Origin of the sequence: Colwellia maritima, assembly GCF_022669015.1 — a bacterium.
GTDB lineage: Bacteria > Pseudomonadota > Gammaproteobacteria > Enterobacterales > Alteromonadaceae > Colwellia > Colwellia maritima.
Genome location: NZ_JAKKSL010000001.1, coordinates 692,060 through 749,730, shown reverse-complemented (window position 1 = coordinate 749,730; position 57,671 = coordinate 692,060). Strand labels below are relative to the sequence as shown.

The 57,671-nt window shown below is 37.2% G+C and carries 59 protein-coding genes and 8 pseudogenes (2 of these 67 running past the window's edge); 22 read left to right on the top strand and 45 right to left on the bottom strand.

Features of this window, described 5'->3' with window-relative positions; translation table 11 throughout:
* Both L3081_RS03765 and L3081_RS03760 read left to right on the top strand, forming a co-directional pair.
* Nucleotides 1-684 carry the 3' portion of an AraC family transcriptional regulator gene (locus tag L3081_RS03765; protein WP_242283608.1) on the top strand. 135 nt of this gene lie to the left of the window's left edge, so only the last 684 of its 819 coding nucleotides appear in the window; the start codon falls outside the window, past its left edge; it ends in the stop codon at nucleotides 682-684.
* Nucleotides 685-760: 76 nt separating this feature from the next.
* Entirely contained in the window at nucleotides 761-1,336 is a 576-nt protein-coding gene (locus L3081_RS03760; RefSeq protein ID WP_242283607.1) for an NAD(P)H-dependent oxidoreductase, read from the top strand.
* A gap of 27 nt (nucleotides 1,337-1,363) precedes the next feature.
* Here L3081_RS03760 and L3081_RS27905 read toward each other — a convergent pair whose 3' ends face one another.
* Both L3081_RS27905 and L3081_RS03755 read right to left on the bottom strand, forming a co-directional pair.
* On the bottom strand, nucleotides 1,364-1,756 hold the full coding sequence (locus tag L3081_RS27905; protein ID WP_338027096.1) for an MATE family efflux transporter: 393 nt from the start codon (nucleotides 1,754-1,756) through the stop codon (nucleotides 1,364-1,366).
* The gene (locus L3081_RS03755) at nucleotides 1,713-2,735 is read right to left on the bottom strand and encodes an MATE family efflux transporter (RefSeq protein ID WP_338027095.1); all 1,023 of its coding nucleotides are present in this window, start codon (nucleotides 2,733-2,735) and stop codon (nucleotides 1,713-1,715) included. Before L3081_RS03755 ends, L3081_RS27905 begins: the two co-directional genes overlap by 44 nt.
* Nucleotides 2,736-2,809: 74 nt before the next feature.
* Between L3081_RS03755 and L3081_RS03750 the strand changes: the two genes are divergently transcribed.
* On the top strand, nucleotides 2,810-3,169 hold the full coding sequence (locus L3081_RS03750; protein WP_242283606.1) for a polysaccharide deacetylase family protein: 360 nt from the start codon (nucleotides 2,810-2,812) through the stop codon (nucleotides 3,167-3,169).
* Nucleotides 3,129-3,986 (top strand): polysaccharide deacetylase family protein, encoded by an 858-nt coding sequence (locus tag L3081_RS03745; protein ID WP_242283605.1) that lies wholly within the window; start codon nucleotides 3,129-3,131, stop codon nucleotides 3,984-3,986. Before L3081_RS03750 ends, L3081_RS03745 begins: the two co-directional genes overlap by 41 nt.
* On the opposite strand, the gene L3081_RS03740 is transcribed toward L3081_RS03745, so the two are convergent.
* From L3081_RS03740 to L3081_RS03720, 5 genes are all read right to left on the bottom strand, one after another.
* Entirely contained in the window at nucleotides 3,928-4,548 is a 621-nt protein-coding gene (locus L3081_RS03740; protein ID WP_242283604.1) for an SCO family protein, read from the bottom strand. The two genes, L3081_RS03745 and L3081_RS03740, sit on opposite strands and share 59 nt — an antisense overlap.
* A gap of 11 nt (nucleotides 4,549-4,559) precedes the next feature.
* Nucleotides 4,560-5,477, bottom strand: a complete 918-nt coding sequence (gene cyoE / locus L3081_RS03735; RefSeq protein ID WP_420839693.1) for a heme o synthase — start codon at nucleotides 5,475-5,477, stop codon at nucleotides 4,560-4,562.
* 22 nt (nucleotides 5,478-5,499) lie between these two features.
* Entirely contained in the window at nucleotides 5,500-6,522 is a 1,023-nt protein-coding gene (locus tag L3081_RS03730) for a COX15/CtaA family protein (protein ID WP_242283602.1), read from the bottom strand.
* A 1-nt stretch (nucleotide 6,523) separates the two neighbouring features.
* Complete coding sequence (locus tag L3081_RS03725) at nucleotides 6,524-7,039, bottom strand: hypothetical protein (protein ID WP_242283599.1); 516 nt, start codon at nucleotides 7,037-7,039, stop codon at nucleotides 6,524-6,526.
* 78 nt (nucleotides 7,040-7,117) lie between these two features.
* Nucleotides 7,118-7,888: an SURF1 family protein gene (locus L3081_RS03720; RefSeq protein WP_242283597.1), complete on the bottom strand. Its 771-nt coding sequence runs from the start codon at nucleotides 7,886-7,888 to the stop codon at nucleotides 7,118-7,120.
* A gap of 67 nt (nucleotides 7,889-7,955) precedes the next feature.
* On the opposite strand from L3081_RS03720, the gene L3081_RS03715 reads away from it, so the two are divergent.
* Nucleotides 7,956-8,168, top strand: a complete 213-nt coding sequence (locus tag L3081_RS03715; protein ID WP_274620314.1) for a DUF2909 domain-containing protein — start codon at nucleotides 7,956-7,958, stop codon at nucleotides 8,166-8,168.
* 139 nt (nucleotides 8,169-8,307) lie between these two features.
* Here the strand turns inward: L3081_RS03715 and L3081_RS03710 are convergent.
* The 5 genes and pseudogenes from L3081_RS03710 to lexA form a co-directional block, all read right to left on the bottom strand.
* Nucleotides 8,308-9,191 (bottom strand): annotated as a pseudogene (locus tag L3081_RS03710) (cytochrome c oxidase subunit 3).
* 68 nt (nucleotides 9,192-9,259) lie between these two features.
* Nucleotides 9,260-9,817 (bottom strand): cytochrome c oxidase assembly protein, encoded by a 558-nt coding sequence (locus L3081_RS03700; protein ID WP_242283593.1) that lies wholly within the window; start codon nucleotides 9,815-9,817, stop codon nucleotides 9,260-9,262.
* Nucleotides 9,818-9,819: 2 nt separating this feature from the next.
* A complete protein-coding gene (ctaD, locus tag L3081_RS03695) occupies nucleotides 9,820-11,433 on the bottom strand; it encodes a cytochrome c oxidase subunit I (RefSeq protein WP_242283592.1) in 1,614 nt (537 codons plus the stop codon).
* An 18-nt stretch (nucleotides 11,434-11,451) separates the two neighbouring features.
* Nucleotides 11,452-12,552: pseudogene (coxB, locus tag L3081_RS03690) on the bottom strand (cytochrome c oxidase subunit II); the annotation flags it as partial.
* A gap of 667 nt (nucleotides 12,553-13,219) precedes the next feature.
* Nucleotides 13,220-13,852, bottom strand: a complete 633-nt coding sequence (gene lexA, locus L3081_RS03685) for a transcriptional repressor LexA (protein WP_242283591.1) — start codon at nucleotides 13,850-13,852, stop codon at nucleotides 13,220-13,222.
* 209 nt (nucleotides 13,853-14,061) lie between these two features.
* On the opposite strand from lexA, the gene L3081_RS03680 reads away from it, so the two are divergent.
* Nucleotides 14,062-14,424 (top strand): hypothetical protein, encoded by a 363-nt coding sequence (locus L3081_RS03680; protein WP_242283590.1) that lies wholly within the window; start codon nucleotides 14,062-14,064, stop codon nucleotides 14,422-14,424.
* A gap of 422 nt (nucleotides 14,425-14,846) precedes the next feature.
* Here the strand turns inward: L3081_RS03680 and L3081_RS03675 are convergent, their stop codons facing one another.
* Nucleotides 14,847-14,999 carry a hypothetical protein gene (locus tag L3081_RS03675; RefSeq protein ID WP_242283588.1) on the bottom strand — a complete coding sequence of 51 codons (153 nt, stop codon included), beginning with the start codon at nucleotides 14,997-14,999 and terminating at the stop codon, nucleotides 14,847-14,849.
* Nucleotides 15,000-15,011: 12 nt separating this feature from the next.
* Here L3081_RS03675 and L3081_RS03670 point away from each other — a divergent pair, with 12 nt between their 5' ends.
* The 6 genes and pseudogenes from L3081_RS03670 (at nucleotide 15,012) to L3081_RS03650 (ending at nucleotide 21,458) form a co-directional block, all read left to right on the top strand.
* The gene (locus tag L3081_RS03670; protein ID WP_242283587.1) at nucleotides 15,012-15,683 is read left to right on the top strand and encodes a response regulator transcription factor; all 672 of its coding nucleotides are present in this window, start codon (nucleotides 15,012-15,014) and stop codon (nucleotides 15,681-15,683) included.
* A 77-nt stretch (nucleotides 15,684-15,760) separates the two neighbouring features.
* The gene (locus tag L3081_RS03665) at nucleotides 15,761-17,011 is read left to right on the top strand and encodes a sensor histidine kinase (RefSeq protein ID WP_242283585.1); all 1,251 of its coding nucleotides are present in this window, start codon (nucleotides 15,761-15,763) and stop codon (nucleotides 17,009-17,011) included.
* Nucleotides 17,011-17,109, top strand: a pseudogene (locus L3081_RS27900) (hypothetical protein); the annotation flags it as partial. The gene L3081_RS03665 and the pseudogene L3081_RS27900, both read left to right, overlap by 1 nt.
* Before the next feature lie 236 nt (nucleotides 17,110-17,345).
* Nucleotides 17,346-19,031, top strand: coding sequence for a phosphoethanolamine transferase (locus L3081_RS03660; RefSeq protein WP_242283584.1), 1,686 nt, complete (start codon nucleotides 17,346-17,348; stop codon nucleotides 19,029-19,031).
* Nucleotides 19,031-19,396, top strand: a complete 366-nt coding sequence (locus tag L3081_RS03655; protein ID WP_242283582.1) for a diacylglycerol kinase — start codon at nucleotides 19,031-19,033, stop codon at nucleotides 19,394-19,396. The genes L3081_RS03660 and L3081_RS03655 overlap by 1 nt, the downstream gene beginning before the upstream one ends.
* A 95-nt stretch (nucleotides 19,397-19,491) precedes the next feature.
* Nucleotides 19,492-21,458: pseudogene (locus tag L3081_RS03650) on the top strand (LTA synthase family protein).
* A gap of 78 nt (nucleotides 21,459-21,536) precedes the next feature.
* Here L3081_RS03650 and gspN (L3081_RS03645) read toward each other — a convergent pair.
* From gspN (L3081_RS03645) to gspC, 16 genes and pseudogenes are all read right to left on the bottom strand, one after another.
* Nucleotides 21,537-21,953: a type II secretion system protein N gene (gene gspN, locus L3081_RS03645; RefSeq protein ID WP_274620313.1), complete on the bottom strand. Its 417-nt coding sequence runs from the start codon at nucleotides 21,951-21,953 to the stop codon at nucleotides 21,537-21,539.
* 1 nt (nucleotide 21,954) lies between these two features.
* Nucleotides 21,955-22,302, bottom strand: a complete 348-nt coding sequence (gene gspN, locus L3081_RS26335) for a type II secretion system protein N (RefSeq protein ID WP_274620312.1) — start codon at nucleotides 22,300-22,302, stop codon at nucleotides 21,955-21,957.
* Nucleotides 22,303-22,336: 34 nt separating this feature from the next.
* Nucleotides 22,337-22,752 (bottom strand): annotated as a pseudogene (gene gspM, locus L3081_RS03640) (type II secretion system protein GspM).
* 68 nt (nucleotides 22,753-22,820) lie between these two features.
* Nucleotides 22,821-23,048 (bottom strand): GspL/Epsl periplasmic domain-containing protein, encoded by a 228-nt coding sequence (locus tag L3081_RS26325; protein ID WP_274620310.1) that lies wholly within the window; start codon nucleotides 23,046-23,048, stop codon nucleotides 22,821-22,823.
* The gene (gene gspL, locus L3081_RS03635) at nucleotides 23,020-24,135 is read right to left on the bottom strand and encodes a type II secretion system protein GspL (protein WP_274620309.1); all 1,116 of its coding nucleotides are present in this window, start codon (nucleotides 24,133-24,135) and stop codon (nucleotides 23,020-23,022) included. The genes L3081_RS26325 and gspL overlap by 29 nt, the downstream gene beginning before the upstream one ends.
* Nucleotides 24,135-24,743: a type II secretion system minor pseudopilin GspK gene (gspK, locus tag L3081_RS26320; protein WP_274620308.1), complete on the bottom strand. Its 609-nt coding sequence runs from the start codon at nucleotides 24,741-24,743 to the stop codon at nucleotides 24,135-24,137. Before gspK (L3081_RS26320) ends, gspL begins: the two co-directional genes overlap by 1 nt.
* Entirely contained in the window at nucleotides 24,733-25,185 is a 453-nt protein-coding gene (gspK, locus tag L3081_RS26315; protein WP_338027093.1) for a type II secretion system minor pseudopilin GspK, read from the bottom strand. Before gspK (L3081_RS26315) ends, gspK (L3081_RS26320) begins: the two co-directional genes overlap by 11 nt.
* Complete coding sequence (gene gspJ, locus L3081_RS03625) at nucleotides 25,185-25,859, bottom strand: type II secretion system minor pseudopilin GspJ (protein WP_242283579.1); 675 nt, start codon at nucleotides 25,857-25,859, stop codon at nucleotides 25,185-25,187. Before gspJ ends, gspK (L3081_RS26315) begins: the two co-directional genes overlap by 1 nt.
* Nucleotides 25,859-26,245: a type II secretion system minor pseudopilin GspI gene (gene gspI / locus L3081_RS03620; protein ID WP_242283577.1), complete on the bottom strand. Its 387-nt coding sequence runs from the start codon at nucleotides 26,243-26,245 to the stop codon at nucleotides 25,859-25,861. The genes gspJ and gspI overlap by 1 nt, the downstream gene beginning before the upstream one ends.
* Entirely contained in the window at nucleotides 26,238-26,675 is a 438-nt protein-coding gene (locus tag L3081_RS03615) for a hypothetical protein (protein WP_242283569.1), read from the bottom strand. Before L3081_RS03615 ends, gspI begins: the two co-directional genes overlap by 8 nt.
* 40 nt (nucleotides 26,676-26,715) lie before the next feature.
* Entirely contained in the window at nucleotides 26,716-26,877 is a 162-nt protein-coding gene (locus L3081_RS03610) for a type II secretion system protein (protein ID WP_242283568.1), read from the bottom strand.
* Nucleotides 26,878-27,056: 179 nt separating this feature from the next.
* Nucleotides 27,057-27,497, bottom strand: a complete 441-nt coding sequence (gene gspG / locus L3081_RS03605) for a type II secretion system major pseudopilin GspG (RefSeq protein WP_242283566.1) — start codon at nucleotides 27,495-27,497, stop codon at nucleotides 27,057-27,059.
* 85 nt (nucleotides 27,498-27,582) lie between these two features.
* Complete coding sequence (gspF, locus tag L3081_RS03600; RefSeq protein ID WP_242283564.1) at nucleotides 27,583-28,818, bottom strand: type II secretion system inner membrane protein GspF; 1,236 nt, start codon at nucleotides 28,816-28,818, stop codon at nucleotides 27,583-27,585.
* Nucleotides 28,818-30,410: a type II secretion system ATPase GspE gene (gene gspE / locus L3081_RS03595; RefSeq protein ID WP_274620307.1), complete on the bottom strand. Its 1,593-nt coding sequence runs from the start codon at nucleotides 30,408-30,410 to the stop codon at nucleotides 28,818-28,820. The genes gspF and gspE overlap by 1 nt, the downstream gene beginning before the upstream one ends.
* A pseudogene (gene gspD / locus L3081_RS03590) lies at nucleotides 30,410-32,576 on the bottom strand (type II secretion system secretin GspD). Before gspD ends, gspE begins: the two are co-directional and overlap by 1 nt.
* A gap of 90 nt (nucleotides 32,577-32,666) precedes the next feature.
* Nucleotides 32,667-33,635 (bottom strand): type II secretion system protein GspC, encoded by a 969-nt coding sequence (gene gspC, locus L3081_RS03585; protein ID WP_242283562.1) that lies wholly within the window; start codon nucleotides 33,633-33,635, stop codon nucleotides 32,667-32,669.
* Nucleotides 33,636-33,898: 263 nt separating this feature from the next.
* Between gspC and hslR the strand changes: the two genes are divergently transcribed.
* The 3 genes from hslR to pckA all read left to right on the top strand — a co-directional run bounded on the left by hslR (nucleotide 33,899) and on the right by pckA (nucleotide 37,146).
* The gene (gene hslR, locus L3081_RS03580; RefSeq protein ID WP_242283560.1) at nucleotides 33,899-34,312 is read left to right on the top strand and encodes a ribosome-associated heat shock protein Hsp15; all 414 of its coding nucleotides are present in this window, start codon (nucleotides 33,899-33,901) and stop codon (nucleotides 34,310-34,312) included.
* Between the two features lie 5 nt (nucleotides 34,313-34,317).
* On the top strand, nucleotides 34,318-35,214 hold the full coding sequence (gene hslO / locus L3081_RS03575; protein ID WP_242283559.1) for an Hsp33 family molecular chaperone HslO: 897 nt from the start codon (nucleotides 34,318-34,320) through the stop codon (nucleotides 35,212-35,214).
* A gap of 321 nt (nucleotides 35,215-35,535) precedes the next feature.
* Nucleotides 35,536-37,146 carry a phosphoenolpyruvate carboxykinase (ATP) gene (gene pckA / locus L3081_RS03570; protein WP_242283557.1) on the top strand — a complete coding sequence of 537 codons (1,611 nt, stop codon included), beginning with the start codon at nucleotides 35,536-35,538 and terminating at the stop codon, nucleotides 37,144-37,146.
* Between the two features lie 110 nt (nucleotides 37,147-37,256).
* On the opposite strand, the gene envZ is transcribed toward pckA, so the two are convergent.
* The 3 genes from envZ to L3081_RS03555 all read right to left on the bottom strand — a co-directional run bounded on the left by envZ (nucleotide 37,257) and on the right by L3081_RS03555 (nucleotide 40,010).
* A complete protein-coding gene (gene envZ, locus L3081_RS03565) occupies nucleotides 37,257-38,540 on the bottom strand; it encodes a two-component system sensor histidine kinase EnvZ (RefSeq protein WP_242283556.1) in 1,284 nt (427 codons plus the stop codon).
* Between the two features lie 84 nt (nucleotides 38,541-38,624).
* Entirely contained in the window at nucleotides 38,625-39,347 is a 723-nt protein-coding gene (gene ompR / locus L3081_RS03560; RefSeq protein WP_242283554.1) for an osmolarity response regulator transcription factor OmpR, read from the bottom strand.
* Nucleotides 39,348-39,524: 177 nt separating this feature from the next.
* On the bottom strand, nucleotides 39,525-40,010 hold the full coding sequence (locus L3081_RS03555) for a hypothetical protein (protein WP_242283545.1): 486 nt from the start codon (nucleotides 40,008-40,010) through the stop codon (nucleotides 39,525-39,527).
* Between the two features lie 326 nt (nucleotides 40,011-40,336).
* Between L3081_RS03555 and L3081_RS03550 the strand changes: the two genes are divergently transcribed.
* The gene (locus tag L3081_RS03550) at nucleotides 40,337-41,152 is read left to right on the top strand and encodes a mechanosensitive ion channel family protein (RefSeq protein WP_242283543.1); all 816 of its coding nucleotides are present in this window, start codon (nucleotides 40,337-40,339) and stop codon (nucleotides 41,150-41,152) included.
* 105 nt (nucleotides 41,153-41,257) lie between these two features.
* Here L3081_RS03550 and L3081_RS03545 read toward each other — a convergent pair whose 3' ends face one another.
* From L3081_RS03545 to L3081_RS03515, 7 genes are read right to left on the bottom strand one after another with little or no spacing between them, the layout of a single operon-like run.
* Nucleotides 41,258-42,358: a class I SAM-dependent methyltransferase gene (locus L3081_RS03545; RefSeq protein WP_242283542.1), complete on the bottom strand. Its 1,101-nt coding sequence runs from the start codon at nucleotides 42,356-42,358 to the stop codon at nucleotides 41,258-41,260.
* Nucleotides 42,359-42,399: 41 nt separating this feature from the next.
* Nucleotides 42,400-43,272 carry a MipA/OmpV family protein gene (locus L3081_RS03540; RefSeq protein ID WP_242283532.1) on the bottom strand — a complete coding sequence of 291 codons (873 nt, stop codon included), beginning with the start codon at nucleotides 43,270-43,272 and terminating at the stop codon, nucleotides 42,400-42,402.
* Between the two features lie 3 nt (nucleotides 43,273-43,275).
* The gene (locus L3081_RS03535) at nucleotides 43,276-44,001 is read right to left on the bottom strand and encodes a 3-ketoacyl-ACP reductase FabG2 (protein WP_242283531.1); all 726 of its coding nucleotides are present in this window, start codon (nucleotides 43,999-44,001) and stop codon (nucleotides 43,276-43,278) included.
* A 3-nt stretch (nucleotides 44,002-44,004) separates the two neighbouring features.
* Entirely contained in the window at nucleotides 44,005-45,009 is a 1,005-nt protein-coding gene (darH, locus tag L3081_RS03530) for a BtrH-related acyltransferase DarH (protein WP_242283529.1), read from the bottom strand.
* Nucleotides 45,006-45,410 (bottom strand): DarG family dialkylresorcinol biosynthesis protein, encoded by a 405-nt coding sequence (locus L3081_RS03525; RefSeq protein WP_242283527.1) that lies wholly within the window; start codon nucleotides 45,408-45,410, stop codon nucleotides 45,006-45,008. The genes darH and L3081_RS03525 overlap by 4 nt, the downstream gene beginning before the upstream one ends.
* Nucleotides 45,411-45,438: 28 nt before the next feature.
* Nucleotides 45,439-46,584: a beta-ketoacyl-ACP synthase III gene (locus tag L3081_RS03520; protein ID WP_242283525.1), complete on the bottom strand. Its 1,146-nt coding sequence runs from the start codon at nucleotides 46,582-46,584 to the stop codon at nucleotides 45,439-45,441.
* Nucleotides 46,585-46,590: 6 nt separating this feature from the next.
* On the bottom strand, nucleotides 46,591-47,547 hold the full coding sequence (locus L3081_RS03515; protein WP_242283524.1) for a dialkylrecorsinol condensing enzyme: 957 nt from the start codon (nucleotides 47,545-47,547) through the stop codon (nucleotides 46,591-46,593).
* Nucleotides 47,548-47,622: 75 nt separating this feature from the next.
* On the opposite strand from L3081_RS03515, the gene L3081_RS03510 reads away from it, so the two are divergent.
* Entirely contained in the window at nucleotides 47,623-48,090 is a 468-nt protein-coding gene (locus L3081_RS03510) for a DUF2141 domain-containing protein (RefSeq protein WP_242283522.1), read from the top strand.
* A gap of 39 nt (nucleotides 48,091-48,129) precedes the next feature.
* Here the strand turns inward: L3081_RS03510 and L3081_RS03505 are convergent, their stop codons facing one another.
* The 3 genes from L3081_RS03505 to L3081_RS03495 all read right to left on the bottom strand — a co-directional run bounded on the left by L3081_RS03505 (nucleotide 48,130) and on the right by L3081_RS03495 (nucleotide 49,773).
* Nucleotides 48,130-48,777, bottom strand: a complete 648-nt coding sequence (locus L3081_RS03505) for a hypothetical protein (protein ID WP_242283520.1) — start codon at nucleotides 48,775-48,777, stop codon at nucleotides 48,130-48,132.
* Nucleotides 48,778-49,265: 488 nt separating this feature from the next.
* Complete coding sequence (locus tag L3081_RS03500; protein WP_242283518.1) at nucleotides 49,266-49,526, bottom strand: Txe/YoeB family addiction module toxin; 261 nt, start codon at nucleotides 49,524-49,526, stop codon at nucleotides 49,266-49,268.
* Entirely contained in the window at nucleotides 49,519-49,773 is a 255-nt protein-coding gene (locus L3081_RS03495) for a type II toxin-antitoxin system Phd/YefM family antitoxin (RefSeq protein WP_242283516.1), read from the bottom strand. The genes L3081_RS03500 and L3081_RS03495 overlap by 8 nt, the downstream gene beginning before the upstream one ends.
* 233 nt (nucleotides 49,774-50,006) lie before the next feature.
* Between L3081_RS03495 and L3081_RS03490 the strand changes: the two genes are divergently transcribed.
* The 3 genes and pseudogenes from L3081_RS03490 to L3081_RS03480 all read left to right on the top strand — a co-directional run bounded on the left by L3081_RS03490 (nucleotide 50,007) and on the right by L3081_RS03480 (nucleotide 51,840).
* Entirely contained in the window at nucleotides 50,007-50,246 is a 240-nt protein-coding gene (locus tag L3081_RS03490; protein WP_242283515.1) for a type II toxin-antitoxin system ParD family antitoxin, read from the top strand.
* Nucleotides 50,239-50,532 carry a type II toxin-antitoxin system RelE/ParE family toxin gene (locus L3081_RS03485; protein WP_242283513.1) on the top strand — a complete coding sequence of 98 codons (294 nt, stop codon included), beginning with the start codon at nucleotides 50,239-50,241 and terminating at the stop codon, nucleotides 50,530-50,532. Before L3081_RS03490 ends, L3081_RS03485 begins: the two co-directional genes overlap by 8 nt.
* A gap of 326 nt (nucleotides 50,533-50,858) precedes the next feature.
* Nucleotides 50,859-51,840, top strand: a pseudogene (locus L3081_RS03480) (transposase).
* Nucleotides 51,841-52,675: 835 nt separating this feature from the next.
* Here L3081_RS03480 and L3081_RS03475 read toward each other — a convergent pair.
* The 3 genes from L3081_RS03475 to L3081_RS03470 form a co-directional block, all read right to left on the bottom strand.
* Complete coding sequence (locus L3081_RS03475) at nucleotides 52,676-53,251, bottom strand: hypothetical protein (RefSeq protein ID WP_242283511.1); 576 nt, start codon at nucleotides 53,249-53,251, stop codon at nucleotides 52,676-52,678.
* Nucleotides 53,252-53,663: 412 nt separating this feature from the next.
* Complete coding sequence (locus L3081_RS26310; RefSeq protein ID WP_274620305.1) at nucleotides 53,664-53,792, bottom strand: hypothetical protein; 129 nt, start codon at nucleotides 53,790-53,792, stop codon at nucleotides 53,664-53,666.
* Complete coding sequence (locus tag L3081_RS03470) at nucleotides 53,789-54,157, bottom strand: hypothetical protein (protein WP_242283510.1); 369 nt, start codon at nucleotides 54,155-54,157, stop codon at nucleotides 53,789-53,791. The genes L3081_RS26310 and L3081_RS03470 overlap by 4 nt, the downstream gene beginning before the upstream one ends.
* 216 nt (nucleotides 54,158-54,373) lie before the next feature.
* On the opposite strand from L3081_RS03470, the pseudogene L3081_RS03465 reads away from it, so the two are divergent.
* Together L3081_RS03465 and L3081_RS03460 are read left to right on the top strand one after the other, a co-directional pair.
* Nucleotides 54,374-56,372 (top strand): annotated as a pseudogene (locus L3081_RS03465) (oxidoreductase).
* 114 nt (nucleotides 56,373-56,486) lie between these two features.
* Nucleotides 56,487-57,671, top strand: partial view of an alpha/beta fold hydrolase gene (locus L3081_RS03460; RefSeq protein ID WP_242283509.1) — the 5' portion only. It continues 105 nt past the right edge of the window; only the first 1,185 of its 1,290 coding nucleotides appear in the window; its start codon is at nucleotides 56,487-56,489; its stop codon lies off the right edge, out of view.

Here is a 57,671-nt window from a genome sequence, read left to right as displayed (position 1 = left end):
ACCCTCTTGATCTTTAGTTTTCATACAGGGGTATTACTTCGAACGAAACAAAATCATCAAATAGCATTGGAAAAATGCCTTCTTTTGGGCCCAATAAAACAAGCTTTTGATTATTCTCTGCCTCCCAATTCAGACCTGTTTGTCGTCAATTTTAAAGATGACGCCTTTTATCGTTTTTTTGGCGCTATCAATATAGACAAAAACACACAGTTACCAACTGGAAAGCCTATTTTTAATCAGTGTTTTATTGATATGTGGCATAAGTTAAAACAAATGAATGATGTAAACGCCAGAATAGATTTTATTCTGGATTATTGCCGACCTTTTTTAGACAAGCGTAGCCTTATCGCTGACCAATTACTCAGCGTAAAGGATGAGTTGAAAGAACCGATAAAAACAGTTGCTCACTTGAGAAAGGTTTCTGAGCGTACAGTTCAAGCACAGCATAAAAAACAATTTGCTTACACGGCTAAAGAAAATAATCGTTATCAACGATTTTTAAAAGCCATTAAGATCATTCAAAACATAAGTTTCAACAATTGTGCTATCGACTGGTTTGACGTCATTTCAGATTGTGGATATTACGATCAAAGTCATCTTATTCACGACTTCAAATATTACCTCTGCTTAACCCCTTCGCAATACCTACAATTTCATCAGGATATCTGTAATCCATTAGGGTGATTCGTTTTCTTACAATCTTAATTTTTCAAAATTATTTAATCTTCTGTTTATCAACCACAAATAGAAGGTAATACCAATGAAACATTTAATCATTTTCGCTCACCCAAACAATAAAAGTTTAAATGCCAATATTAAGAAAAATCTATACCAACATTTACTACGCCAAGGGCATGAAGTAGAGATAAGAGATTTATACAAATTAGCATTCAACCCTGTTCTCTCTTTAGCTGATATGGAGGGCCAAAGACAAGGTCAAGTAGCCAATGATGTTGCAATAGAGCAAAAATACATCACTTGGTCTGAGTGTATTACCTTTATTTACCCAATTTGGTGGACTGGTCTGCCTGCAATACTAAAAGGTTATATTGACCGTGTTTTCAGTTATGGTTTTGCTTATTGTTATCAAGAAGGTGTTCAAAAAGGGTTACTATCAGGCAAAGATACCATTATCATCAATACCCATGGAAAATCTCAAGCAGAATATGAATCAATGGGTATGGATAACGCACTGGCACTTACTTCAGATAAGGGAATTTATAGCTACTGTGGTTTAAATATAAAGCAGCACTATTATTTTGACAATTCGGACAAAGCCAATGCAGAAACCATTCAGTTATGGAACAAAATAATTGCTAAAGATTTGCCTTGTTAATAACAAGATTAACCGAGTAAATCTAACTTATACTATATTGTAACTGGATGTTGTAACTGGTTTTATTTTCATATGATAATACCATGCTAAAGTGCCTCCTCGAGCTAACATAAATAACGAGAAAGCCGCCCAAATAGCATGGTTTCCCATGTCTTTGGGCAAATAGTATTGCATTGCCCACCACAGCGGGAAAAAACAACCAAAGGTAGAAATTATCATGCTATTACGCATGGCTTTGGCTTGCATTAACCCAATAAAGACACCATCAAACAAGTAACACCAACATGCAATGATAGGCATTAACATCATCCAGAATAAGTATTCTTGTGCAAATGCGATAACAGGGGGAATGTCAGAAATTAACGTTAATAACTGGTTACCTGAAAAAATGAAAAGTAATGAGTAAGCCGCAAAAAACACCCGTCCAAAATAGGGCGATATTAACTGAGGATTGCAATTTTTTACTATTATTTTCGCCTTGCGCTTTACCTACAAGTGCTTCGGTTGCATTAGCAATACCGTCTAAACCAAAAGAAATAAGTAAGAGAAAATTCATTAAAATGGCATTGGCAGCAACCACGTTATCTCCTAATCTAGCACCTTGAAAAGTGATGAAAATAAAACAAATTTCTAAACATAGAGTACGAATTAAAATATCACGGTTAAGGTTAAAGTAGTTTAATAGGCTTGCACGCTCTATTAATGAGGTAATAAGTAATTGACTGTTCTTAAATAAGGAATTAAACGCACTTTTATAACGAACGAAAATGATACTTAAACCAAAAATCATACCACAATATTCAGCAATAAGTGTTGCCAAAGCAACCCCTTGAACTTGCCAATGAAAACCATAAACAAAGACAAGATCAAGTATGACATTCGTTACATTAGTGATCATTAATAACCACATGACTGATTTAGTTTGGTGGTTTCCAATCAACCAACCAAGAATAACTAAGTTACCAAGCGACGCAGGAAAACCCCAAATACGAATTTCACTGTATTGTCGGGCATAAAATTGTACTTCTTCAGAACCGCCAGATAAGTATAACGCGGCATTAAGATATGGCTGTTGTAATAAGATCAAGATTAAGCCCAAAGCAAAGGCAACAGTTAAGCCTCTAATTAATACTAATAAATTTTTCTCAATACTTTTAGCGCCAAATGCCTGCGCACTAAGCCCTGTGGTAGACATACGCAGAAACCCACAAAGCCAAGTAATTGAAGTAATAAACATTGCGCCAATGGTACTACCTCCTAAATAATATGCATGTGACAAGTGCCCGATTACCGCGGTATCAACTAACCCCAATAAGGGTACTGTGATATTTGAAAGAATCATTGGGAATGCGAGTAACAATAATTGTTTATGTTGATCGACATTGATAAAATTAGACAAAAAATATTCCTTATGACTAGGTATTTAAGTCAATAAACGCTATGTTAGTTTATCGCTATTATATGAGAAAATTCATGAAATTAATGCTTGCCGCCCTACTTACACTTTGCATTCACACTTCAGCATTTGGCGCCGTAATTTTACAATACCATCATGTCAGTAATAACACGCCTAAAAATACAAGTATCACTCCTGCACAATTTGAGTTGCACTTAAAATATCTAGCAGACAATGGTTTTAGTGTTGTTTCTTTAACACACATAATTGAAAAAATTAAACACCAACAACCCATCAAGGATAAAACTGTCGCCATTACATTTGACGACGCTTATATTGATATCCTAAATCATGCTACGCCTATACTGAAGCGATTTAAATACCCCTATACCATTTTTGTTAACCCCGGAATTATCAATCAAAACCTACCAAGCTAATCTCTCTTGGCAACAACTAAAATCACTGGCTGATGACGGAGTGATTATTGCCAATCATGGCTTTGAACATAACTCTATTATTCGTGTTGACAACAATTTATCCCAAGCACAGTGGTTAACTAAAGAAACAAAACTAATATTGAACGCCGAGTCGATTATTGAAGAGAAAATTGGACAAGGTTGGCGATATTATGCATATCCGTATGGTGAATTTAGTCCTGAAATACAAAACTGGCTTAAAGCCAATAAGTTTACTGGCTTCTCACAACAATCTGGCGCAGTGGGTTTATATTCAGATTTAACTAGTGTACCGCGTTTTCCTGCTTCAATGCCTTACGATGAGCTTGATAGCTTACGTGACAAGTTAAACGCTTTACCTTTTCACCTGCAATTAAAAGGTAAAGATGCTGATACTGTTTTTAAATACAAAGATGTAACAAGTATTACCTTCAATATTGAAACAAGTGATTTTTATAAATCCGACTTAAGCTGTTATATTTCTGGCTTAGGTAAGCAAAAAATACAATGGCACAGTGATAGCATGTTTAGCATCGATTTTAGTGGTGATTTGCCGGTAGGACGAGTTCGCTGTAATTGCACAGCACCCAGTCTTAGTAAACCCGGTCGATATTATTGGTATTCCAAACCTTGGTTTATTTTAAATGATACGGGAGGTTTGGTATCCCTTGTAAGAAAATTAATCTCACGGGCAAGTTATAATTATCTTCATCTGTACCGTCTGTTTTTAGGTTTAAAAATTAATATAGGGCGACTATTTTTTGATAGTCACTCAACAATTTATCACTATCAATACTAGGAACTTTTCCGACCGCTTGTTCTGGTTTAAAGATAGCCGCAATATTTCCATCAGGATTAACCAACACGATGGAGGCACTGTGATCAACCAAGTAATCTTCTCCTTCTCCGCTGATTGCATACATCAACCCCATATTACGAGCGAAAGGAAAAAGCACTTCATGGCCTCCTCTTAACGCAATAAATTCAGCATTAAAATAGGCTATGTATTGACTTAATTTTTCTTGAGTATCTCGCTTCGGATCAACACTCACTAACAATACTTGGCTGTTCGCAGAAATCGCTTTGAGTTCATCATAAATAAAACCTAAGTTCTGTAATGTGGTTGGGCATACATCAGGGCAAGAAGTATAACCAAAAAAAACCAAAGACCACTTACCGTTTAGCTGTTTTTTAGAAAATAGCTGCCCATTATGATCGGTTAATTTGAAGGGTTTTATTTCTCTAGGCTCTTGATAGTAGAGAGCATACTCCGGCTGAGAAAGCTTATTAACTTGTTGAAAAGTTAACGCGCCAATAATAACGGCAAGTAGGCCACCCACATAAATAAAATATTTCTTCATAAATAAAGGCTCTACGTTACTGGTAGTAAATAATGATCGAGTAATAAAATGATAAACAGTACCATTAAATGAATAATAGAAAATTTAAATGTATCCATAGCCGTATTTTCATTAGCATTAAATTTTAATTTCCATGCATAGCCAAAGAAGATTAAATTCAATACAACCGCGCCTATCAAATATAGCCAGTTACTCATGCCCACTAAGTAAGGCAATAAGCCAACAACAAACAACAATACGGTATAAAATAAAATTTGTGTTTTAGTAAAGTTAATACCATGCGTAACAGGTAGCATAGGAATATTAACTTTCGCATACTCATCTTTTCGATGAATGGCCAACGCCCAAAAATGCGGAGGTGTCCAAGTGAAAATCAATAATACTAATAAGAGTGCATGTGGATGAATTTCATTCGTCATCGCTGTCCAACCCAATAAAGGTGGAATAGCACCGGCTAAGCCTCCTATCGTGATGTTTTGCGGCGTAGCGCGCTTTAGGTACAACGTATATAAAAAACTATAACCAACTAAGCCTGCAAGTGTTAGATACGCAGTTAATGGATTAACCAATCCATAAAGTAAAACAAATCCCAATAAGGCAATACTAAAGGCGAATACCATTGCGCTATTGGCTGTTATTCTTCCTTCAGGGAGCGGTCGATTATGTGTTCGTCCCATGATGGCATCAATTTTTTCATCAACAATATGGTTTATTGCTGCTGCTGCAGATGACAGTAACCCTATCCCGAGCATTGCCGGCAAAAACAGTTGCCAAGGTAATCCTCCAGGTACAGACAAACTCATCCCCACCACAGCTGTTAGCACTAGTAGTGCAACTACACGTGGTTTAGTAATATCATAATATGCACGCCATTTAAGCATAGTTAAATTTACCATTTTAGTTTCATTTATAGCTTCATCAGACATCATATTTCCTCTACGTTAGCTTAGCCTATATTTTGCGGTGTAAACGAAAAGTCAAACTTATCATTGCCATCATTAAACAAACGGCAACAACGTTATGACCAACCGCAATTGACAACGGCAATGAAAACAAAATATTAGACATTCCAAGTATTACTTGGCTAGTTAATGCTAAACCAACAAGCATTACCGTTGATTTTAATGAATTAGTGCTATCTTTAATATAAACCATCAAAATCAACCAGGCTAAATAAATGGTTGTTACGATAGCGCCAAAACGGTGCATTACATGTATGGTGACACGTTCTTCGTGTTCTAAATGACCAAACTCATAACTTTCACGTTCAGGTGGGATTAATTTGAACGCATTCGAAAAATCAATGTGATCTTGCCATCCTGGCTGACAAATAGGCAACTCCACACAGCTTAACGCAGCATAATTCGATGAGGTCCAACCGCCTAAGGCTATTTGTCCTGCTAAAATAACAATACCCAACAACGCATACCTACTGTATTTTCCTACTGACAATTCAGCTTTCGTTTTTTGATTTGGTCGTAAACGCAAATAAAGCAAAAACAGTAAACATAAAGTTGTAAAGCCGCCTAATAGGTGTCCCATCACCACAACGGGCATTAATTTCATGGTCACTGTCCACATTCCTAGCGCAGCTTGAAAGATGACAACCAGTAAAATACCCAATGGCAATCGTAAAGGCGTTCCTTGTTTCCGGTTTTTAAACGACAACAAAGCAATCGCTAAAATGAATAAGCCCAAGGTGCCCGCAAAATAGCGGTGGATCATTTCATTCCATGCTTTGTGTGGTACAACTTGGTGTTCTGGAAAAGCTAACTTGGCTTTGGTAATTTGCTCTGTAGTTTCTGGTACATCAATGAAACCATAACAGGTGGGCCAATCTGGACAACCTAAACCGGCATGAGTCAATCGTGTATATGCGCCTAAAGCAACAACAACAAGTGCCGGCAAGATACTGATGAATACCAGTTTTCTAACCAAACTAGTTTGCTGAGTAGGTAATGATTGTTCACTCATACTAACCAACCTTTGAATACTTGAGCAGCTTTTTCATATCAGCCAAAATCTGTTTACCAAACTGTGGTAAGTGTTCTGTATTGTCAGGAATTTGATGACTTAAAAATACATTACCAAGGGGATCCACAATTAAAATTTGAGGCTTGTCGATAATGCTCTCTCCTTTACTTGGCATTGGCATTAACTGCCATTGACTTGTTGAGAGATGTAGAAGTTGGTCTTTTGTTAAGTCTTTATGGGTTAACGCAACAGGAATAACCCTAGGTTTGTCCTTACCTAAGGCAATATAAGTGTTATAAACTATCGTAAGTGTTTTTTGGCAATCATCATCACAATTTGAAGGTAGGTTGTAAACCATTAGCCAATGTTGAGTAAATTTAGCGGGGTCTAATCCTAAATCTTCTAAGGTTAATTCATTGGTTAATAAAGTACCTTTATTTGTCACCCCTGTAGCAAGCCAATGACCATCCAACGCTAATTTCGCCAATACAATTGGTAAAACAAACACAGCGATCATCAATAAAAAGCTACGACGATTCTTTTTTTAATGCTTACTTCTTGCACTACAGGAACTTCATCTAATTTAGAACTCATACTACTTTGCCTTACTTTCATCTTTATTATTTTTTTTACTGCCACTAAATTTAGCCCATATCATCAGCAACATCCACGCTAGAGCCAAACTAAACCATTGAAAAGCATATGCACGATGCTTTTCTGGCGGCATGACAATAGGTTGCCAATTTTTTTCAAATCCGATAACTTCATTTTTATCTAGGTAAACAACAAAAGGTAAAAGCTTACGGTTAATTAACAACGAAAATTTATCTAATTCAATTTGCTGTACCCGCAGAGGCCAGTTTACTGCAGAAAAATGCTGTTCCTTTAAGAGAATACCCACATCAACTAAACGAATGTGCCCTTTAAATCGATATTGTCCATTTAACGCTGTTACTTTCGGTAATACTTGTCTATTGATCGAACCTTGCACCCACCCTAGACTGATCAAAACTGCATGTTCATTGGTAAGGGCAACCTGAAATACACGATACCCCAAGCGACCATTATTTACTTGGTTGTCTAATAAAAACACCTCTGCTTCATTAAACTCCCCTTCAATTAAAACGGGATAATCATTAATGTCGGTATCAGACTTGCCATTAGTTACAAGTGCGAGTACTTGTGTTAACGATATTGGCTTTTGACTACTTAACTTTTCAATTTGCGCTAAACGTTGTTCTTTTTCTAATGCCCTAGCACTTTGCCAAAGTCCAAGCTTTACTAATGCTGAAAAAACTAGCACAGTACTTACAAGCCAAAGTACATTCATCTTGGTAAAGTAGCGTTTTTTATGTTCTTCTATCATATTAGAAGTACTGCTTGGCATTAAAAATAGAATCCTTACAACACATTAATTATTAGGAAATAAGCGTATGTTATTTAAAATCGTTATCATTGCATTAATGATATTTATGGTTTACAACCTGTTCCGCGCTTTACTCCTGATGAACAAAAAACCAACACCTAACCAACCGTCTATGACAAAATATATCGGCCGTAGACTCATGCTGTCTGTAGCTATAGTCGTATTATTACTCATCGGTTTATTAACTGGATTAATTACTCCAAACCCAAGACCTTATTGATCTAATCATTAAAGGCTTATCCATCTTAGGAGATAACAACGCAGATAATTCGCTTTAGTTCAAGGAAAAGGCACGGAGTTGACGCTAGTCAATGAGTACCTTTGACAAAGAAATGAAGCGAATTATCCAGTTAGTATCCCTAAAGGATGTAGACAAAGACAAAAAGTAATACCCACACCACATCAACAAAGTGCCAATACCAACTCGCTGCTTGAAATGCAAAGTGGTTATTCGGCGTAAAATGCCCTTTCAACACTCTAAAGAACATTACAATTAGCATAATGCACCCTAGTGTTACATGCATACCATGAAAACCAGTTAGCATGTAAAAGGTACTACCGTAAATACCACTAGTTAAATACAGTTGCATTTCTTCTGAATAACCATGCGCATATTCTTGTATTTGAAAGAAAATAAAAGCTAAACCTAAGATAATTGTTAGTCCTAACCATGCTTTTAATTGTGGTCTATTATTTTTCTCTAAGGCGATATGGGCAAAATGCGCGGTAATCGATGAAGTTAATAACAAAACAGTATTAAGTAACGGCAAACCATACCACCCCATTCCTGTCGTTTCAGTACCATCAGGGGTTTTAACTAAAGGCCAAATAGCAGTAAATTCAGGCCAGAGTACTGCACCTGTCATTGCGTTGTTGCCAAAGACCTCCTAACCATGGCACAGAAAAAGTTCTTGCATAGAGCAGTGCACCAAAAAATGCAGCAAAGAACATCACTTCTGAAAAAATAAACCAACTCATTCCTTGACGAAATGAATTATCCATTTGATGACTATACTTTCCAAACCATTGATTCATTAATCACGTTACTAAACCACCAAAGAACCATAAAAATAACTAGAGCAATACCCGCTATCAATATATAGCCTCCAAAGCCATTAGTCTGATTTTTGATATCAGTAACATAATTAGCCGCGCCAATAGCAATCAAAAATAAAGCTATAGCGCCAACAATTGGCCAGTGACTTTGCGGTACATAATAACTTTCATATTCTTTTGTTGTCATTTTTGTTCCCTCTCTGTTCTTTCTCATTACCTATGATAGCTATAGTAGCTAACTGGGTTATAAATGCTTTAAGAGTTTTCTTTACCGCTAATGTCATACAAGGTGTATGACAATGTCAGTGTGTGAATCTCAACCGGTAGATCAAGATCAACATAAAACTGCAAGCCCATTTCTACTTCTTCACCCGCTTTTAATGGTTGTTGTGTAAAGCAGAAGCATTCAATCTTTTGAAAATATCCCGCGGCCAACCCAGGTGAAACTGAGGGTACAGCTTGGCCGACGATATCGTGTGTTGATTCGTTCTTAGCGTAAAAATTTACAAATTTAACCTCTCCAGGATGTACTGATATTTCATTAATCACGGGCTCAAATTGCCAAGGTATTCCTTTAGCCATCCGCGTGATAAATTGCACTTTTACAGTACGTGACGTATCAATACCGTCTCCTGTATACGCTACAGCAACAGTATTTGTTTTACCGTTTAAACCCGTAATATCACAAAAAACATCATATAAAGGTACAAGCGCGAAACCAAAGCCAAACATAGCGAAAACTACTAATACAAGCTTTTTAATCACCTTGCTATTGTCTGGTTTATTTGATTTTTGCGCTGAACCATTACTCATATTTAGTGCTTACCCTCATCAATTGGAGGCGGCGTACTAAAGGTGTGGTATGGTGCAGGGCTAGCCACTGTCCATTCTAAACCCTCTGCTCCATCCCAAGGTTTGGTCAGGGCTTTTTCACCACCTCTGATACATTTGATCACTACGGCTAAGAAAATTAACTGTGATAAACCAAAGGCGAATCCACCAATACTGACCCACTTATTAAAATCAGCAAATTGTAAGGCATAGTCAGGTATCCGGCGTGGCATTCCTGCTAACCCTAAGAAATGCATAGGGAAGAACAAAAGATTGACCGAGATTAATGAACACCAAAAGTGCCATTTTGACAAGCTATCGCTATACATATGACCTGTCCATTTAGGTAACCAAAAGTAAGCTCCTGCATAAATGGAAAACAGCGATCCAGTTACTAACACATAATGAAAATGCGCTACAACAAAGTAAGTATCATGATACTGAAAATCTACAGGGGTTAGCGCCAACATTAATCCAGAAAATCCACCAATAGTGAACAAGATCACAAAGGCAATGGAGAACAACATAGGTACTTCAAAGGTCAAAGAACCACGCCACATAGTAGCAACCCAGTTAAAGACCTTCACACCTGTTGGTACCGCAATTAACATGGTGCAATACATAAAGAATAATTCACCAAATAGCGGCATTCCCGTCGTAAACATATGATGAGCCCAAACAATAAATGACAACAAAGCGATAGAGGCTGTTGCATAAACCATTGAGCTATAACCAAACAGTTTTTTGCGTGCAAACGCCGGAATAATCGTAGAGACAATACCAAACGCCGGCAATATCATTATGTATACTTCAGGATGTCCAAAGAACCAGAAAATATGTTGGAACATCACTGGGTCACCACCACCTGCCGCATCAAAGAAGCCGGTGCCAAAATAGGTATCCGTTAGCAACATAGTCACAACACCTGCTAATACCGGCATAACCGCAATTAACAAATAAGCTGTGATGAAGAACGTCCACACAAATAATGGCATTTTCATGTAAGTCATGCCTGGAGCACGTAAATTCATGATAGTAACAACAATATTAATCGCGCCCATTATTGAAGAAATACCCATAATATGAACAGCAAAAACAAAAAATGCTGTACTGCCATTTGAATAGGTAGTCGATAACGGTGCGTAGAAGGTCCAACCAAAATTTGGCGCGCCACTTTCCATAAAGAAAGAAGATAGTAAAATAGCGAAAGCAAAAGGTAGTATCCAAAAACTCCAGTTATTCATTCTTGGTAAAGCCATATCTGGCGCACCAATCATCATAGGTAACATCCAGTTAGCAAAACCAGTAAATGCCGGCATTATCGCGCCAAACACCATTATCAAACCATGTACTGTCGTTAACTGATTAAAAAAATCCGGTTCTACTATTTGTAAACCTGGCTGAAATAACTCAGCACGGATCACCATAGCAAGCGCACCACCGGTGAGTAACATGATAAAGGAGAACCACAAGTAGAGTGTTCCTATATCTTTGTGGTTAGTTGTATATAACCAACGTTTAATACCTGTCATTTTATGGTCATGATGATCATCGTTATGCGTGTCATCAAGCGATTCATTTATTGTATTTGTTGTCATTTTTTACTCCTCGCTTGCTGCTTTAACATCAGAACTTTGCACTAAATCACCTGTGTCATTACCCCATGAATTTCTTTCATAAGTAATCACCGCTGCAATTTCTTGTAAACTTAACTGCTTACCAAATGGAGGCATCATGTTTTTACCGTGTAACACTAAAGCAATATGATCTGTAACAGGCCCAGTGGTAGCCACTGCACTACCTTTAAGCGCGGGGAATGTTGGCGGTAAGCCTAAACCCGTAGGTTGATGGCAAGCTGCGCAATAGGCCATATAGGTTGTTTCTCCTAATTGCATTAACTCTTCCTTGCTCATAGAAGCACTCAATGAGGCTTTTTCAGCATCGGCTGCTTTTGCGGTTAATTCATGTTGTTCTGTCAACCATGCGTCATAGTCCTCGCTTGATTTAACCTCAACCACAATAGGCATAAAGCCATGATCTTTACCGCAAAGTTCAGCACATTGGCCGCGATAAATACCTGGTTTATCTACATTCGTCCAAGCCTCATTAATAAAGCCAGGATTAGCATCTTGCTTAACCGCAAATGCAGGTACCCACCAAGAATGAATAACATCATCTGAGGTAATTAAAAAACGTACTTTTTTATTGGTCGGAATAACAAGTGGCTTATCAACTTCTAATAAGTAATCTTTTCCTTTAGGAGCGTCATTGCCATCAAAACTTCCGTTATGATTTTCATATTGCTCACGTGGAGTTGCTAACACAGAGTAATATTCAATATTTTGATCAAAATATTTGTAATGCCATTTCCACTGTGAACCAGTGACTTGAATAGTAACATCGGAATTATCATTATTTTCCATGTCAATTAATGTGCTAGTAGCCGGTACAGCCATAGCAATTAGAATAACGACAGGAATTGCTGTCCACAGTATTTCTACTGTTGTACTTTCATGAAAGTCAGCTGCTTTTGCGCCTTTAGATTTGCGATGAAAAATCATCGACCAGAACATAGCACCAAAAACGACAATACCAATAGCGGTGCAAATGTAGAGTGCTAGCATATGTAAATCATAAACTTCCCTACTTACCGCCGTCACCCCTTTGGTCAAATTTATCTGTGTATCTGACCAAGCTGAAAAAGAAAACAAGCTTATAAAAAAAAGCCCTACTCCCTTCCACCAACGTTGATTACTTCTACTCACTCAACTTCTCCTCTATCATTACCAATTCATTTGAAAAATAGCTTAAGTACTTTTTTCTTTAAAACAGGATATAGAAACAGAAAGCAGCAATGTACATCACAACTCATTGAACTGATTATCTGTTAATTTAGCTATTATTATTTTCTAATTGAGTACTAACTACTTATTACTAAGTACAGCACTTCATTTAACTTTTATTAAATTAACTGACGTAAATTGCCAACTCATCGATTTAGGGTATGTAAATATTAACTTTAGTCATCGAATTAGCGTATTGACGTCTTTTTATTTTTATACAGTTTTTGCTAGTTATTTTTTGTTCGATTCCATCCCTAGAATCGCTCAAAACTTGATCTAGGTCAAACAATTATTGTGACAAAAATTAAAATACATCAGTACTTTCAATAGAGTAAGAACTCTAAGATTGAGCTAACACCTTATGAGTATAGGCTAGAGACATTTTAGTTATTTATAATATGAATAATAACAAGTGATTATAAAACGCGCTTTGATTGCATGTTTTATAATCAATTTAATAAAAATCAATGAAATGGGAGAATATATAAAAATTACCGTTAAAGAATTTTAACGGTAGAATAATTGAACAAATTGATAAAAATTACATCCAGTTTCCGTTACGGATAACACCAACAGCAAGCCCTTCAATATTAAATTCTTGGCACGTTAGATCGACTTTTATAGGTGCAAAACTTTCATTTTCTGCATGTAAATAAACAATATTGCCATCACGTTTAAACCGCTTAACTGTGACATCATTTTCAACTCTTGCAACAATAACTTGCCCATTTTGTACATCAGTGGTTTGATGTACCGCTAATAAATCACCATCTAAAATGCCAATATCTTTCATGCTTTCACCATTAACTCGCAACAAATAATCTGCGGCGGGGTGAAATAAGCTACCACTCATTTGATAATGATCTTCAACATGTTCTTGGGCTAATATAGGCTCACCGGCTGCTACTCTACCTATGAGCGGTAATCCAGATTCTTCAATGAACTGTTCGGCTAAGCGTATACCACGGGAAGTCCCGGGTATCATTTCAATATACCCTTTTTTCGCTAATGCTTTTAAGTGCTCTTCTGCAGCATTCGCTGATTTAAAGCCAAAAAAGTCTGCAATTTCAGCACGGGTTGGAGGCATGCCTGTTTCTTGAATCTTTTCTTTAATCAGATCAAAAATCTGTTGTTGGCGGTTAGTTAAAGGCTTTAGTTCATTTATTGCCGGCATTCGCTTTTCCTTTCTAGGTAAAGTCCTGTGTTTATTTACAACTGTTAGTATATACAGCTATCAAATAAACACAAGGCTTTAGTGCTATATTACGCATACCAATACTTCCTAAAATGTAGTATTTAGTAGTCCTTGCAAATAATATCTTTATATCTTTGTTGCCTGATTAGTTATATTGTTATGCATTAACACATTACAAGGAAAATAATATGATCAAGAAAATTTCATTCATGGCTTTAACACTTACTGCAATACTAAGTCTAGGTGCCTGTAGCGATGATAAACCAACAACAACTGGCGAAAAAGTTGACGAGGCAATTTCAAAAACTAAAGATGTCGCAAAAGATTTGGGCGATAAAGCTAAAGATGTTGGTGCACAAGCTAAAGAAGCCGCTATAGATGCTAGCGAAAAAGCAAAAGAAATGGCTAGCGATGCGAGTGATAAGGTTAAAGAAGCAGCTAAAGGTGCTACCGAAAAAGCAAAAGAAATAGCAGCTGACGCCGGAGATGTTATCGAAGACGCCTGTGAAAAGGCTAAAGAAAAATTAGATGTTGCAGATCCTGACTGTTAAGGGTTCACCTGAAATTTACATCTATCATAAGTAAAAAATAACGCACAATCATAAAGCACTATATACACTATATACACTATATAGTGCTTACATTATCTAAAGGTGTTGTTTGAGATAGTATTGTTTGAAATCGATTTATTCTAGAAAACTAACCTCCCGTTAATTTTAAATTCAAACCTACCCTAACTACAATTGAACCACAGGTTTTTTCGCTATAAAATTTTTATTCCTACACTAAATATTACGAGATAGTCATTCATTTAAAAAAATCATCATAATTTCAATGAAAAATCAGCATATCTTAAGTTAAATTTGCTATGTTATTTACTTAACCTGAACTCGGGTTAATGAATGTTAAATTAATTACATTAAGTATTAATTTTTAATAGGTTGAGATGCTTCACTGTTTAAGAAGCTAATTTTTATTTCTCAGTATTGATAGTTTTGTGTATATCAAGGCGGATTTGGTGATCCAATAGCCGGCTATTGGCAACAAAATCAACGTAGATAGGCGAAAAAATAGCTTGCTGAGTAGCTTTGCTTAACCCGAGTTGAGGTAACTTAATATTCGCCATGGTGATTTCACGTTGAAAATATTAATTATAGAAGATTCAACTTCGCTTAGAAGAAGTTTGAACATTGGTTTGTCAAACCTTGGTTTTACTGTCGATGACACAGGTGACGGCTCTGAAGGATTGAGTATGGTTTTAGCCGGTGATTACTCCTTACTGATTCTTGATTTAATGTTACCTTCTGTTGATGGTACCGCAATATTGAAAGCCATCAGAAAAGCGAATAAAGATATTCGTGTATTAATTTTGTCTGCACGTGATCTTACCGAAGATAAGGTACAGGGTTTACTTAATGGTGCTGATGACTATTTAACCAAGCCTTTTTCATTTGATGAACTCCATGTGCGCTTGCTGTGTTTAATGCGCAGAGGCACTTTAAACATCAGTGATAGTAAAGTCATTATTGGCCAGTTTTCGTTAGACCTGCATTTAAAACAATTGCAATGCAAGGGTGTTGATGCAAATTTAACACCGAATGAATATAAGTTAGTTGAATGCTTATTTACCAATCAAGGCAAGGTTGTCTCACCAGAGAAACTAAGTGAATACTTGGCGGGTCAATATGATGCAGTAGCAAAAAATTCAATTGAAGCACACCTTTCAACAGCGAGAAAAAAAGTAAGAGATATTGGATTTGATTTACCCATAAGAACAAAACGTGGTTTCGGTTATTATGTTGAGAATTGATAATGAACTCGATTAAGAAAAAGCTTAGTCGATATATCTCAATATCTATGTCGATACTGCTCGTTTCGCTATTTTTTATGATTGATATCAGCGTTGATACTTGGATCAGCAATGAATTTGATCGCGCCATGATAAATAAGTCAGGTTTACTCGAAACTTTAATTAGTGAAAATGCTGATGGTGTGGAGTTTGCTTTTTCAGACGAGTTTATGCCTGAATTTTCTGGTAAAAATGATCCTGAATATTTCCAACTATGGCATGGCAATAACACCTTTGAACGTTCAAAAACTCTTAACCTTTTTGAAAACCATACACTCCCAAGATCAGATGTCAGTTTGAATGAACATTCGATAACGGATATTACCTTACCTGACGGACGCTCAGGGAGAATGTATTTTACAAAATTCAAACCTCAAATCCATACAGATATAAGAGAAGAACAAGGCGACAAACTTGTAAATTTTGTAAAAGCACAAGAACTAATGGGATTAGCCTATGCCTTAAGTAAAGAAGGCTTGAATCAAGTACTCTGGTTTGTTGATATTATTTTTATATTTACGTCAGTTATTGCGGTTTTTGCAGTACGAATCATTGTTTTTAATGTGGTTGAACGTGGTTTGATACCATTAGACATTCTAAATAGTGAACTTAAAAAGATTAATTTAAATTCAGATGTTAGCGCCCTCTCTACCACTAAATTACCTGAAGAACTGATGGCTATAGCCGAGGGTATTAACCGTTTTATCAGTGAAAATAAAAAATTGTATTCACGAGAACAACGTATTACTTCTGATATTGCGCACGAGTTAAAAACCCCCATAACAGAGTTACTTAATTTAAGCGAAGTCGCCATAAAATTTCCCCACGAAAAGCAATTAACCGAGCATTTTAAAGAAGATGTACTCGCTATTACCAAACGCTTAAAAAATATTGTGAACAGCATACTTTTACTGCAAAAAAGTACCAGTAAGGCTGACATAAAGATAGAAAAAATTGACCTTTCAACATTAATTGAGTCCACTATTGCCATAGAAAATAAGATAAATAGAGAAATAATTGTTCAATCAAATACACAATGTCCCACCATTAAAACAAATGAATTTGCTTTAACAACCATACTGAAAAATTTAATCAATAATGCAATTTTCTACAGCCCTAATTCAACTCCCATTAATATTACCATTGAACCTTCTTTAACGACTGAGCAAGTCATAATAAGCATTTCAAACATTAGTAATATTACTTACTCAGAAGAAGATTTAGCTCTTTTTTTGAGCCTTTATGGCAAAAAGATTCTGCTAGAACATCTACTGAAAGGTATGGGTTAGGCTTATCCATCGTGAAATCATATTGTGATAATATTAACGCAGATTTATCGGTAAAAACCGAAGAAAATAAGCGTATAATTTTCACTATCATATTATAGAATCTGTTAAAAATCTCTAACTTAGCCTTATATCAATTTTATTAAGTGAAGCAAAAATTTAAGTAAACCGAACACTTACATCACCCTCAGTTTAATTTTAGGTGATTATCAGTTTCTCCTAAGCTTAACTTAAGCTTTCTTCTTTACTATATCTTCGTAGTCGTTATTCCACTCCTTGATGATCAGGGCTAATTGCAAGCTTACTACTCGTCAGGTAAATGTAGAAGGTTAATATAGTGAAAGCATTTATTTTATATTTTAAACACCGTTCTTTAACTACAAACCAATTATTACTACTTACCTGTAGTTATATTGTATTTGTTTTAAATGGCCCCTTTTTAAATAAAGCTGTGACTGCTGTTACAGCATTGCAAGACTACAATGTATTGTTTCTACTCTCGTTACCTATTTTTTTACTGTCATTGAGTATAATTATACAAGGGGTTTTAGCGTTTAAGTTAATAATAAAACCCCTGTTAATACTAACGATACTTAGTTCATCTTTAATCTTTTATAGCACCCTTAATTACGGTACTATTTTTGATTACACCATGGTTCAAAACACCATAGAAACAGATTCTGCTGAATTGATGTCTTATGTAAACCTGTACGCGATTTCATTTATTTTTATTACAGGTGTCATCCCCGCTTTATTGATTTATTTGGTACGTATAAATTACAAACCTTTCTATCAAGAAGTATGGAGTCGAATAAAATTATTTGGTGTATGTATTAGTACGGTACTTTTAATTGCTATCTTTTTTTATTCAAATTATGCCTCTGTCGGTAGAAATAATAAGCAACTTATTAACTATATCACCCCCTATAAAATGGTTGACGCTTCGGCAAAATTTGTTAAAAAACAATATTTTTATTCACCGTTAGAATTTAAAATACTCGACACTGCACCCTCCATTGAGCGGGAGAGTACGAAAAAACACGTCACTGTGATGGTATTAGGCGAAACGGCACGTGCCCAGAACTTCTCGCTTAATGGTTATGAAAAACCTACCAACCAATTTACAGAAAAACTGGGCGTAGTATCTTTCTCACAAATGAGTTCCTGTGGTACTGCAACCGCTGTTTCAGTACCTTGTATGTTTTCACGTTTAGATAAACAACATTACGATAAACGTACCGCCACAGCGCAACAAAATGTCGTTGACCTAATTCATTTAGCCGGTGCTGATGTACTCTGGATTAGTAACAATAACGGGAGCTGCAAAGGCGTTTGCAGTCGCGTAAAAACAGAAAAGATAGCGCCGAATAAAACCAATCCGTTATGTGATGGTGAGTATTGCTTCGATGAAGCTCTGCTATCACCATTGAGTATTAAATTAAATCAATTATCAAGTGAGAACACCTTGATTGTGCTGCACATGATTGGATCTCACGGGCCTACCTATTTCAAACGATACCCTAGTGATCACATACTTTTCACGCCAGATTGCCGAAGTGATATTCAAAATTGTACTGAAGAACAGCTTGTTAATAGCTACGACAATACTATTGCCTACACTGACTTTGTCTTATCAAAGATCATCAATCAGTTAGATCGATTGGCAGATAAAGAAAACATAGAAACATCATTACTTTATATTTCTGATCATGGAGAATCACTCGGTGAAAGTGGTGCGTATTTACATGGATTACCTTACGCTTTTGCCCCAAAAGAGCAAACTCATGTTCCCATGATTTACTGGTCTGATGCACAACAAACAGATTTGAGTCTTAATTGTTTAAATACCATCTCCGATTCACCACTCACGCACGACAATGTTTTCGATGCCATGTTAAGTGTTATGTCCGTAAGAACAAAGGTATATACTAGTGACAATGACCCCTTCATTCATTGTAAATCGCAAAGTGCTATTGCACGTACTACAGTAGATACATCGTCACAAAAAGAGGCAAAATTATAGTGTTTGACCATGAAAACAAACCCAAAGGTATTAAAAGAGTTTATTTAGCCACATTAAATTCTTCACGCGCATTTTTATGGTTATATAAGAATGAGTCGGCCTTTCGGCAAGAAGTGATACTGTTATTAGTAGCAATTCCATTAACATTTTTATTTAACATTAGTATTAAAGAGCAAGTTATTTTGTTACTTGCCATCATCTTTGTCATTTTTACCGAAATAATCAATACAGCTATTGAAGCCGTTGTTGACCGAATCGGTCTAGAGATACATCCGTTGTCTGGACTGGCTAAAGATTTAGGCTCTGCCGCCGTGTTAATCAGTCTTATTATTGCTAGTAGCATTTGGATTATTATTCTTTTTTAAATCAGCCTGTTGGTTTTATTTCAGTTTAACTTAAGCATTTCTTAAGCTTGGAACCTTAAAGTAAGCATCGTGTTTTATTAGTGATATGAAAAACGATGCTTACTTCTGTACTTAATTTACTACGTCCCTTCTTACTTTTCTCGCTGTTACTCCTTTCCATGCTTTTACTATCAAGAGCAGGATTAGTACTATGGCAAGGTGAGCGTTTCACTGATTTAAGCGCCATCGCAACACTAATCATTAATGGACTTAGAATTGATTTAAGTACACTCGGATACTTACTTATTTTACCTGCACTATTTCACCCTTGGTTTATGCTTTCTAGACATAGGGCATTTTGGCTTAAATGCTTAAGGTGGGTATTTTTTATTAGTTTTATCTGTGTTCTGTTTTTTGAGCTAGCCACGCCTTTTATTAAGGAATATGGGTTTAGACCAAATAGATTATTCATTGAATATTTGGCCTACCCAAGTGAAGTAATAAAAATGTTGGTCAATGGGCACTTATTAACGCTCGTAGCAGTATTTTCACTGCTCATTATGGCAAGCTATTTGGGTTGGCGCATTGTGGATAAAATTGTGCCCTTAAGCAAAGTTAATTACGCACGGTCACCATTATCTTCATCATTGGCATCTATCCTTTTATTGGTTGTACTTTTTCTTTGTGCAAGAGGTACTGTTGGGCACAGACCGATTAATCCTTCATTTGTCTATTTTTCTACTGATCCACTCATCAATTCATTAACCCTAAACTCTATCTATAGTGTCGCACACGCGTATAAGCAATTTGGTAATGAGAAAAATGCCGCGAAATTGTATGGAAAAATGCCAACCAACAAAGTTATTAGTCTTATCCAAGAAAATGCCAACATAAATACACAATCATTCACCAATAAAGACTTACCTTCGGTAACGACTCGGTTGCCCATTTATCAAGGAAAACCTAAAAACTTAGTCATTATTTTAGAAGAAAGTTTGGGCGCACAATTTGTTTCATCACTAGGGGGCTTCCACTAACGCCTGAGCTTGATAAATTAAATAGTGAGGGCTGGGCTTTTAAACACATGTATGCCACAGGTACACGCTCGGTAAGAGGAATTGAAGCTGTAATTACTGGTTTTACACCGACGCCACCCGGTCTGTTGTAAAACTTGATAAATCACAACATGGTTTTTTTACCATCGCAAGTTTGCTGAAACAAAATAACTATTCAACACAATTTATTTATGGTGGTGAAAGCCATTTTGATAACATGAAAAGTTTTTTCTTAGGTAATGGTTTTACTGATATTGTTGATTTTAAAGATATTAAAGATCCTCAATTTATTGCGTCATGGGGAGCATGTGATGATGATTTATTTCATCAAGCTGACATTGAATTATCAAAGCTTCATCAGAGCAATAAACCCTTTTTTAGTTTAATATTTTCGTCAAGCAATCATGACCCTTTTGAAATTCCAGAGAATGTGGTTACGCCGATAACTTATTCAAATGAACAGCTAACCTACTATGATGATAAAGAACAAAGGCGTCATAAAGCAATTCAATATGCTGACCATGCCTTAGGAAAATTCATCAAGAAAGCAAAACAGCAACCTTATTGGCAAGACACCATCTTTTTAGTTGTTGCTGATCACGATGCCAGAGCAATGGGCAGTGATTTAGTACCAATAAAAAATTTCCATATTCCCGCGGTTATAATTAATTCAGGAAACTCCCCTTTACTGGATGAGAGAGTGACCCGACCAAATTGATTTAGCGCCAACCCTATTATCTTTAATGGGTATCACTAACCACTCGCCAATGCTTGGTCATGATCTTAACGATTTTACAGTACCAGGCCGTGCAATGATGCAGTACGCCGACAATTTCGCTTATATTAAGGGCAATGATGTAACGATATTGCAACCACAAAAGGCAGCAGTAAACTTTACCTACGATTTTAAAAATAAAAAACTCACCCCTGTGAAGCTTGATACTAAACTCGCTGAAATCGCCTTAGCACATGTTTTGTGGGGCAGTTTAGCTTATGAAAATGGGCGGTATGCAAGTCAGAATAAATAGGTAGAAATCTATTAAGTGAAACTTATTCGCGCATACTGCTAAGCGCGAATATCTGAAATAAGTTCTGAAAAATTAAGTCTAAAAACCCAAACGATAACGCCCTTGGCTGTCTTTTTTACCTAAAAACGGTAAGGCGTCGTTCAGTTCTGCCGGAAATTTGGCTCCTGGTTTTAAAAAGCCATTGCCTGACACCTTACCGCCCTGACGTACATAGGCAGTAAATGTTAAACCCAAGTCATTATTTGGTGAAATATTGACTGTCAATGCACCATTTTCACAACCTATCTCGGCATTTAGTTGATCAAGCTTTATATTCTTGTCAAAGGCCTCTACACCCGCTTTTGACCAATTGATATCACCTTTAACAGAAATACATTGATTATTATTTTTTAAATCAATATCAGCATTTACCACGGTTAGTTGCACATCGCCCTGTGCTGTTACAGGCAACGGCAATGTTAACTGTTGTGCCACTTCATTTGCTTTTATAAACAAGCTAAGATCTTTTATCTTTGGCTTTTTCTTGCGAAAGCACTAATTCAACTTTGCCTTCTGGACCGGCAGAAAAAGAATCGCCAAACGTAATGGCTATTTTGGGTGCTAAACTAAATAACGACCAAAAACTTAAGTCAGCATGTACTTTTTCAATACGTGTACCATTAATTGCCATTTGCGCAATGTTTGTTTGCCAAATGCTTCCGCTAACGCCTGAATATTGAATCGAGTTTTTAATATTGTTGGGCAATGAAACTTGATTTAACACGAATGTTGTTGGTAATGTGGCGATTAAAAAAACCAAATAGGCGATTAAAAAAATACCACCCATGGCGAATTTGTTTTTCATTGATTATCTCTGCTTAACACGTTGATTAGAAGAATTACTGTTTTGCTAACTGTAAACGACGAACGCGAACTTCACCCTGAAGATCACCTTTAGTGAGATCAATTGCTTGCACTTGCAAACCTTCTTTATTTGCGAGGTGCTCTAGCCAAAAAAGCAGCTGCGTAAAAGGCACACTATCAAGCCAAACTTGCAATAGCTCCCCTTGGGGTTGCATACGAGTAATGGTTAATTGTTGCTGATTAGCCGTGCGATTAACGATACTTGATAAACTACCCGTTGTTGGATTTTTACCGCTAGACAATTGTGCACTTTGATAGCGAGCGGTATTTTCATCCACCCAGGTAAGTAATGCTTGGCGGTTCACAAGATTTTTTTAGCTGCAGCTAAATTCTCATTTAGCGGTTGCCATACTAAACTATAAAGTAAAAATATTGCCACTGCTGAACCCATGGCAAGCACGAGTCGTTGCTCACGTATGGCAAGCCCATGCCACCATGCTTTCACTGAAGATACGTTCATTATGAACCTTCCTTACTACTTGTTTTGCTAACAATACTAAATGACCCTGTTACCTGATCACCCTGATTATTTTGTGCGCCTTGTTGCACCGTTAAATTCTCAGCAACAAGCGCACTTTTAAAACGCTCAAAATGTTGGTAGTCATCGGCGATTGCTTGCAGTCGAAGTTCTTGACGTTTACCATCAAATTTTAACGACTCAGGTTTTAATCTTTGGAACTTTCGCAAAAGCAGGTTGTACTTGAGACAACATGGTTAAAAAGCCAGTTTGATCGTTTGTTCCGCCAACTTGCGCTAATTTTCTTTTAAGTTGCGACTTAACAATACCAATAGGTACCTTTTTGGCACTGGGAAAAACTTTTTTATAACGGGTAATAATGTGTGTTTCTACATCGCTTATTTGGGCTGAAAGCTGCCATAATTGGGCACTTTTATAGCCAACATTAAATAATAACGCGCAGACAGCAAAACCGGCAGCCCAAAGCCAATTGCTGAGATTTTTTGAGCGACGCTCTTTTATCTTAAACTCACCTTGTAATAAGTTGAAGCTACTACTTTGGCTATGCTGTGCAAATAATGCTAAAGGCAATTCTTCTTCTGCATTAACAACCGTTATGCCATTTTCGTTTGCAATATCATCAACAAAAGGTAAGTTGGAATAGGCATTGATTGTGGTGGTACTTCCTTCTGCCGACTCGTCTTCCTTTTGTCCTGAGAAAATAAGGCTATTCAACAAAAACTGCCAGGCATCATTGTCTAATGTATAGCCTTGCCATTCATCTTGGCGAATCACAATTTGTGTACTTCTGACTGCTTTCTCTGACGTTGAATTAACACAATGAAGTGCTATAGCACTATATTGCCCCTCAACATAGGGCATAGCCAAAACATCAGGTTGCATGCTTTTCGTTTCAATATTGGCATCAGTTAACCACGACTGCCATTGCAACATTTGAGCACGCTCTGTAATAGCCACAAAACAATTGTGTTCACTCTTGTTGTTTGCCAAATTAGCATAAGCAAAGAATAATTCGTCAACATCTTGTGCCAACTCATCTTCAAGCATATAAGGTACAGCTGAGCGCATAGCGCGTTGCGATTTAGTTGGCACAACTAAACGCTTTAACAACACGTCACAGCCTGGTACAAATACCCTAACTACACGTTGCTGCGCTTTATCAGTTAACTCACTTAACTGTTCTGCGTTCGATAATTCACCACTGGCAATAATCTCTTGTTCTGTGGTATTAATTATCAACCAAGATATTTCATCTTTTGCTTGGCTACCTAGGCGTATGTATAAAATTTCGGCCATTAATTGCGTCCTACGGTGCGACTTATCACATCAATATATTTGTTATTAGTTACTTTCATCACGGAGTTCATGGCAAAATAGCTATCATTAAAACTCGCACTCGTTTTAAGTGTAAAGTATTCGCTATCAACTACAAACTGATCTTTTTTATCATTAAAATTTTTGAGTTTTACAACTTCAGGTAGGTTGTAAAACTCATCAATAGAAGCAAATCCCTTTTCACCTCTTGCGCTTAATATATCTTGCGCTTCATCTATCGTTACATCAAGTAAGGCTTGCAACAGTTCAACATGTTCACTATTGAGTGTATTAATGTTAACTTTGTGCATATCACTTGCAGGAATAACGCAAACATAGGGTTTTATTTTTTCAATAATCTTCGGTGTAAAGTGCTCTATAACTCTCAATTCATTGACACTCGCTAAAAAGTTATTCGCAGCAAGGTATGGAAACTCCCTTGACGCATAGTCATTATCTTCTGCACCACCGGCACTACTTATGCTACTGTTTGAGTCAAGCCAATCTGTCAGTGCGTCAGCCATTGATTCAGCTTCAAACTGGCTTACATCGTCAATTTCCAAATTTATCAATAGTGCTTCAAATGCCAAACGTCTTTGGCACTTTATTTGCGTTTTGTGCTCGGCTTGCGTTATTTGTGTTATTTGTATCGTTACTGCCTGAATTTGTATTATTTAACGGCGCTCGTAGTGCATTTAGATTTAGACAACTTTGCAAATCTGATATTTCGCCTGTTATTTCACCAAAATCAACAGGATAGGTGGTTTCACCTTGTGCCCAAATTTGTCCTAAATTCGTTACCTTTTCATCACCTTGAAACGCTGTAATTAATACTCTTTTTGTAAACGCCTCTGCCCCCATAGCATACCAGTAGGCTTGTTGATTAAACGCCACATTCGCACTACGCTGCATTTGCACTTGTAAACGGGCAGTCATTTGGCTCGCAATTACTGCACATAACGCAACTATGAGCATAACGGTTATCAGTGCAACACCAGTTTGCATATTAAATCGAGCTTGGTTGCGTATCACTAGTTACTACCTGATAATTGTGTTTGTTTACTTTGACCGTCGCCAGGCACTAAAAACTGCCGACGGATAACGCCATAATCTTTTGTATCAACCTCGATAGCCATTGCTAAAGGTAACGTATTATTTGACCATGACTTTTGCCATTTATCGCCATCATAATATTCAAATGATACTGCTGTGACGTCACTAATTAATGGTCTTATTTTCGGCTCTTCACCTACCACTGAATCAACAAAATTAGCGTGCAACCGTTGCAGGGTTCCTTCAAATAACCGGTACGAAACTGCCTGCATATCACTGCGCGGTAATAATAAGCCAGGATTTGTCCATCCCTGCCTTACAAAAGCAACCGCTTGATCTTCACTGCCAAAGGTATCACTAGTACTTTGTATAAACTGCGCTGACGGCGCCTCACCTTCAAAACGGATAGTACGACGTGCAATTTGTGTAATATCACGTTCAATAATCAAAAAGGCGCGTTGTAATTCATTTTGCCTTTCGCTGCGTTCTTTAGATGTCGCGTCACCTTTTAATACAGAATCAAATATTGTGAAGCTCGATAAGCTAATCAGAGAAAAAATCGCAATGGCAATCAGCACTTCTAATAAGGTAAAACCTTTGTTCTCATGCTTGTGCGTAAAACAACGAGATAATGCGACGCCAGTATATGCCATTATTGCTCCGCTTTAGACACATAGGTGGTGAAACTACCTACCGCAAGTTCATCATCTTTATTTAACCGTACTTCCATTACTATTGCGCGCATATCATTATCAGTTGTTTTAAGTACTTTTTGTGTCCAAAACCAATCCCGGCCGACCATTTCAACTTCACCTTTTGCATTATTTTTGGGAGGCCACGTTGGCGCGATACTCGCGGCAACCAATTGATTCGACGCTACCCAATTAGCAAACATTTTGTCTTCTAAGTGACCAATATTACGCGCATTATTGCTCGCGGTACTTAATAACGCAACACCCGCTATAGAAAACACACCTAACGCAAGCATGACTTCAATTAACGTAAAACCGAGTGATTTTGATTTTGCAGTATTAATCATCTAACACGGGTCCTTCTATCGTTAACGGAATACTATAAATGCCGGTAACACGATAAGCTAAAGTGGTTAAATCCGTATTTAGTGAAGCTTGGTCTGAAAACTGAAATGTTAAACTAAATGGCGTGATATCGCCTCCTGACAATATATATACTTGAGGTATTAATTGTTTTTCTTTTTCTGAATCGCTGTCTTGTTCGTCTGAATCAAAAGACAGAAAATCATCATCTTCATTGGTAAATACAGATGAATCAAACAATAAAGGTTCTTCAATGGGTAGATCATCTAAAGCTAACGTAAACTTTACACCTTCAGGTAACGTTTGTGCAGTTAACCAATCTTGCGACGCTATTTCACTCCACTTAACGCCGTCGTAACCTAAAAACTGATAGGTATTTTTATCAATATACAAACCTAATTCAATGTTATTCAATAAGCCATAATTTGCTGCACTTTCAAAAAGCGTAGCAAATTTATAGGCTGGTTTTTTGTAGTGTTTCTTCTGGTTTATTGCCCGAAAAATTAAACTGCACTACAGACACAATTAGACCAATAAGCGCGATCACCATTAAAACTTCAAGTAATGTAAAGCCTTTGGTGTTGGTGATTGTTCGTTGCGTAAATGGTTTTATCATTGATTCAAATCTAAAATTGATAGAGTACATATCATGGTTTTATTTTGGTCCGTCGTAATTTACGCTGATAAAAAACAATAAAGGGCAATAAATTACCCTTTTAGTTTTTATACCTTAGCCAACATTAAACCTTCAACAAAAACGCAGTAGCTTAAATTATCGGTCTAACGTAAATTTTACTACTGGTAGTCACCTAAGTTCCAATTACCAATATCATCTTCTGTGCCAACTTCACCATCAGGGCCTCCGGTAAACACGTCCATCTTGCCATGTTCACCAGGATTTAATAATAGGTAATCATTACCCCACGGATCTTTAGGAAGACGTTTTACATAGCCACCATCCGGAAAACGACGAGGCACTGGGTCGATATCCGTTTGTGTTGTTAACGCCTCTAACCCCTGTTCTGTACTTGGGTAATCGTAATTATCTAATTTATACATGCTTAGTGAGTTTTCTAATGCAGTAATATCTTGTACGGCTTTTTGAAGTTTAGCAGTATCCTGGCTGCCCATTAAATTGGGGACCACAACACTTAACATCATACCGATGATAACAATAACTACCATCACTTCTAATAAAGTGAAACCCTGTATACTATTGCGTCTATTTTTAACCATCATTTTTCCTAGTTATTTGTCTAATATAAATTTAACTTGTTTTGAGCCCATTGAAAATACAGTACTAACTGTATAGTTATGCAGTTTACCCACCAACAAAGGTGTTTAATTTCAAAATAGGCTCTAATATTGCCATTACAATAAATAACACAACACCGACCATAACTACCATGAGTCTTGGTTCAAAAGCTTTTAATGAAATGTTCACTAAGGCTTCAAACTCTTTATCTTGGTTATCAGCAGCTCGCCCTAACATTTGGTCAAGTTGGCCACTTTTTTCACCACTGGCTAGCATGTGTAACATCATTGGTGGAAATAATTTTGTTTGCTCTAACGACAAATGCAAGCTTGAACCTTCTCGAACTTTATCGGCTGCTAATTTAACTTGTTGCTTGATGTATAAATTATCAAGTACTTCACCAGATATTTTCATACTTTCTAATAACGGTACTGCACTGGCTGACAATATACTCAACGTTCTTGCAAAACGTGCTGTATTAAGCCCTTTCGCTACCTTACCTATACCAGGAAGTGTGATAATTCGCTCATGATATGCCATTTCGAACTTAGGTTTCTTCAATAATTCGGAGAAAGCCAATATAATAATGGCGATGAATAATACAATCCAAAGACCATTCGCCTGTAAAAATTCACTGCTAGCAATTAAAAATTTAGTTGTGCCGGGTAAGTTGGCGCCCATGTGTTCAAACTGGCCAACAATTTGTGGTACTACTTTGGTTAACAATATCGCAACAACGCCAATAGCAACAACGGTCATAATTATGGGATAGACTAAGGCTTGAATCAATTGTGAACGCATTTGCTCACGTTGTTCGGTGTAGTCAGCTAAGCGATTTAATACTTTATCTAAATGACCTGATTTCTCACCTGCTGCTACCATGGCACGATAAAGTCGATTAAATACTTTAGGGTATTCCGCCATGCTTTCCGCCAAGCCATAGCCTTCAGTAACCTTGGTACGAACCCCCATGAGCATACTTTTAATACGGTTTTTTTCACCTTGCTCAGAAACGGCCATTAAAGCTTCTTCAAGTGGCAAACCTGATTCAACCAAGGTAGCCAATTGACGGGTAATTAATGCTAATTCTGCCGCAGAAACTTTGCCTTTGTCTTTTTGCTTATCTAACTTGCCAGATACGCCTACTTTCGATTTATTGCGAGCAATGGTTGGCGTTACTTCAGTCGGCATTAAGCCCTGATCACGTAATAACGCGCGAGCTTGTCTTGGGGTATCGCCTTCAATAACCCCTTTTTTAGTTTTTCCTTTGCGATCTACTGCTTGGTAATCAAATGCTGCCATTAATCTTCTCTTGTGACGCGTAACACTTCCTCAAGTGTTGTTTGTCCTGTCATCACCTTATCAAAACCATCTCGTCGGATAGAAGCGGTGTTTGTGCGGATATACTTCTCAATTGCTTGCTCGCCATGCCCGTTATGAATAATTTCGCGCACATTGTCGTCAACCACTAATAACTCATGAATACCAGTACGACCACGGTAACCTTTGAAGTTGCACTCACTACAGCCTTTGGCACGGTAAATCACTTGTTGATTATCGGCAGGCAAATTAAGTAAAGTACATTCTTCTTCGTTTGGTAGATGACTTTCACGACAATGAGGACACAGAGTTCGTACTAATCGTTGTGCCAGTACGCCGAGCAAACTTGATGATAACAAGAAAGGCTCAACCCCCATATCTTCCATACGCGTAATAGCACCGGCTGCAGTATTAGTATGTAGTGTTGATAATACTAAGTGACCAGTTAAACTCGCCTGCACACCAATTTGTGCCGTTTCTAAATCACGAATTTCACCTACCATAACCACATCAGGATCTTGACGTAATATTGCACGCAACCCCCGTGCAAAGGTCATGTCAACTTTTGTGTTAACTTGTGTTTGTCCTATGCCTTCAATAGCAAATTCTATGGGATCTTCAACCGTAAGAATATTACGCTCTTTTGAATCAATTTGAGTTAACCCGGCATATAAAGTGGTACTTTTACCTGATCCTGTTGGTCCAGTAACAAGAATAATACCATGCGGTTTATCAATAAGTCGGCTAAAGATATGGCGATTTTTATCTGTCATACCCAGATCTTCTAAATCTAATCGTGCCGCATTTTTATCTAATAAACGTAATACTACGCGTTCACCATGCCCTGTTGGCATAGTTGACACACGCACATCTACTGCTCGGCCACCAATTCGCAAAGAAATACGACCATCTTGAGGAATACGTTTTTCAGCAATATCGAGTTTAGCCATTACCTTAATACGAGAAACAAGTAATGAGGCAAGTTTTCGGTTAGGTTTCAACACTTCCCGTAATACACCATCAACTCGAAAACGTATCTGTAAAGCATTTTCAAAGGTTTCAATATGAATATCACTGGCACCCTCTTTAATGGCTTCGCTGAGCATAGCGTTAATCAATTTAATGATTGGCGCGTCATCTTCATTTTCTAATAAATCTTCACTTTCAGTCATTTCATCAGCAAGTGAGTACAAATCGACTTCATTGCCGATATCTTCCATCATTTGCTGTGCTTCGGACGAATCGCGTTGATAAACTTGTGTTAATAAAAGTTCAAACGATGAGGCATCTTGGATAGCAAAACTAAAGGGGGCTTTAATTATCCGACGTACTTCAACAATCGTTTCTATGCGGATGCTTTCTAGACAATGTAAAACATACTTGTTGTCGATTTTAGTCAATAACACACTATAGCGTTTGGCAAATGCAAAGGGTAAACGCCAAGCTACAGCGCTTTCATCAGCGTCAATGTCCAAGTTTTCATCTATATGCTCTACAAGGGGCTCGCCTATTTCATCATGGGCAACCGCCTGTTCAACTGCGATATTGTTGTCTTTAATGGCTTCCTCAGACATTACTTATTCTCTTCTACTGCAAGCGGTTTCAATACTTCGTCTGTTGCTACATCTTCTTGATTGAATTTACCGTCTTTAATCGACTCTTGATACTTATCGAACGAAGGTGGCAAGGTCAATTTGTCATTCCACTGCGGTAAAATAGGTAATTTTTCATCACGCATCAAAGATAAGCCTTCTTCTTGTTTACGTAACTGATCAGCGCGAATAAAGTTGTATTTCTCTTTCGCTAAATTATGCATAACACTTGAATCAGTCATAATCTGAGGTCGAAGAAATACCATTAAATTACGTTTTCTTGTGGTGTTTGATGTCGATTTAAACAAATGTCCAATAATAGGAATATCACCTAATAATGGCACTTTTTGCACACTTTCTTGTACGTCTTCATCCATTAAGCCACCTAAAATAACGGTTTGACCACTTTCCACCATAACAGTGGTTTTTATTTCACGTTTGTTAATTGAAATATCAACACCCGTAGTACCACTCACTGATGAAACTTCCTGTTCAATAGTTAGTTGTACACTGTTACCTTCATTTATTTGTGGCGTTACTAACAGTTTAATACCTACTTCTTGACGATCTACTGTTTGGAACGGGTTTGAGTTATTACTACCCGTTTGAGAACCAGTGATAATAGGAACTTCTTGACCAACTAAGAAAGAGGCTTCTTCATTATCTAAAGTAGTAATGCTCGGTGTCGCTAAAATATTAGAGTTAGTATCAGAGCTAACCGCCTGAATAATCGCACCCCAATCATTTTTCATAATACCAAACATGCCACCACTCACTGAACCCAGTATTTCTGCTAACAAGGTATAATCGCCTTCAGTATCGTTTAGTCTGTATTCATCAGAAATCTTTTTACCGGTTTCTGATGAATAGACGGCCGGAACTATATCTCCGTCTGTTCCTTCAGCAAGTTTGCCTGCGGCTGCAACAGATGAGATAGATCTTTGGTCCATTAGTAAACTGGGTAAAACCACCCGCTTCGCTATACCATTGCACACCTAATTGAGCGCCATCTGACTCATATACTTCAACAATAATGGCTTCAATATGCACTTGCGCGCGAGGCACATCAAGCTGACGAATAACCGATTCTAACGCACGTAACATATCAGGCTGACCTGTAATAACTAACGTATTGGTTGATTCATGAGCTTCAATACTGGTATCAGTTTTTGAATTAGCCGCGGCACGTGATTTATTGACGCTATCTTCTGAAGCGATAGTTTTACTCACTCCGTTCAACACTTTTACTAAATCTTCTGCTTTTGAATATTTAAGGTAATAGACTCGAGTATTGCCGCTCGACTCTAATTCACTGTCAAGGCGTTTCACTAATTTTGCTGCGCGTTCACGAGCTTTTACTTCACCACTAACAATCACACTATTACTGCGATCGTCAGCAACGATTTTGGGAATTAAAAAGGTTGGTTCGCCTGATTTTCCGCCAGAGGGTTTATACATGGCTTCGATAATTCGTACCATTTCACCTGCTGACGCATACTGTAATTTTATGATTTCTATATCTTGATCACCGACTCTATCGACACGTTCAATAATATTCACTAATCGATTCACTGTGGCGGCTGTACCCGTAAGCATAATAACGTTAGCAGGATCATAGTTCGTAACATTACCGCCACCCGCTTGATCTGATAACTGTCGTAGCAATGGCACTAATTCTCGAACGGTAACATTTTTCACTTCAACAATACGGGTAACCATTTCGTCACCCATTATTTTTCCATCATCACCAATAACCGGAATAGCAGCCGTTTTAGCATCTTTATTACGAATGATTTTGATAATATTATTATCTCTTTCTATCGCTGAAAAACCGTAAACCTGTAATACATTGAGGAAAAATTGATAATATTGCTCTTCTGATAATAAATCATAACTACGCACGTTAATTTTACCGCGTACGTTAGGATCAACAATCATTGTTTTTTTCAAGTTTTTGCCAACAATCGTGACAAACTCGACAATTTCCGTGTCTTTAAAACTTGGCGAATATTCTGCAGCACTTGCTTGCCCTACAGCAAAAATGCCGCTAAAGGCGAATGCAGTTGTCAAAACCAAGCCAAATTGCTTAAGTTGCTTAAACTTGTGGCGTAATGGTTTAACCACAATGGCGTTTAAGGGTGTGCCCATGAAAAATTCCTTATTGCTGCTTATTTATGCCAAAAGCTTTTATTAAAGCTAATGCTAATGAAAAAAGTTACTTACGTTATATTTAATCGTTTACTCTATGCTGAACAGTATCTGAATTAAGTCGCTATTGCGATCAACTAATAATGTAATATCTCGTTCAGTTTTTAATGCCGACATTGCTTGTGCTGCTTCTAACGGTGCAAGTAAATTATACCCATTCATTTGCACGGCAACATCACCCGATTTCAATCCAGATAAATTGAAAAAATCAGGATTTTTACCTGGCGATAAACGGTAACCTACAATTTCTCCCGCTTTTCGTGCCGGAGAAATACGTAAATAATCTGTTATTTTGCCCGGATCATTATTTAAATCTATTCTTAATTGCTGAGCACTCTCGCTTAAGCTCTTATTACTACGTTGGTCCACAACATTTGTAGTCGTTCCAGTTGACTGTTGACTTGTATTATTCTGATTTTGGGTAGCACGTTGTTTAGTACTTTCTTGTTTATGTGAAACGGTTTGTGCGGGTTGGTTATAATCCGCACCATCAAGCATCAAGGTTTCTGCACGACCGGATTGTTTTATTATAACGCGATCGATTAGCACCTGCTCCAGACTTGCACGTGTATCTTTTATAATATCACCAATACCGTAGGTTTCTTGCTTCCCTTTGTTTTCAATAATTGCTGCGGCAATTTTAGCATCGTCACTCGCAACTAAACCCGACAACGTTAATTGTAATCGCGTCTCAGGAGCATTAGTAATTTGCTCAACAACAACTTCTTTTTCTTGTGTCGTATATTTTCCAAATAGATTCAGTGCTTGTAGCTTAGATAAATCATGATTTTTATCACCTGATTGACCCGCTACTGACTTCCCTCCTCCCGTTCCACTAATGCTCATTACTTGATTGGAGTTAGGTGCTACTAGCCATGTTATTTTCGCCACCATAAAAGCAATATATATTAACAGCAATACGCTCAATGCCTGTGCAATTTTTTGTTGAGGTAGTTTTACCGCAGCGGAAAATGATGTTAGGTTATTTGTTAATGCCATTGATTATTTAAACTTCTTTTGTTCTTCATTAAAGAGAGTTAGTCAAGTAACTTTCTATGTAATACTTCTGTAATATTGCAAAAATTGTAATTTATAATGCAAGTTGTCGATAATACTCGACCATAAGCCTGCCAACAAGCAATGACCGCAGTTTTTAACGAATATTTACAAAAGAAATAAAAAGTGTGCGCAGTTTATGCGGGAATATGTTATTTTTCGCCAAAATGTGACTATTACTCTTATCAAATTAAATAGACAGTTTTATGGCAACAACAAATAAAAATAGTTCAACTTTATTAACCTCAACTCGATTAGATAAGTGGTTGTGGGCTGCGCGATTTTATAAAACCCGTGCCATCGCAAAACAAATGATTGATGGTGGTAAAGTTTTTTACAATGGCCAACGGACTAAATCAGGTAAAGCGGTAGCAATTGGTGATTCAATAAAAATTCGTCAAGGTTTTGATGAGAAAGAAATCACCGTTATAGCTTTAGCTGATACCCGTCGTGATGCCACATTTGCTCAAACCTTATATCAAGAAACGCCTAACAGTATTGAAACAAGAGAAAAAAACGCGCTCGCACGAAAACAAGGCATTTTACTTAGCCCGGCAAGCGATACTAAGCCAGATAAAAAACAACGTCGAAAATTACGAGAATTCAAAGAAAGGATATAAATATTATGTCTCAAACTGACACACAAACAACGGATATACTTAACCGTTACTTATTTAACGACAAACATGTCCGTGGTGAACTGGTACAACTAAGCCAAAGCTATCAAAGCATTATTAAAAATCATCATTACCCTGTTGGCGTTCGTATATTGTTAGGTGAATTATTGGCAGGTACTTGTTTATTGACCGCAACATTAAAATTTGAAGGCAGCATCACGGTACAATTACAAGGTGACGGTCCTGTTGGCTACATGTCTGTTAATGGGGATAATAAACAACAAATGCGCGGCATTGCCAAAGTCGTTGATGTAGAAAATGCTAAAGATGCACATTCCTTACAAGCATTACTCGGTAAAGGTAATATGATTATCACTATAAAACCTGATCAAGGCGAAGCTTATCAAGGAATAGTGGCTTTAGATAAACCAACCCTAGCAGAATGTTTCTCACATTATTTTGACGTTTCTGCCCAAATACCGACACAAGTTTGGTTATTTAGTGATGATAATAATATGCGAGTTGGCGGTAGCTTAGTGCAATTATTGCCTGATGGCGACGGAAGTATTGAAAACAAAGCCCAACAACACGAAGATTTTGAGCATATAGCACAATTAACTAATACGATAAAAGCGGAAGAAATTTTTTCCCTTGAAGCGGAAGCTTTACTTTATCGTTTATACCATCAAGAGCAGGTAAGTTTATTTGACCCCCAAGCAGTTTCTTATCAATGTGGTTGTTCAAGCGAAAAATGTTTATCGGCTATTGCTCAAATAGAACCGACAGAACTTGAAAACATGTTGGCTGAACAAGGGAAAGTTTCAATGACCTGTGATTACTGTTTAACCACTTATGATTTTTTTGCTGACCAATTGAAAAGTTTCATTTCGAAAGATATTCATTGACCGACAGCTTTCATTCTGATCAAAATACCTCTTATACACACTCTTTTAAGTAAATTCTGCTTAAAAGAGTGTTAAAGTCCTGCTTTCCTGCAAGCCTTGCTACTATTATGTTGTAATATTACTAACACCGTTCACTTCTCTATTTTCAATATTTCTGTTGCTTATACTGAAAACTTTCATCTTAGGTTATTTTTTACTTTCGTTTTGTTCGATTTTAAAATAGAATATCGAATTATTAGCTCGATGAAAACTTTTACCTATTATTTCAAAATTAACTTAACCATTATTTAATATTCGTCATACCCTAGGAGTGAATTTGCTATGACCGCCCAAGAAAACTCAATTGACTTGTCACAATACGGCATCAACGATGTATCTGAAATTATTTACAACCCATCGTATGAGTTACTTTTTAGTGAAGAAACAAAAGCCGATCTCGAAGGTTTTGATAAAGGCGTAGTCACCGAGCTTGGCGCAGTCAATGTTGATACGGGAATATTTACTGGTCGTTCACCTAAAGATAAATACATTGTTCGTGATGATATAACACGCGATACGGTATGGTGGTCTGATCAAGGTAAAAATGATAACAAACCAATGACTCCTGAAACTTGGGCTGATATTAAAGGTCAAGTCACTACTCAGCTTTCTAGCAAACGTTTATTTGTGGTTGATACTTTTTGTGGCGCTAACGAAGATACTCGCTTAAAAGTACGCTTTGTTACTGAAGTTGCATGGCAAGCACATTTTGTTAAAAACATGTTTATTCGTCCATCTGACCAAGAATTAGCAAACTTTGAGCCTGATTTTGTTGTATTAAATGGCGCAAAAACCACCAATAAAAATTGGCAGCAACAAGGGTTAAACTCTGAAAACTTTGTTGCTTTTAATTTAACTGAAAAAATTCAATTAATTGGCGGTACTTGGTACGGTGGCGAAATGAAGAAAGGGTTGTTCTCAATGATGAACTACTACTTGCCATTACAAGGCATTGCTTCAATGCACTGTAGCGCTAACGTTGGCGAAGATGGAGATACCGCAATATTCTTCGGTCTTTCTGGTACAGGTAAAACAACACTTTCAACCGATCCTAAGCGCCAATTAATTGGTGATGACGAACATGGTTGGGATGATAATGGTGTATTTAACTTTGAAGGTGGTTGTTACGCAAAAACCATCAATTTAAGCAAAGAGAATGAACCTGATATTTATAATGCTATTCGTCGTGACGCTTTATTAGAAAATGTAACGGTAGCTAGTGATGGCACAGTTGATTTCGATGACAATTCTCGTACAGAAAACACCCGTGTTTCTTACCCTATTTATCACATTGATAATATTGTTAAACCGGTTTCTCGTGCAGGTCATGCTAAAAAAGTTATTTTCCTAACGGCTGACGCATTTGGCGTATTACCCCCAGTGGCTAAATTAACACCTGCGCAAACTGAATATTACTTCTTATCAGGGTTTACCGCTAAATTAGCGGGTACAGAGCGTGGTATTACTGAGCCAACGCCTACTTTCTCAAGTTGTTTTGGTGCGGCATTCCTAAGCCTACACCCAACTCAATATGCTGAAGTTTTGCAAAAACGTATGCAAGCTGCGGGTGCAGAGGCTTACTTAGTAAACACGGGTTGGAATGGCACAGGTAAACGTATTTCAATTAAAGCAACACGCGCTATAATTGATGCTATTTTAGATGGTTCAATTGATAATGCTGAAACCACTATAGTGCCTATGTTCAATTTAGCAGTACCAAGCAAAATTGACGGCGTTGAAGGGGATATTCTTGACCCGAGAAATACTTATCAAGACACTAGCGAGTGGCACACTAAAGCCGTTGATCTTGCAAACCGTTTTGTTAATAATTTTGATAAATTCACTGATACTGATAACGGTAAAGCGTTAGTTGCTGCAGGTCCTCAGCTGTAATCCTCAGCTTTAGTAAACATAGCATTAGTAACCATTATAAATACAAAAACCACTAACAACATATTGTTAGTGGTTTTTTTTAGCTACTTCTTAGGTAAATTTTTTCTTAGTTACTTCTTGGGTAAATAAACTTTCGCTTGTAAACCACCGCTAGGTTTATTTGATAATTCAACACGACCACCGTGGGTATCTACTATACGTTTGATAATCGCTAACCCTAAACCACTTCCTTCCGTGCCCCTGGCTTTATCACCTTGAGTAAAGGGTTGAAATAAACGCTCAATATCAGCATCGGGAATCCCCTCGCCCTCATCACTCACAATAAAGTAAACATAATCTTTATCATGCCCTGTAATAACTTCAATATCGCCTTGTGTATATCGCAGTGCATTTTGAATTAAATTGGCCAAGGCACGCTTTATTGCAACATAGCGTAACGGAATGTCTGGGCAGTCTTGGGCGTTAAAAATAATATGCCGGTTCGCCGGTGTTTCAACATTAAGCACCTCCTCCACCAGTAAATTTAAATCCCCTAATTCAGCTTTATCTTTAGAGCCATGGCGTAGATAATCAATAAATTGATCGATAATATTATTCATATCATCAATATCGTTTTCTATGCCTTCTTTCAAAAACTCATCAATATCTGACATCATCTCGGCTAAACGTATACGAGTAAGTGGCGTTCTTAAATCGTGAGAAATACCGGCCATGAGCAAATTACGATCATTCTCTAACTGTTTTATACCTTTAGACATATGATTAAAGGCTTGTGTTACCGCCATAATTTCCGATGTGCCGTGCTCAGTTAAAGGTTCAGGAAAGTTACCTCGCCCTACTTCTTGTGCGGCACGCTGCAAAGATTTCAAAGGTCGATTTAACTGCCTTACAAACAGCCAACCACCCGCGACACTCAATACACCAATAATACCGAGGAAAAAAACAAGAGGTGAAAAGTTTGCCTCTTCTAAACCCATTAAGGGAATTTTAACCCACAAACTAGGTGCTTGCGGAGGGCGAATCCAGAAAAGATATTCATCCCCCTGAGAAATTCTTACCTCAGCAGGGCCACCTAACAACGCCGACATTTGCTCACTGCGATAGGGGTAGTAACCTGCAGACGCTAAACCTAATTTAAGTGCATCTTGCTCTCTATATACCCCAATACCCGTTTCATGATGAAAGGCTTCAGCCATTTTCGGGCTTAAGCGCACATCATTAATGTCAATAAAAACAACCCTAATCTGTTTGGCTAATAACTGATTTATTTGCTGCTGATTTGGCTCAATAACATATAAGGCAAACGATATATACGACACTACCTGGTTTACAAATAATAAAAAACCAATAAGTAAAACAGTTTGTCCAAATGCGCTACGGGGTAATACTTTCATGAAAAACCTTCGACTGAGGAAAAATCTCGTTTGTAACGAAACAAGTTCAAAACGAGATTAAATTCCCATCTACAACCGATAATACTAAACGGATGTGCCATCCGGCACAAAAACATAGCCTAGCCCCCATACCGTCTGTAAATAGCGAGGTTTTGCCGGATCTTGTTCTAACATTCGGCGCAAACGTGATACTTGTACATCAATACTACGTTCAAGCGCTGAATAATCGCGACCACGTGCTAAATTCATCAATTTATCACGAGATAATGGCTCGCGAGGATGAGTCACTAAGGCTTTTAATACGGCAAATTCACCACTAGTTAAAGGCATATTAACGTCACCTTTAACCATTTCACGAGTTGCCAAGTTAAGTTCATACTCGCCAAAGACTATGTTGCTTTCTGCCATAGAAGGTGCGCCAGGTGCTTCTTGTACTCTACGGCGCAATACCGCTTTTATACGCGCTAATAACTCTCTTGGGTTAAAGGGTTTAGGCATATAATCATCAGCGCCAATTTCCAAACCAATAATTCGGTCAACCTCATCGCCTTTAGCTGTCAACATTACAATAGGAATACTATTGTTTTGTTGACGTAAACGACGGCAAATTGATAAACCGTCTTCACCTGGTAACATCAAATCGAGTACTAACAAATGAAAGTTCTCTCGTTCAAGTAACCTATCCATTTGTTCTGAATTAGCAGCACTACGCACGGTGAACCCTTGTTCAACCAAGTAACGTTCCAATAACGAGCGTAAACGCATATCATCATCTACAACTAAAATTTTTTGAGTTTCTTGGGGCATTTTATTTTCACCATCATTTTACTTTGATTATAGAAATTACTATAAGCGATATAGCAATGAATTCAAAAGAGCGATTAGTAAATGTGTCCACCATTTGTTACAATTTATGAATATAGCTGAGACATTAGTTATTTAGCCATACGTAAACTAAATTCAGCTAATTCCAATGTTACATCGCTATTGTAAATAATTAATTGCTTGGGCTGACACACATTGGGTAAAACTTTTTTTACGTTCGTTGTGTGGTAAGTCATGAATGGTTTTTTTTACTAAATCCATTTTTTGTTTGCGTTCGATATCAGGTAAGTGGACTAATTGATCCTCGAAGCAGCCTAACAGACCAAAATTTAGCGCAATGTCTGATTTCATGCTGTCATTATCGAGACAACGGATTAACTTCTCTGCTAAGCGGTTTTTGTCCATACGTAAAATAAGATCATTAATTTTATAGTTAACAGGTTCAATTTTTCGCGCTTGATTACATGAAAAAAGCATATCGGCTACTGCTACTTTTGGTATAAGATTTTGATGTTGTTCACTAAATTTTTGTTTTAACCAAGCATTATGTTGAGCTAACTCATCCGTTGACTTAGTTTGCGGTGCTTGGGCACAGGCTAGATTAAAGTGACAAAAAATAAGAAAAGATAGAATAATGATTTTCATTTTAAAAGCTTAATTAGTCCGTTTCGTAAATTCAAGTATACCTAAGTAAATAGGCCATTGTTAAACATATACAAGAAGAAAGTAAAAATAATTAGATCTTCCCTATTTTATGTGATAAATATCACATTGATACGATAAGTATTTCATACTAGCTACTGCAATCATCGACATTTTTATGTATTATCGTGATTTATGTCTTATATTCAGTAGTGTGACTATCAACTTGTAATGAGTAATCAAGAGAAGTTTTTACAAGAATTATTAGGTGTTGCATACTAGCCTTTAAGCGCATTTTTTTATCACTATGAATAAATCAGGGAATTAATATGAATACAGAAGAAATTATGAATCGAGTCACTGAGATGACTTTGTTTTACGGCCCAAAACTTGTTGGAGCCATAGCCGTATGGATCATTGGTGGTCGGATTATTAAAGCTATTGGTAGTGGCGCCAAAAAAGCGTTAGAAAAAGGTGGAACCGATCCATCCTTAATGCCTTTTTTAACCGGCATTATAAATGGTTTATTGAAAGTTATCTTGGTTATTACCGTTCTTGGTATGTTAGGCATTGAAATGACCTCCTTTATCGCCATTCTTGGTGCTGCAGGTTTAGCCGTAGGTATGGCTTTATCAGGTACATTACAAAATTTTGCGGGTGGTGTGATGATCCTTATCTTCAAACCATTCAAAATTGGTGATGTCATTGAAGCGCAGGGTTATACTGGTAAGGTAGATCAAATACAAATTTTCAATACCATTATGAAAACGCCTGATAATAAAACTATCATCATTCCTAATGGTGGCTTATCAACATCTTCAATGGTTAATTATTCAACCGAAGCTACAAGACGTGTTGACTGGACTATTGGTATTGCTTACGGCGATGACGCCGACAAAGCTCGTGAAGTAATCAAGCGTTTATGTGATGAAGATTCACGTATTTTAAAAGATCCGGAATTATTCATTGCCGTTTCTGCCTTAGCAGACAGCTCAGTAAACTTTGCGGTTAGAGCATGGGTTAACGCCGCTGATTACTGGGGTGTATACTTTGATTTAAATGAAAAAGTATATAAAACGTTTGAAAGTGAAGGTTTAAATATCCCATTCCCACAAATGGATGTTCACGTACACAAAAACGATTAATTAGTTTTTATATCCTGTTTTAGTAAAAAACCACTCGTGAAATTGAGTGGTTTTTTTATTGTTAATACCAAGTGCTAACCTATACTCAGTTATGCTCAGCTCTACTTAAGTCACTTTACTGCAAATTAACAAACTGTGACCTAGGCCAATATTATCAATACGTTTTTCAATGGCTAAGCCACTTGCTTCTACCAAGGCCATAAATTTATCTGCTGCGTACATACGACTATTACCATTAGCAAAGCAGGTAAAATATAGCGAGGTGGCATTTAAACTAAAGGCGGCAGCATCAAACTGTTGTGCGTCCCAAAAAGTTTCTAAAATAAATACTTTTTGTTTGCTCGTAATACCGTTAGCAATGTTTGATAATATGATTTTAATTTGAGGTTCGGAGAAACAATCCAAAAACTGGCTCATCCAATAGATGTCTGCCTTTTCCGCGAGTACCTGTTTAGGATCTAACATGTCACAAGGAAATTGGTGAAAACGTTCAGCTAAACCAAGAACAGCTATGTTTTGGCTTGCTTTAGCTAATTGAGGCGGCAAGTCCATAATAGTCATGTGTACTTCGCCATTATATTGTAAACACTTAGTGGTAAATCGCCCCGTATTTCCCCCAATATCAACAATATGTTTTGGTTTAGACTCAAAGATTATTGGCAGAATTTCATCAAAGGCGTGATCCGAGTAAAAATGATCAAATGAAAACCAACTTTCTCTAATTTGGTCAGGTAATTCAGCAAGGTGCGGATAAAGCGTTTCCCAATTGCCAAACACTTTTAACCCTTCTGGTTTACCTGTTTTAATTGACTCAGTAAGTTTGGCTAAACCTTGATAACCAAAATGCTGAGTAAACTCAAAATTTACTACTGACATTTCGTCGTGTAGAAGAAAAAAAGCAACCTTGGTTAAGCTATAACGAGCTAAGTTCTTTTGATCATCCTCTTCATCTGCTACAACAGTCACTAAACCACAGGTCAGCGCAAAGTCTAACAAAACGCTGACACCGTATTCACTTACCCCTACGGCTTTAACAATGTCACTTAACAGCACGCCTTTACGTCTATATTTATCAATAAACTGTAAAATACCAAGTTCTTTCATTGCCACTGTTGCTTGGAAAATATAGGGCGAAAAGGCGATATGCTGTGCCATCGACTTAGCTTCTATTGCCGATAGTTCATCCTGTTGAGGTAATTGAATCATTTATTTTTCATCCATTTCTATAGGGTTATATTTTGATTGTTTTACTTTTCCATAAATATATAGGACACAGAGAGGCCTATTAATAAATTTGTGTTTGACTTTATTAACGGGCTGTCGTCAAAGGATGTATTGTTCAGGTGGGTATAACGGGTAAACAAACCAAGCCAAATGTTCTTTCGCCGCCACGTACCGCCGAATGATACTCTAACACCTGCATAGCCCCCTTCAGCACTGTATTGTGCTCTCTCTGCTGATACTTCATCAGGTGCTACAGAATAAAAATATTGAGCATATTTATCAGAATAAAATAATGTTGCCACTGAGGTATCTATAATGGTTTTTCCCCCAAAGATATCAGTGTTAAATTGGTATTTGTTGTTCACACTAATTTGGCTAGTCCATCCCGCATCAGCAATTTTTTTAAAATCAGTATGAACCGCTTTTCGTACAGAAAAGTCAATAAAAGTACGGTTTTGTGAGCGGCTATTACCCGCGAAATAGTATTCTAACGAAGGGCCTAATTCACCAACCCAGTCTAAATCGTCCATACCTTGTCGGGTTTTGTTTCTATCGCTATCAACAGGAATAGATCCCGCTGCATCCAATGCCAAATGCCATTTTTCACTATTAAATAAATCCCCTTCAAATGCATTTCGGTCAATAACAACCGAATCATTTTGATAATATATATAGGGCGTAGGGATAAGATAAAAACGCGATTCGTCAGCGCCAATATAATCATCAATGGTCATCATTGATACCCCAAATCCTATTGAGTAATGGGCGGTATTCTCACGTTTCTGCGTATTTATATTCGCGTTAGCGTTATGCTCTTCTGGTTGTGCCTGTTCGTTTGCTGATATCGTTTGAGCAGCAAATAGTAAGAAGAATATAAACGCTTTGTATTGTTTCAATGGTTACGCAATGCCACCGTTTACCGAGATTACTTGCCGAGTAATATAGCTTGCCCCATCAGACATTAAAAAAGCCACCGCACTAGCAACTTCATCAGGTTTACCCATTCGTCTTAATGGGATCATGTTTTTTAAATCGGCAATAGGCAGCTCGTCTGTCATTTCTGTTTCAATTAAGCCTGGTGCAACACAATTTACGGTGATTTTTCGTTTAGCCAGTTCAAGGGCAAGGGCTTTAGTTGCGCCAATAATCCCTGCTTTGGAGGCACTATAATTGACTTGCCCTCGGTTGCCTATTTCCCCCGAGAGTGACGAAATAGTAATAATTCGCCCGCCTTTTCTCGCGCTTACCATTGGCATCACTAACGGATGCAATACATTATAAAAACCATCTAAATTAGTATGAATAACACTGTCCCACTCAGCACTAGTCATGGCAGGAAAAGCGGTATCGGCAGATATTCCTGCATTACACACTATGCCGTAAAAGTGGCCATAGTCTGCAATATGTGTTTCCAATGCTTTTTTCGTGCCTTCTCTATCAGCCGCATCAAATTGTACAATAGTGGCTTGTACACCTTTGGTGGTAATATCTTGCGCTACTTGTTCTGCACTTGTCATGTCAGCACGACAATGAAGACAAATGTCGAACCCCATTTCAGCCAGTTTTATGGCAATGGCTTTACCTATACCTTTACTGGAACCTGTTACTAAAACACGGCGATTCATATCCTATTTACTCCATTGTAATAATTTTGAACGTAATATTGCTTCTTGCTCAGCACAAAGTTCGAGGCTAGCGGCAACATCATCTATCGTTACATTTTTTCTGTTTTTACAAAACAATACTGATTTCATCGCAAACTCACGCCATAAGTCACCAATTTCGGTGGTGAATGTAGAAATTTCGAATAAGGTATCATCCTTAAGATATGATGCGGCTTCGTCCAAGAAGCTAGCGAACATAAAACGGAACCCTGCGCCTCCTGTCCCTATTTCTTCTTGCATTCGCACGATATTCCCTAGAAACATGGCGGCGTCTTTATGGGGTTTATCTTTGAGTGTTTTGATTTTTTTAACTAGGTGTCTAATACCTTTATTACCAAAAAAAGGTAATAACAAACCATTCATCATTTTAGCTGTTTTCTTAATGCTACTTTTAATCTGTGGCGCTAAATCAACCTCAACCGTTGGTAAGGTCATTTCATACATTAACCCTTTAGCCGCTAACACCCCTTTGGCAAAACGAGCGCGTTTTAAATCATCTGCAGGGCAAGTCACCACGTCTTCAAAAACAGGATCACTAATTAAATAATCTCCTTGTTCATTTTTACCGTAAACCGTTAAGTTATGGGCATTAAATTGAAAACGCATATCTTCAGGAAAATAAGGTAACCAATAAACAGACGTTTGTAAGCCCACCAACTTGCCTTCGCTTAAGGCCTTGTCTAGCGCCTTCATGCCTGCTTCAGGATTTGAAAATTTTTGTGAGTTAACTTTTACGTTTAACTTTTTGCAAACAGAAGAAATAATAGATTTTGGTGGCATTCTATAAGCAATAAGCGGTAACCCCCCCACCTTAACAATAGGAAGATAAACAAAGGTTAACGCTGAGGATAAACCAAAAACCATTGGCTCGGATAGGTTCATTCCTTGAGAATTAAGCATATTGGCTACAACGCCAGATTCACAATGAGATGATTGTTTATGGCTTATTTTATTTTCAATTGCTTTCATTCTTTAATAACCGGTTGTTTTAAGTCTTCAAGTGAGATATTAAATGCTTCACAATATTTAGTTAATTTTTTGTCTGATAACTTAGCAAAGATTTCTGGCTTCATGTGGCGCTTAATTTGCCATTGAAAAAAACCAGAAGCATGAGCAAGCGACATTAAATCAAACCGATATAGGGGTAAATAATAGGCAATGGGAGATACTGTGCCCGCTAAAAGCGCTTTTTTCATATCGTTTAATTGCTCATCAAGTGCTTGAACAGCCATTTCAGTGGCAAAACCTTCCACTTCCCATCCTGACGATTGTACGCCTTGATAATGGCCATTTTCATCCACGGCATAAATAAGCTTTTTATGACCATCGTAGGATTTGCAGCTATCTTGTGGTACTTGCTCTTTTTTCATAAAATAATGCTCGTTACAATGTTGTTAATTAGCATACAGTTAATTGCATAAACCCACTAGAAAACCGTCCACTTTCGGGTACATAACACAATAACTTATCTCCCGATTTTAATCGACCTGAATTAAATAGCTCTTCCAACATAATAAATATAGAGGCAGACCCTGTATTACCCTTGGCTGTTAAATTGGTAAACCATTTGTCATAAGGTATGCTAAAGCCAATATTTTCAAGTCCGTCAAACAGTTTTTCGCGAAAATAGGTTGAAGAATAATGGGGCAGAAAATAAGTGAAATCTTCTGGTTTAATGGCACGTTTAGCCGCTATTTTAGATAGTGCTTTTTCTACAGTTATCGATACAATATTTTCATTTAATATTTTGACATCTTGTTTAACCGACATAATAGATTGCTGCGATCGTTCATCATCATTAAACCTCATCCACCCCTGTAAACGGCCTTCTACTTTGTCGGCACCTGCATACATACAAGGTTCCATTTGATCGGCAAAAGAGAGGGTTTCAATCCAATCTATTTCAAGGGATAACTTATCCACATTGGGTTCATCAGACAAAAGTGCAGAGCCGGCGCCATCTGATAACATCCAACGCAAAAAGTCTTTTTCAAAGGCAATTTCCGGCTTTTGATCTAATTGCGCCAATTTATACTCACTCTCAGCTTCAAATCTTTCCGATCGCATAATACTTGAAGCCAATTCACTTGCTACAACAACACTGCGATGACTTTCACCCGCTTTAATATTTAAAAAAGCATATTTAAGTGCCGTAAGACCACACAAACAAATACCCGCTGTTGATACAACTTCACAAGGAGGGTTTTTTAATTCACCATGAACCATAACGGCATGATTTGGCATGATTTGGTCTGCCATTGAGGTACTAGCAACTAAGCAATCAATGTTGTTTAATTCGTCTTCATGCTTAAATAACCCTTGAACCGCATTCGCAGCTAAAGCAGCGTTAGTATAATTAAACTCACCTGTGATTTTATCAATAGCGTAATAACGTGATTTAATGCCGTTGCTACGTAATATTACTGACTTTGCTCTAGATTTCTTGCCTGAAATTTTACCAATTATATCTTCCATTTCAGCATTAGACACTTTGTCATTTGGAAGAAATGCTGAAATATTATTGATGAAAACGCGTTTTCCCATGGTTTTCTACTCTCCTGATGGCTGTGCGTAATAAGCTTTTTGTTTCGCTATTTTTGCTTTGAAAATAGGGGATATTAATTTAATAATTAAAGCCGTAATTGGCACAATAGTGACAATTAATGCCAGTAAAAACGTAAAATAAAAGCATAAACCAACACATCGTCTAACAGAGTTTTGAGGACCCAACAGCATCAACAACTTTCCCCAAACTTTAAAACTTCTGTGCCCAATCTTCTCACTCATAATTAATTTTTCATTAATTTTTACAGCGGCTAAGCTTGTCATCATTGGTGTTGTTATTTTACTGTTAGTGTCTGTTAACCGTTTTTTGATTGCGATCCCAAAACGCTGTGCTTTCGCAATTTCTTGATCTGACACACCTGCTTTAGGCACCCAAGAGACTGGCTTTTTATTACCCGTTAGCATCCACAAAGGGGTTGCTAAAAAACTAAAACCCGCACCACACTCATCCGTTAATACTATATTGTCGACTAAATTCGCATTTAGCTTGGCTAATAACACTTTCATTTTTTCTTGTGCCGTTAACCACATTCCTCGGCAGCCAATAACGGTCATAACAGGGGTATTATTAAAAAGTATTTTAGCTTGTTCTGACTGCAAAAAACTTGATATAGGCAATGAAGGTGATAAAAACCACACTTGATAAGATAAAATAATCAAATCGTAAGGCTCGTTCATAACATCGGTCGTATCGTCAGAACTACTATCAATACTACTGTGTAGGGTCACTTTATCTAGCTCTATCTCTTTCATATAAACCGACTCTGGCATCACTTGAAAGAATTTAAAAAATGACCAAGGAAAAGGAAATTTAACTTGAGGCTGAATGGTAAGTGAGTCAATTTGGATTTGCTCATCATTAAGTAATGGCCCCATTATTGAGTCTACAATTTTAGTTAGCTGACCTGTTTGAGAGTAGCTAACAACAAGGATTTTTCGCACCAATAACCACCATAATTGCTCATTAAATTTAAGTCGCGTATCATACCAAAGTCACTTCTAAATAAAAACAAACTCATGACTAAGTTCATAATAACCATCTTCCTTTTTAGCATTGCTTTATTTTCAAATCCATCCTTTTCGCTAGAATTGACCGTTAAAGTAGCAAAAATAAAAACTATTGATAAAAAAATAGTAATGGAAGTGTATTTATTAACTGATACAAACTCTCAAGATTGGCAAAACCTTCATTTAATTGATAAAAAAATTACTGAATTCGATACAGACAATCAAGATATTATTTTTACTGGGCTGCAAAAAAGAACTTATGCAATAAGACTATTTCAAGACATAAATAACAATGGTCTGCTTGATAGATCATCTAATAATATACCGTTAGAGCCTGTAGGTTTCTCAAACAATCCCAGTTTATTTGGCGGTGAACCAACCCCAGAAGATAGCGCCTTTGTATTGACTAAAGATCAGCGTGTTACGATAAATCTTAAACACAGAAAGCCTAAAAAAAGACGTAAAAAACACCAATAGCGCACTAGCTACCAATATAAACTTAACTAGAGGTAGCTATTATTGCTGATATGTATCCAGAATTTTCTGAAAATTGATGCCACCGATAATATAAGGTGTAGCGTTCTGAGGTAATGAGCGGCTTGCTGATGAAGCATAATTTTGGAGTTTTGTATTAACTACCTGATTAGCCACCTGTTGTAAAAGTACTTTATATCGCCCATTTTTACTTTCACCTAAGGTTCGGCAAATCCATGCAAGCACGTCTATTTTTTTGTTATCCAAATTATAGCCATACATCTCAACTAAAAACTGCCCTAAAGCATCATATACCTCTATTTCTGCTGCTCCAACGTGCTCCATTTTGCTTATGTGCTGAGCAATATACTTAATTGCTTGCCATTCACCTTTAGCAATGGCAAATATTTGTCGTTGGTTGGCAGACAATGATGCTTTCGGGATTATATCTTGTGCATTCATTCGTGGCGGTAAAGGAAGAGGAGCTATTGTCGCCGTAATTTCTCTATCTACAGGCGCTGTGGCTTCACTTGTCATGATTGCATGAGCCGAATTCAGTAAATATTGATAGGCTTTGTTCGCATATTTTTTCAATTTTTTATGCGCAGCTTTACTTTGATAAATGCTTTGCAACAATGGCATATACTGACTATCACCTGTAGCGCCCAACGCTCTGCATCCCCAAGACAAAGCGTCAATTCTACTTGTAGGCGCAGTCTCATACTCTTGTTCAATAATATTGGCTAATAAACGTAAGTTCTCTGGCGTGTTTTGCTTGGTTTGTGGTCATCATTTGAGCTGCTTGCCTAAGCTGCTTAGTGTTACCTGATATAAGTAAGCTATGCACATCATTTTGCGCAAAAGTGATATTAGAAAACAGCCCTAAAAAAACTGTTACCAAGAAACAATTTTAATGTTCATCATATGGTTGAAAGCCAAAATAGACACAATAACTCCCAAGAGATACTAACCTCTAAACGTGGGTTAGTTTTACAAACCAGAGCCATAATATATGTATCAACAATAATATTTTACTGTCGGCGAATAATATCTATTAGATCACAGACAAAAACAGGCTTCAAGCTTAAAAAAACAATCAATGGGTGAAATATGAACATAATAACGAGTAATAACTAGGACATTGTCGGAGTTGAGACGCTTATTAGCTGCCGCCTAAACTAATAATGGTAGCGACAGGAAATTATAGTTAAATACGAATCAGATACGGCATAAACTAAACGATTAGTTTCATCTATTCGTCTAGACCAAAAGCTCGATAAATTTTCTTTTAGTGACTCAGGTTTACCAATACCTTCAAATGGTGAACGCTTGGTATCATTAATTAATTTATTAATACGTTTAAGCGTCTTCTTATCTTGGCTTTGCCAGTATACATAATCACTCCAAGCTTCATCAGTCCATGCAAGTTGCCTAGTCATCAATTAAATCTCTAGACTGCACCTTTCCTGAATTATACTGTTCTATTGATTTAGATAAATGTGTAGCATTAGCCGGAGATTTAAGTAAATGAACAGTTTCCATAAGACTGTTGTAATGATCCATAGACATTACTACTGCATCTTCTGCATCTCTACGAGTTATAACGGTGTAGTCAACATCGTTTACAACACGATCTAATACCGATTTAAGCCCGTTTCTGGCTTCTGTGAAAGAAACTATGCGCATAAAACACCTCACGAGTTGTACAACTAATAAGACAAGTCTAACCAATAAAGAAAACATGTGCAATATTTAAAACAACTCTGAGTTTGAAAGACAATCAACGCTTTGCTAAGCGGCAATAAAATTATTGGCTAAAATAGTGAACAAAAGCCAACTGTTTTTTGTCCTTTTAAATGACTTGTTATGTTTTTTATACCATAATATATTATATCTAGGTACTTATAAGGTTTTATATTATGGCTAAAAATACAAGTGTAACATTAGGCGATCATTTTGATCAGTTTATAAACCAACAACTTAGCACTGGTCGTTATGGCTCAGCAAGTGAAATTGTTAGAGCCGGATTGAGAGCTTTAGAAGACCAAGAGGCTAAACTTTTAAATTTACGTAATATGCTAATCCAAGGCGAACAAAGTGGTGTTGCAGATTACAGCTATGAAAGCTTAATGACTGAATTAGATAACATTAATGAATAAGTTTGTATTATCTTCGAAAGCAAAAACAGACTTAATTAAAATAGCTAAATATACTCAAATAACTTGGGGACTCGCTCAACGAAATGGTTACCTAAAAGTATTAGATAATACGTTTCATTTATTGTCGGAAGATCCCGAGTTAGGTATTAACTGCCATGATATCAGAGAAGGCTATAGTAAATATCCACAAGCTAGTCATGTAATTTATTACAAAGAATATAAAAACAACCAAATATTTATAGTGCGAATATTACATAAAAGTATGGATGTTAACTCCGCACTCTAATGGGATAAATGGGGTCAGGTACTAATTAAATTATGTGTACCTGCCCCCTTTTTTATAGTGCCCCTGCTACCGAAAAGGATTAAGGAAAAGCAGGCAGTGATGAGATCACACTAAAGTGTGTTATCAGGCTGTGTTATCAGGCCACCCATAATAACTTTTGCAACTTTCCCAAAGATAAACTACACTTACTTTACCTCAATCAAGTATGGAAACTATGATGCCTAAACCACGCTCACAAATTGTTATCAGGCCACCCATAATAACTTTTGCAACTTTCCCAAAGATAAACTACACTTACTTTACCTCAATCAAGTACGGACACTATGATGCCTAAACCCCGCTCACAACAAATTAGTTTACTCAATACCCCCTATTACCACATTTGTAGCCGCACTGTACGCAAAGCCTTTTTATGCGGGGTCGATAAAGAAACTGGCACTAGCTTTGAACACAGACGCGGTTGGATTGAAAAACGTCTGTTTCAATTATCCCAATCTTTTGCTATTGATATTTGTGCCCATGCTATCATGCACAATCACTTACATTTAGTGCTGCATGTTGATTGTGAGCAAATAAAACAGTGGACCACAGCAGATATTCTTCAACGTTGGCATCAACTTTTTAAAGGCACGCTCCTCACACGCCAATATTTAAACAAACAACCACTGGCTGACTATCAACTCACCATGGTTGAACAAACCGCTAAAGTATACAAAGAGCGTTTAATGGATATTAGCCGGTTTATGCGCTCCTTAAATGAGCCTATTGCAAGGCAAGCTAATCAAGAAGATAAATGCACAGGCCATTTCTGGGAAGGACGGTTTAAATCTCAAGCCTTGCTTGATGAAGGTGCCTTATTATCATGTATGGCTTATGTTGATTTAAACCCAGTACGTGCCGCTATCTCCCCTACACCCGAGCAATCAAGTTTCACCAAAGATTCAATTACGTATTAAAGCGGCTATTAACGGTGAGCAACCAACCGAGTTACTCCCTTTTACTGGTAATGAACATCAACACAAAACCCAGGGCATAAGCTTCAGCTTGAAAGACTACTTAACCCTTGTAGATGAAACGGGGAAAATAATTCGAAGCGATAAACGTGGCGCAATTAACCCAAAAGCGTCTAACATTTTAGCCAGGCTACACATTAGTGATGAAAGTTGGTTAAAACTCACCACACAATTTGAATGTATTTTCACGGGCGCTGTAGGAACAGCTGAGCACTTAAGTGAATTTAGTGAACATGTTGGACTAAAACGCACGCATGGCAAAGCCAATGCCCAAGCTTGTTTGAATAGTGCCTAATTTTATTTAACAATAAAGTAATTAAACACCTAAACGACAAAACAAAACAAGTGGTTTCGCTAACACCACGGCACTCTCTCAGCTTAAATTCAGAAAAAGTGACGTTAAAAATAAAAAATCGGGTAACCGAACCATTTACTTGATCATGTTGTGAATTTTTTTAATAAAAAAACAAACTGATTTACGTGTCGTTATTACTTAGATTTATCGTGGGTGGCCTAGTTAATTACAAAATTTGAATGTATTTTCACGGGTGCTGTCGGAACAGCTGAGCACTTAAGTGAATTTAGTGAACATGTAGGCTTAAAGCGAACACATGGCATAGCCAATGCCCAAGCTTGTTTGAATAGTGCCTAATTTTATTTAACAATAAAGTAATTAAACACCTAAACGACAAAACAAAACAAGTGGTTTCGCTAACGCCACGGCACTCTCTCAGCTTAAATTCAGAAAAAGTGACGTTAAAAATAAAAAATCGGGTAACCGAACCATTTACTTGATCATGTTGTGAATTTTTTTAATAAAAAAACAAACTGATTTACGTGTCGTTATTACTTAGATTTATCGTGGGTGGCCTAGTTAATTGTCGTGCCTAATTTTATTTAACAATAAAGTAATTAAACACCTAAACGACAAAACAAAAACAAGTGGTTTCGCTAACGCCACGGCACTCTCTCAGCTTAAATTCAGAAAAAGTGACGTTAAAAATAAAAAATCGGGTAACCGAACCATTTACTTGATCATGTTGTGAATTTTTTTAATAAAAAAACAAACTGATTTACGTGTCGTTATTACTTAGATTTATCGTGGGTGGCCTAGTTAATTAGTGGGTGGCCTAGTTAATTAATGTTTCAACTGCCAGTTCGCACATAGCTTGAGAGATTCTTGCTGATAAATCTTCTGGATCTGCTAATGATGCCAAACGAGAACCTACATGTTTAGCAAAGTCCTCTAAAACTACTAAGTTATCAGAACTTGGTACATCAGGCTTTGCTAACGCTTCTCGGAGATAACGAAATGAATGAAGTGATAACAGCGACTCTTTATCTTGGTCAGTTACTTTGGCTTCCAATCGATGTGCCAATTGATTACGTATTGAGTTTAACCTTCTAATGCCACTCGCCAATTCTTTGGTTTCGTTAGAATGATTTTCCACAAGTGATAATTTTTGTGAAAAGGTTAAACGCGTACCCTTTAAATCACCAAGATTTGGATTTAGGGCAATAAGATACTCAGTTAGAAAGTGCTCAACAAAAAGGTGTGACCTTAAAATTCTTCCTATAGCATCTACATCTTGATTCCATTTTTCGTTTATTAGCGAGAGCTTACGATCCATTTCTGCATTCAGTGCGTCTTTTCCACCAGAAAGCTCAATGACTTTCTGTGCTAGTTTTAAATGATCGATATCCACTGGACTCCTTTTGAAACATAACAGTTTAATAGTAGGCAAATTGCCGCCTTTCTACAAAGGTAACTTTCGCCTACATTTTGTAAATTAAAAATTATGCTAATTTATTTTATTATTTTAATCAATAATTTAATTAAATATTCAATTTTTTATTTAAAAAATTAAACGCTTTAATTTATGTAAGCTTGTGGAAAGGCGGCTTCATACTAATCTGTATACATATACAGCATGTAATTTATAAAAAGGAATTAAAATGTCTTCTCCTCAGATAGCATATATAACCGAACAAATGCGCGTAAGTCGTTACGAAGTCCCAATCCCGCTCACATCAAATTAGTTTACTCAATCACCAACGGCGTTAGGATGGCAATAGCCTATCGGCTATTGAACTACGAATATAGACTAAAGGCAGGTGTCACGACGAAATGAATAAGGTAGTCGCTGTTAACCAATAGGTCCAGTTATTTTCTTCAAGTGTCGTTGTTACATGAACTGGTGGCGTACCCATTGCATATTTAACACCTTCTTTTATCATACCTATCAATGGTTTGCCTTTTTGCTTAGCCGTTTAACCCTATCACTATCACAACGCTTACCAAAAAAGGTATTAAAATTCTGTGCAAGTGATTGTCCTGCTGAGCGCGTATGTTTATCCCAAAGATAGCGATAAACTTTGCCTTGGTGAGATATTTCAATTTCTTTGCTGCCAATATCTTCAATCACAAACTTACTACACATAGGAATCAAATTAGACATTTGATAATTTAAAGCATATAGACGGTTATTGGCATAATCTGCGTGGATATTAACTAACGCTTCAACAGTAGATCCCTCAACAAAAACTGAATTATCCTGATTAGTTGACGCTTGCTCACCTGGTGATTCAGACGTTGACGTACAAGCAACCATACTCAGGCCCAATACTGCCACCACTCATATATTCATTCTGTTTTTCAATTTAAATTTTATCATGATAATTCCTTCTATTTTATTTACTATAGCTTGTAAGCAAAGCACTTTGTAAACATCTATGTTGGCAATAACTATAACAAAATGCAATCGTGTTATTGCTAGTCAGCCGCCACCTGATAAAATAGCGTATATCGTTCATCAATTAAATATTATATGTCTTACCCTCGACTTTTAACACCTCTAAACCTTGGCTTCACTCAATTAAAAAACAGAGTGTTAATGGGGTCTATGCACACAAATCTTGAAGAAGCTGAAAACGGTTTTAAACGTTTAGCCTCTTTTTATGCACTAAGGGCTGAAGGTGGGGTTGGCTTAATTGTTACAGGTGGTATTTCGCCCAATATTGAAGGAAAATTAGCACCTAACCGCGCATTAATGACAACAAGAGAAGATGTAAAAGATCATCAATTAATCACGCAAGCGGTACATAATGTTGAGGGTAAAATATGCATGCAGATTTTGCATGCAGGTAGATACGCATACCAAAAACAACTCGTTGCCCCTTCTGCTCTGCAATCAACCATCATTCCATTAACGCCAAAAGCGCTTTCCAGTACTGAGGTAGAAAAGCAAATAGCCGATTTTGTGCTTACAGCAGAATTAGCACAAGAAGCGGGTTATGACGGCGTTGAAATAATGGGCTCGGAAGGTTATTTAATTAATCAATTTATTGTTAAGTCAACCAACCATAGACAAGATGAGTGGGGTGGCTGTTATCAAAATAGAATACGTTTTGCTGTTGAAATAGTAAAACAAACACGTAAACGTGTTGGGGAAAATTTCATTATCATCTTTAGGCTATCAATGCTCGACCTAGTTCAGCATGGCAGCTCTCTTGATGAGATTATTATTTTAGCTAAAGCGATGGAGTCTGTCGGGCAACTATCATCAATACAGGTATTGGTTGGCATGAATCCAGAGTACCAACAATAGCCAGTATGGTGCCCCCAGGTACCTTCGCAAATATTAGCCAATATGTAAAATCTGAAATTAGTTTACCCATTGTGGCTAGCAACAGAATTAATACGCCTGAGGTGGCAGAAAACATTTTAGAAAATGAGTGGGCTGATATGGTTTCCATGGCAAGACCCTTACTCGCTGATAGTCATTTTGTCGCAAAAGTTCAGCAAAATAAGCCGCAAGCCATTAATACTTGCATTGCCTGTAATCAGGCATGTTTAGATCATATTTTTTTAAATAAGGTGGCTACTTGTTTGGTAAACCCTTTTGCCGCAAGAGAAAAAGAACTTGCCCTAATACCAACTAAGCAGCCTAAAAATCTTGCCGTTGTAGGCGCAGGGCCTGTTGGTATGGCTTTTTCATTGTATGCTGCACAACGAGGTCATAAGGTTCATTTATTTGAATCGTCTAATGTTATTGGTGGTCAATTTAATTTGGCTAAAACAATCCCTGGTAAGGAAGATTTTCATCAAACATTACGCTATTTTAATTACCAATTAACCCAACATAAAGTTGATATTCAGCTTAATACGATCGTTACGCCCGACATTCTGTCGACATTTGACGAAGTTGTTATCGCAACAGGCACAAAAGCCAATTTACCTAACATTAATGGAATTGAGCACCCCTGCGTGGTTTCATATACTGATATTCTTTCAGGTAAGAAAATTGCAGGTAATAATGTCGCGATTATTGGCGCAGGCGGTATTGCTTTTGATGTAGCTGAGTTTATTACCAACACTGTAAAATCAGTAGATGCAAACGCTTTTGCAGATCACTGGGGCATCGACCTGAGTATGAAATTTGATGGTGGTTTAAAAACCATGAATAATGAATCTCCCATTCGAAAAGTATATATGTTACAAAGAAAAATTCGAAAATCAGGGGCTGATTTAGGTAAAACCACAGGCCGGATTCACCGTGCAAGTTTAAAAAGAAAAGCAGTAACCATGTTAGCGGGTGTTACCTACGATAAAATTGACAATGACGGCTTACACATTAGTATTCGCAAAAAACCGCGTTTACTCAAGGTTGACACCATCATTATTTGCGCAGGTCAAACTGAAAACAATCAATTATCGACTGCACTTAAGCAACAACCGTGTCATATTATTGGGGGGCGCATCTTGCGAAAGGGATAGATGCGCAAAAAGCAATAGAAGAAGCCGCGTTATTAGCAATAAAAATTTAAATAGCTAGGGAGGTATTTATTATTACAGTACAAAAAAGGCAAAACATACGCCGCATCAACAATAAGATCTTACCTCTTTTATTGTTACTTATTCAGTTTGTTAGCATGTCAGCAATGGCTAATGATTGGTATAAAGACTTTGGACTTATCGAGCAGGTTGTTTTTTCTGAAAAATATAATACCTCAGTAACTTTTTACCAAACCCCTAAACATCCCGCTAAACCTTCTATTACCTTGGTTCATGGTGTAGGCGGTTCAGCAGAAGATTTTAAAGAAATCGTTGCTGACTTATCTAAAAATTATGATTTACTCTTGCTCGATCTCCCTGGCTTTGGGCTTTCTCAAGGTCAAGAAAATATTTTCTCTCCACAAAAGTATGCAACACTGTTAATTGATCTTTTACCAACCCTCGTTAATAGCACCAACTATATTATTGGGCACTCTATGGGGGGGAATGTTTCCGTGCAAATAGCCCTGCAAGCACCTACTTTAGCTAAAAAATTAATATTGATAGATGCTGCAGGTTTTTTAAATAAGTTTTCATATAGCGAGCATGTTGCAGCAAATTACGTTGGTAATCAGCTACCTCTTGCTAAACAATATTCGTCAACAGTAAAAAGCGTAGTGAATGCGCTAAATCAGTTTTTACCAGACCCAACGGGAGTATTACTCAGCTCAACAGGCAGGTCCTTAATACTTGATGATAATATTAATGCCATTTCAGCACTTGCGGTGATGAATGAAGAATTATCTGCGCTTATTCGACAAGAATCACCTCCTACGTTCATAATTTGGGGAGGAAAAGATCAGGTAATGCCAGTGCAAGTTTCTACCATGTTAAGTTATTTACTTAATACCCATGCCGTGTTCATTTTTCCAGAGGCGGGTCATTCACCCCAAAAAGAACACCCGAGTGATATCGTCAATAAAATTGAAGATTTCATTAGTGATAATCAAACTATGCAAGCACCTAACATCACAATATCAGACAAGAGCATAACTATTGATTGTGATAAAAATGATAGCACGTCATTACTAAATAATACCCAATATACATTAGTCACTATTAACAACTGCCAACAAAAACAGATCGCCCATTTACATGCTGAAAAAATAGTAGTCAACAATTCTGCAGTGAGCTTTAATCATTTAAAAATTAACAATAACAACAATTACGCCATGACTTTGAATAACAGTGATGTTGAAATTTGGGGTGGAAGTTTAACGGCACTAACCATCGCATATATTGAAAACAGTCAATTAGAGTTTAATGGGGTTGAGCTCTATGCAAGTAACGCT

Coding starts and splice junctions, on each gene's coding strand:
- L3081_RS03760 (WP_242283607.1), top strand. CDS start 761: ATGAAACATTTAATCATTTTCGCTCACCCAAACAATAAAAGTTTAAAT.
- L3081_RS03750 (WP_242283606.1), top strand. CDS start 2,810: ATGAAATTAATGCTTGCCGCCCTACTTACACTTTGCATTCACACTTCA.
- L3081_RS03740 (WP_242283604.1), bottom strand. CDS start 4,548: ATGAAGAAATATTTTATTTATGTGGGTGGCCTACTTGCCGTTATTATT.
- cyoE (WP_420839693.1), bottom strand. CDS start 5,477: ATGATGTCTGATGAAGCTATAAATGAAACTAAAATGGTAAATTTAACT.
- L3081_RS03730 (WP_242283602.1), bottom strand. CDS start 6,522: ATGAGTGAACAATCATTACCTACTCAGCAAACTAGTTTGGTTAGAAAA.
- L3081_RS03725 (WP_242283599.1), bottom strand. CDS start 7,039: ATGATCGCTGTGTTTGTTTTACCAATTGTATTGGCGAAATTAGCGTTG.
- L3081_RS03720 (WP_242283597.1), bottom strand. CDS start 7,888: ATGATAGAAGAACATAAAAAACGCTACTTTACCAAGATGAATGTACTT.
- L3081_RS03715 (WP_274620314.1), top strand. CDS start 7,956: ATGTTATTTAAAATCGTTATCATTGCATTAATGATATTTATGGTTTAC.
- L3081_RS03700 (WP_242283593.1), bottom strand. CDS start 9,817: ATGAGTAATGGTTCAGCGCAAAAATCAAATAAACCAGACAATAGCAAG.
- ctaD (WP_242283592.1), bottom strand. CDS start 11,433: ATGACAACAAATACAATAAATGAATCGCTTGATGACACGCATAACGAT.
- lexA (WP_242283591.1), bottom strand. CDS start 13,852: ATGCCGGCAATAAATGAACTAAAGCCTTTAACTAACCGCCAACAACAG.
- L3081_RS03680 (WP_242283590.1), top strand. CDS start 14,062: ATGATCAAGAAAATTTCATTCATGGCTTTAACACTTACTGCAATACTA.
- L3081_RS03675 (WP_242283588.1), bottom strand. CDS start 14,999: ATGGCGAATATTAAGTTACCTCAACTCGGGTTAAGCAAAGCTACTCAG.
- L3081_RS03665 (WP_242283585.1), top strand. CDS start 15,761: ATGATTGATATCAGCGTTGATACTTGGATCAGCAATGAATTTGATCGC.
- gspN (WP_274620312.1), bottom strand. CDS start 22,302: ATGAAAAACAAATTCGCCATGGGTGGTATTTTTTTAATCGCCTATTTG.
- gspL (WP_274620309.1), bottom strand. CDS start 24,135: ATGGCCGAAATTTTATACATACGCCTAGGTAGCCAAGCAAAAGATGAA.
- gspJ (WP_242283579.1), bottom strand. CDS start 25,859: ATGGCATATACTGGCGTCGCATTATCTCGTTGTTTTACGCACAAGCAT.
- gspI (WP_242283577.1), bottom strand. CDS start 26,245: ATGATTAATACTGCAAAATCAAAATCACTCGGTTTTACGTTAATTGAA.
- L3081_RS03610 (WP_242283568.1), bottom strand. CDS start 26,877: ATGATAAAACCATTTACGCAACGAACAATCACCAACACCAAAGGCTTT.
- gspG (WP_242283566.1), bottom strand. CDS start 27,497: ATGGTTAAAAATAGACGCAATAGTATACAGGGTTTCACTTTATTAGAA.
- gspF (WP_242283564.1), bottom strand. CDS start 28,818: ATGGCAGCATTTGATTACCAAGCAGTAGATCGCAAAGGAAAAACTAAA.
- gspE (WP_274620307.1), bottom strand. CDS start 30,410: ATGTCTGAGGAAGCCATTAAAGACAACAATATCGCAGTTGAACAGGCG.
- gspC (WP_242283562.1), bottom strand. CDS start 33,635: ATGGCATTAACAAATAACCTAACATCATTTTCCGCTGCGGTAAAACTA.
- hslR (WP_242283560.1), top strand. CDS start 33,899: ATGGCAACAACAAATAAAAATAGTTCAACTTTATTAACCTCAACTCGA.
- hslO (WP_242283559.1), top strand. CDS start 34,318: ATGTCTCAAACTGACACACAAACAACGGATATACTTAACCGTTACTTA.
- pckA (WP_242283557.1), top strand. CDS start 35,536: ATGACCGCCCAAGAAAACTCAATTGACTTGTCACAATACGGCATCAAC.
- envZ (WP_242283556.1), bottom strand. CDS start 38,540: ATGAAAGTATTACCCCGTAGCGCATTTGGACAAACTGTTTTACTTATT.
- ompR (WP_242283554.1), bottom strand. CDS start 39,347: ATGCCCCAAGAAACTCAAAAAATTTTAGTTGTAGATGATGATATGCGT.
- L3081_RS03555 (WP_242283545.1), bottom strand. CDS start 40,010: ATGAAAATCATTATTCTATCTTTTCTTATTTTTTGTCACTTTAATCTA.
- L3081_RS03550 (WP_242283543.1), top strand. CDS start 40,337: ATGAATACAGAAGAAATTATGAATCGAGTCACTGAGATGACTTTGTTT.
- L3081_RS03545 (WP_242283542.1), bottom strand. CDS start 42,358: ATGATTCAATTACCTCAACAGGATGAACTATCGGCAATAGAAGCTAAG.
- L3081_RS03535 (WP_242283531.1), bottom strand. CDS start 44,001: ATGAATCGCCGTGTTTTAGTAACAGGTTCCAGTAAAGGTATAGGTAAA.
- darH (WP_242283529.1), bottom strand. CDS start 45,009: ATGAAAGCAATTGAAAATAAAATAAGCCATAAACAATCATCTCATTGT.
- L3081_RS03525 (WP_242283527.1), bottom strand. CDS start 45,410: ATGAAAAAAGAGCAAGTACCACAAGATAGCTGCAAATCCTACGATGGT.
- L3081_RS03520 (WP_242283525.1), bottom strand. CDS start 46,584: ATGGGAAAACGCGTTTTCATCAATAATATTTCAGCATTTCTTCCAAAT.
- L3081_RS03510 (WP_242283522.1), top strand. CDS start 47,623: ATGACTAAGTTCATAATAACCATCTTCCTTTTTAGCATTGCTTTATTT.
- L3081_RS03500 (WP_242283518.1), bottom strand. CDS start 49,526: ATGACTAGGCAACTTGCATGGACTGATGAAGCTTGGAGTGATTATGTA.
- L3081_RS03495 (WP_242283516.1), bottom strand. CDS start 49,773: ATGCGCATAGTTTCTTTCACAGAAGCCAGAAACGGGCTTAAATCGGTA.
- L3081_RS03490 (WP_242283515.1), top strand. CDS start 50,007: ATGGCTAAAAATACAAGTGTAACATTAGGCGATCATTTTGATCAGTTT.
- L3081_RS03485 (WP_242283513.1), top strand. CDS start 50,239: ATGAATAAGTTTGTATTATCTTCGAAAGCAAAAACAGACTTAATTAAA.
- L3081_RS03470 (WP_242283510.1), bottom strand. CDS start 54,157: ATGGTTGCTTGTACGTCAACGTCTGAATCACCAGGTGAGCAAGCGTCA.